General features: G+C 64.5%; 50 protein-coding genes (1 of these 50 only partly in view). 24 read left to right on the top strand and 26 right to left on the bottom strand.

The features are described 5' to 3' along the window. The 3 genes from MTR72_RS12465 to ccmA form a co-directional block, all read right to left on the bottom strand. Positions 1 to 398, bottom strand: partial view of a heme ABC transporter permease gene (locus tag MTR72_RS12465; RefSeq protein WP_280967669.1) — the 5' portion only. 334 nt of this gene lie to the left of the window's left edge; the window shows 398 of its 732 coding nt (coding positions 1-398); its start codon is at positions 396 to 398; the stop codon falls past the left edge of the window. A gap of 90 nt (positions 399 to 488) precedes the next feature. After that, entirely contained in the window at positions 489 to 1,157 is a 669-nt protein-coding gene (gene ccmB, locus MTR72_RS12460) for a heme exporter protein CcmB (protein WP_280967670.1), read from the bottom strand. A gap of 325 nt (positions 1,158 to 1,482) precedes the next feature. Continuing rightward, complete coding sequence (ccmA, locus tag MTR72_RS12455; protein WP_280967671.1) at positions 1,483 to 2,085, bottom strand: heme ABC exporter ATP-binding protein CcmA; 603 nt, start codon at positions 2,083 to 2,085, stop codon at positions 1,483 to 1,485. Between the two features lie 265 nt (positions 2,086 to 2,350). On the opposite strand from ccmA, the gene acnA reads away from it, so the two are divergent. The 3 genes from acnA (at position 2,351) to MTR72_RS12440 (ending at position 7,009) form a co-directional block, all read left to right on the top strand. Further along, a complete protein-coding gene (gene acnA / locus MTR72_RS12450; protein WP_280967672.1) occupies positions 2,351 to 5,071 on the top strand; it encodes an aconitate hydratase AcnA in 2,721 nt (906 codons plus the stop codon). Positions 5,072 to 5,291: 220 nt separating this feature from the next. Then, positions 5,292 to 6,068: a DUF1223 domain-containing protein gene (locus MTR72_RS12445; RefSeq protein ID WP_280967673.1), complete on the top strand. Its 777-nt coding sequence runs from the start codon at positions 5,292 to 5,294 to the stop codon at positions 6,066 to 6,068. Between the two features lie 569 nt (positions 6,069 to 6,637). After that, positions 6,638 to 7,009, top strand: coding sequence for a DUF2794 domain-containing protein (locus MTR72_RS12440; RefSeq protein WP_280967674.1), 372 nt, complete (start codon positions 6,638 to 6,640; stop codon positions 7,007 to 7,009). Between the two features lie 71 nt (positions 7,010 to 7,080). On the opposite strand, the gene MTR72_RS12435 is transcribed toward MTR72_RS12440, so the two are convergent. The 4 genes from MTR72_RS12435 to MTR72_RS12420 all read right to left on the bottom strand — a co-directional run bounded on the left by MTR72_RS12435 (position 7,081) and on the right by MTR72_RS12420 (position 12,222). Further along, the gene (locus MTR72_RS12435; protein WP_280967675.1) at positions 7,081 to 7,611 is read right to left on the bottom strand and encodes a GNAT family N-acetyltransferase; all 531 of its coding nucleotides are present in this window, start codon (positions 7,609 to 7,611) and stop codon (positions 7,081 to 7,083) included. A 258-nt stretch (positions 7,612 to 7,869) separates the two neighbouring features. Then, on the bottom strand, positions 7,870 to 8,661 hold the full coding sequence (locus MTR72_RS12430) for a Bax inhibitor-1/YccA family protein (RefSeq protein ID WP_279374020.1): 792 nt from the start codon (positions 8,659 to 8,661) through the stop codon (positions 7,870 to 7,872). A gap of 271 nt (positions 8,662 to 8,932) precedes the next feature. Then, the gene (locus MTR72_RS12425) at positions 8,933 to 11,503 is read right to left on the bottom strand and encodes an ABC transporter permease (protein ID WP_280967676.1); all 2,571 of its coding nucleotides are present in this window, start codon (positions 11,501 to 11,503) and stop codon (positions 8,933 to 8,935) included. Continuing rightward, positions 11,500 to 12,222 carry an ABC transporter ATP-binding protein gene (locus MTR72_RS12420; RefSeq protein WP_280967677.1) on the bottom strand — a complete coding sequence of 241 codons (723 nt, stop codon included), beginning with the start codon at positions 12,220 to 12,222 and terminating at the stop codon, positions 11,500 to 11,502. Before MTR72_RS12420 ends, MTR72_RS12425 begins: the two co-directional genes overlap by 4 nt. 55 nt (positions 12,223 to 12,277) lie before the next feature. On the opposite strand from MTR72_RS12420, the gene MTR72_RS12415 reads away from it, so the two are divergent. The 12 genes from MTR72_RS12415 to MTR72_RS12360 all read left to right on the top strand — a co-directional run bounded on the left by MTR72_RS12415 (position 12,278) and on the right by MTR72_RS12360 (position 26,309). Then, the gene (locus MTR72_RS12415) at positions 12,278 to 12,922 is read left to right on the top strand and encodes an arylesterase (RefSeq protein ID WP_280971165.1); all 645 of its coding nucleotides are present in this window, start codon (positions 12,278 to 12,280) and stop codon (positions 12,920 to 12,922) included. Positions 12,923 to 13,092: 170 nt separating this feature from the next. Next, a complete protein-coding gene (thpR, locus tag MTR72_RS12410; protein WP_280967678.1) occupies positions 13,093 to 13,629 on the top strand; it encodes an RNA 2',3'-cyclic phosphodiesterase in 537 nt (178 codons plus the stop codon). Between the two features lie 104 nt (positions 13,630 to 13,733). Further along, complete coding sequence (gene zapE / locus MTR72_RS12405) at positions 13,734 to 14,921, top strand: cell division protein ZapE (RefSeq protein WP_280967679.1); 1,188 nt, start codon at positions 13,734 to 13,736, stop codon at positions 14,919 to 14,921. 278 nt (positions 14,922 to 15,199) lie between these two features. Then, complete coding sequence (gene mdh, locus MTR72_RS12400) at positions 15,200 to 16,168, top strand: malate dehydrogenase (protein ID WP_280967680.1); 969 nt, start codon at positions 15,200 to 15,202, stop codon at positions 16,166 to 16,168. Between the two features lie 216 nt (positions 16,169 to 16,384). Next, positions 16,385 to 17,581 carry an ADP-forming succinate--CoA ligase subunit beta gene (sucC, locus tag MTR72_RS12395; RefSeq protein WP_280967681.1) on the top strand — a complete coding sequence of 399 codons (1,197 nt, stop codon included), beginning with the start codon at positions 16,385 to 16,387 and terminating at the stop codon, positions 17,579 to 17,581. 4 nt (positions 17,582 to 17,585) lie between these two features. Next, the gene (locus MTR72_RS12390; RefSeq protein WP_280967682.1) at positions 17,586 to 18,065 is read left to right on the top strand and encodes a DUF1579 family protein; all 480 of its coding nucleotides are present in this window, start codon (positions 17,586 to 17,588) and stop codon (positions 18,063 to 18,065) included. A 33-nt stretch (positions 18,066 to 18,098) separates the two neighbouring features. Further along, positions 18,099 to 18,983 (top strand): succinate--CoA ligase subunit alpha, encoded by an 885-nt coding sequence (gene sucD / locus MTR72_RS12385; protein ID WP_280967683.1) that lies wholly within the window; start codon positions 18,099 to 18,101, stop codon positions 18,981 to 18,983. A 137-nt stretch (positions 18,984 to 19,120) separates the two neighbouring features. Beyond that, entirely contained in the window at positions 19,121 to 22,078 is a 2,958-nt protein-coding gene (locus tag MTR72_RS12380) for a 2-oxoglutarate dehydrogenase E1 component (RefSeq protein WP_280967684.1), read from the top strand. A gap of 160 nt (positions 22,079 to 22,238) precedes the next feature. Continuing rightward, on the top strand, positions 22,239 to 23,489 hold the full coding sequence (gene odhB, locus MTR72_RS12375; RefSeq protein ID WP_280967685.1) for a 2-oxoglutarate dehydrogenase complex dihydrolipoyllysine-residue succinyltransferase: 1,251 nt from the start codon (positions 22,239 to 22,241) through the stop codon (positions 23,487 to 23,489). A 55-nt stretch (positions 23,490 to 23,544) separates the two neighbouring features. Further along, the gene (locus MTR72_RS12370) at positions 23,545 to 24,306 is read left to right on the top strand and encodes an SDR family oxidoreductase (protein WP_445819576.1); all 762 of its coding nucleotides are present in this window, start codon (positions 23,545 to 23,547) and stop codon (positions 24,304 to 24,306) included. Positions 24,307 to 24,343: 37 nt separating this feature from the next. Beyond that, positions 24,344 to 25,744 (top strand): dihydrolipoyl dehydrogenase, encoded by a 1,401-nt coding sequence (gene lpdA, locus MTR72_RS12365; RefSeq protein ID WP_280967687.1) that lies wholly within the window; start codon positions 24,344 to 24,346, stop codon positions 25,742 to 25,744. A gap of 34 nt (positions 25,745 to 25,778) precedes the next feature. Further along, complete coding sequence (locus MTR72_RS12360; protein ID WP_280967688.1) at positions 25,779 to 26,309, top strand: hypothetical protein; 531 nt, start codon at positions 25,779 to 25,781, stop codon at positions 26,307 to 26,309. A gap of 181 nt (positions 26,310 to 26,490) precedes the next feature. Here the strand turns inward: MTR72_RS12360 and MTR72_RS12355 are convergent, their stop codons facing one another. Both MTR72_RS12355 and MTR72_RS12350 read right to left on the bottom strand, forming a co-directional pair. Beyond that, positions 26,491 to 27,081: a DUF4337 domain-containing protein gene (locus tag MTR72_RS12355; protein WP_280967689.1), complete on the bottom strand. Its 591-nt coding sequence runs from the start codon at positions 27,079 to 27,081 to the stop codon at positions 26,491 to 26,493. Between the two features lie 89 nt (positions 27,082 to 27,170). Continuing rightward, positions 27,171 to 28,136, bottom strand: a complete 966-nt coding sequence (locus MTR72_RS12350; RefSeq protein WP_280967690.1) for a tyrosine recombinase XerC — start codon at positions 28,134 to 28,136, stop codon at positions 27,171 to 27,173. 146 nt (positions 28,137 to 28,282) lie between these two features. Between MTR72_RS12350 and MTR72_RS12345 the strand changes: the two genes are divergently transcribed. Further along, positions 28,283 to 30,493, top strand: coding sequence for a primosomal protein N' (locus MTR72_RS12345; RefSeq protein WP_280967691.1), 2,211 nt, complete (start codon positions 28,283 to 28,285; stop codon positions 30,491 to 30,493). Between the two features lie 227 nt (positions 30,494 to 30,720). On the opposite strand, the gene MTR72_RS12340 is transcribed toward MTR72_RS12345, so the two are convergent. Then, positions 30,721 to 31,218, bottom strand: a complete 498-nt coding sequence (locus MTR72_RS12340) for a septal ring lytic transglycosylase RlpA family protein (RefSeq protein ID WP_280967692.1) — start codon at positions 31,216 to 31,218, stop codon at positions 30,721 to 30,723. A 636-nt stretch (positions 31,219 to 31,854) separates the two neighbouring features. Between MTR72_RS12340 and MTR72_RS12335 the strand changes: the two genes are divergently transcribed. The 5 genes from MTR72_RS12335 (at position 31,855) to MTR72_RS12315 (ending at position 36,961) form a co-directional block, all read left to right on the top strand. Continuing rightward, positions 31,855 to 32,415 carry a F0F1 ATP synthase subunit delta gene (locus tag MTR72_RS12335; RefSeq protein ID WP_280967693.1) on the top strand — a complete coding sequence of 187 codons (561 nt, stop codon included), beginning with the start codon at positions 31,855 to 31,857 and terminating at the stop codon, positions 32,413 to 32,415. After that, on the top strand, positions 32,415 to 33,944 hold the full coding sequence (gene atpA / locus MTR72_RS12330) for a F0F1 ATP synthase subunit alpha (protein ID WP_280967694.1): 1,530 nt from the start codon (positions 32,415 to 32,417) through the stop codon (positions 33,942 to 33,944). The genes MTR72_RS12335 and atpA overlap by 1 nt, the downstream gene beginning before the upstream one ends. Positions 33,945 to 34,118: 174 nt before the next feature. After that, the gene (locus MTR72_RS12325; RefSeq protein WP_280967695.1) at positions 34,119 to 34,991 is read left to right on the top strand and encodes a F0F1 ATP synthase subunit gamma; all 873 of its coding nucleotides are present in this window, start codon (positions 34,119 to 34,121) and stop codon (positions 34,989 to 34,991) included. A 34-nt stretch (positions 34,992 to 35,025) separates the two neighbouring features. Then, positions 35,026 to 36,468, top strand: coding sequence for a F0F1 ATP synthase subunit beta (atpD, locus tag MTR72_RS12320; protein ID WP_280967696.1), 1,443 nt, complete (start codon positions 35,026 to 35,028; stop codon positions 36,466 to 36,468). An 85-nt stretch (positions 36,469 to 36,553) separates the two neighbouring features. Continuing rightward, entirely contained in the window at positions 36,554 to 36,961 is a 408-nt protein-coding gene (locus MTR72_RS12315; protein WP_280967697.1) for a F0F1 ATP synthase subunit epsilon, read from the top strand. A gap of 455 nt (positions 36,962 to 37,416) precedes the next feature. Here the strand turns inward: MTR72_RS12315 and MTR72_RS12310 are convergent, their stop codons facing one another. The 10 genes from MTR72_RS12310 to proB all read right to left on the bottom strand — a co-directional run bounded on the left by MTR72_RS12310 (position 37,417) and on the right by proB (position 47,271). Continuing rightward, positions 37,417 to 37,917, bottom strand: coding sequence for an RNA pyrophosphohydrolase (locus MTR72_RS12310; protein ID WP_280967698.1), 501 nt, complete (start codon positions 37,915 to 37,917; stop codon positions 37,417 to 37,419). Between the two features lie 196 nt (positions 37,918 to 38,113). Next, positions 38,114 to 38,620 (bottom strand): RNA pyrophosphohydrolase, encoded by a 507-nt coding sequence (locus MTR72_RS12305; RefSeq protein WP_280967699.1) that lies wholly within the window; start codon positions 38,618 to 38,620, stop codon positions 38,114 to 38,116. 73 nt (positions 38,621 to 38,693) lie between these two features. Continuing rightward, positions 38,694 to 39,914 carry a divergent polysaccharide deacetylase family protein gene (locus MTR72_RS12300; protein WP_280967700.1) on the bottom strand — a complete coding sequence of 407 codons (1,221 nt, stop codon included), beginning with the start codon at positions 39,912 to 39,914 and terminating at the stop codon, positions 38,694 to 38,696. A gap of 158 nt (positions 39,915 to 40,072) precedes the next feature. Then, entirely contained in the window at positions 40,073 to 41,428 is a 1,356-nt protein-coding gene (locus tag MTR72_RS12295) for a S41 family peptidase (RefSeq protein ID WP_280967701.1), read from the bottom strand. After that, a complete protein-coding gene (locus MTR72_RS12290) occupies positions 41,425 to 42,735 on the bottom strand; it encodes a murein hydrolase activator EnvC family protein (RefSeq protein ID WP_280967702.1) in 1,311 nt (436 codons plus the stop codon). The genes MTR72_RS12295 and MTR72_RS12290 overlap by 4 nt, the downstream gene beginning before the upstream one ends. Before the next feature lie 31 nt (positions 42,736 to 42,766). Beyond that, positions 42,767 to 43,249 (bottom strand): 23S rRNA (pseudouridine(1915)-N(3))-methyltransferase RlmH, encoded by a 483-nt coding sequence (rlmH, locus tag MTR72_RS12285; protein ID WP_280967703.1) that lies wholly within the window; start codon positions 43,247 to 43,249, stop codon positions 42,767 to 42,769. A gap of 100 nt (positions 43,250 to 43,349) precedes the next feature. Further along, complete coding sequence (gene rsfS / locus MTR72_RS12280; protein WP_091893134.1) at positions 43,350 to 43,706, bottom strand: ribosome silencing factor; 357 nt, start codon at positions 43,704 to 43,706, stop codon at positions 43,350 to 43,352. 206 nt (positions 43,707 to 43,912) lie between these two features. Next, positions 43,913 to 44,515 carry a nicotinate-nucleotide adenylyltransferase gene (locus MTR72_RS12275; RefSeq protein ID WP_280971414.1) on the bottom strand — a complete coding sequence of 201 codons (603 nt, stop codon included), beginning with the start codon at positions 44,513 to 44,515 and terminating at the stop codon, positions 43,913 to 43,915. A 60-nt stretch (positions 44,516 to 44,575) separates the two neighbouring features. After that, positions 44,576 to 45,871 carry a glutamate-5-semialdehyde dehydrogenase gene (locus MTR72_RS12270; RefSeq protein WP_280967704.1) on the bottom strand — a complete coding sequence of 432 codons (1,296 nt, stop codon included), beginning with the start codon at positions 45,869 to 45,871 and terminating at the stop codon, positions 44,576 to 44,578. 278 nt (positions 45,872 to 46,149) lie between these two features. Next, the gene (proB, locus tag MTR72_RS12265; RefSeq protein WP_280971167.1) at positions 46,150 to 47,271 is read right to left on the bottom strand and encodes a glutamate 5-kinase; all 1,122 of its coding nucleotides are present in this window, start codon (positions 47,269 to 47,271) and stop codon (positions 46,150 to 46,152) included. Between the two features lie 191 nt (positions 47,272 to 47,462). Here proB and MTR72_RS12260 point away from each other — a divergent pair, with 191 nt between their 5' ends. Next, positions 47,463 to 48,428, top strand: a complete 966-nt coding sequence (locus MTR72_RS12260; protein WP_280967705.1) for a Bug family tripartite tricarboxylate transporter substrate binding protein — start codon at positions 47,463 to 47,465, stop codon at positions 48,426 to 48,428. Between the two features lie 167 nt (positions 48,429 to 48,595). On the opposite strand, the gene MTR72_RS12255 is transcribed toward MTR72_RS12260, so the two are convergent. From MTR72_RS12255 to MTR72_RS12245, 3 genes are all read right to left on the bottom strand, one after another. Then, positions 48,596 to 50,230, bottom strand: coding sequence for an alkaline phosphatase family protein (locus tag MTR72_RS12255; RefSeq protein WP_280967706.1), 1,635 nt, complete (start codon positions 50,228 to 50,230; stop codon positions 48,596 to 48,598). A 69-nt stretch (positions 50,231 to 50,299) separates the two neighbouring features. Beyond that, positions 50,300 to 51,352 carry a GTPase ObgE gene (gene obgE, locus MTR72_RS12250; protein WP_280967707.1) on the bottom strand — a complete coding sequence of 351 codons (1,053 nt, stop codon included), beginning with the start codon at positions 51,350 to 51,352 and terminating at the stop codon, positions 50,300 to 50,302. An 85-nt stretch (positions 51,353 to 51,437) separates the two neighbouring features. Further along, positions 51,438 to 51,920 carry a MaoC family dehydratase gene (locus MTR72_RS12245; RefSeq protein WP_280967708.1) on the bottom strand — a complete coding sequence of 161 codons (483 nt, stop codon included), beginning with the start codon at positions 51,918 to 51,920 and terminating at the stop codon, positions 51,438 to 51,440. 263 nt (positions 51,921 to 52,183) lie between these two features. Between MTR72_RS12245 and MTR72_RS12240 the strand changes: the two genes are divergently transcribed. After that, entirely contained in the window at positions 52,184 to 53,098 is a 915-nt protein-coding gene (locus MTR72_RS12240) for a DMT family transporter (protein ID WP_341510386.1), read from the top strand. Between the two features lie 211 nt (positions 53,099 to 53,309). Here MTR72_RS12240 and MTR72_RS12235 read toward each other — a convergent pair whose 3' ends face one another. The 3 genes from MTR72_RS12235 to rplU form a co-directional block, all read right to left on the bottom strand. Next, positions 53,310 to 53,903 (bottom strand): GNAT family N-acetyltransferase, encoded by a 594-nt coding sequence (locus MTR72_RS12235; RefSeq protein ID WP_280967710.1) that lies wholly within the window; start codon positions 53,901 to 53,903, stop codon positions 53,310 to 53,312. 126 nt (positions 53,904 to 54,029) lie between these two features. Continuing rightward, entirely contained in the window at positions 54,030 to 54,299 is a 270-nt protein-coding gene (gene rpmA, locus MTR72_RS12230; RefSeq protein ID WP_027523579.1) for a 50S ribosomal protein L27, read from the bottom strand. A 102-nt stretch (positions 54,300 to 54,401) separates the two neighbouring features. Beyond that, positions 54,402 to 54,776 (bottom strand): 50S ribosomal protein L21, encoded by a 375-nt coding sequence (rplU, locus tag MTR72_RS12225; RefSeq protein ID WP_027554524.1) that lies wholly within the window; start codon positions 54,774 to 54,776, stop codon positions 54,402 to 54,404. A gap of 337 nt (positions 54,777 to 55,113) precedes the next feature. Here rplU and MTR72_RS12220 point away from each other — a divergent pair, with 337 nt between their 5' ends. Further along, complete coding sequence (locus tag MTR72_RS12220) at positions 55,114 to 56,223, top strand: ROK family protein (RefSeq protein WP_341510385.1); 1,110 nt, start codon at positions 55,114 to 55,116, stop codon at positions 56,221 to 56,223. Positions 56,224 to 56,262: the final 39 nt, after the last annotated feature.

The raw sequence follows: 56,262 nt of genomic DNA, 5'->3' as shown, positions 1-56,262 counted from the left end.
AACAGGATCAGCACCGAGGTCAGCCGCGCGTCCCATTCCCAATAGGTGCCCCACATCGGCCGGCCCCACAGCGATCCGGTGACGAGCGCGAGGAAGGTGAAGGCGGCGCCGATGGGAGCTGCCGCTTTCGCGGCGACGTCGGCGAGCGGATGCCGCCACACCAGCGTGCCGAGCGAGGCCACGCTCATGACGCCCCACACGAACATCGACAGCCAGGCATTGGGCACGTGGATGAACATGATCTTCACGGTCGCGCCCTGCTGATAGTCGTCGGGCGCGAAGGCGGATTGATAGAGACCGAGCGTGAGCAGGACGACGGTTGCAGCCGCAAGCCATGGCAGCACGCGCGCTGTCAGCGCGAGGAACCGCGTCGGATTGGCGAGGTCGATCAGCGTCATGATGTCCTGATAATCACAGGTGGCCGCTCAGGCAATGAGCACGAAAGGGGGCAGCGAAAGTTGATCGGGGTCAAGATCAGTCGAGCCCAATCAATCGAGGCCATGTCTGAGGCTCGCGGCCGCGGCGAAGGGGCCGACCACGAGACTGACCAGCGACAGCGCGCAGAGGATCGAGAACGGCGCGCCGAACGACAGCGGCCCGGTGATGGCGGCTTGCGAGGCCGCGACCCCGAAGATCAGCACCGGGATCGAGAGCGGCAGCACCAGCACCGCCATGAGCAGCCCGCCGCGATGCAGCGTCACCGCCAGTGCGGCGCCGATCATGCCGGTGAAGGTCAGTGCCGGCGTGCCGGCGAGTAATGTCAGCGCCACTGCGCCGGTCGCGACCATGTCGAGGTTGAGCAGCAGCCCGAGCACGGGGGTTGCGACAATCAGCGGCAGGCCCGCCGCCAGCCAGTGCGCCAGTGCCTTGGTGGCGCAGGCGAGTTCCAGCGGCGTCCGGCTCATCGTGATCAGGTCCAGCGAGCCGTCCTCATGGTCGGCCATGAACAGCCGGTCCAGGGTGAGCAGGCTTGCCAGCAGCGCGCCGAGCCAGAGGATCGCCGGCCCGAGCCGCGACAACAGCGCCAGATCCGGCCCCACCGCGAACGGCATCAGCACCACGACGGTCAGGAAGAACAGCACGCCGATCAGCGCCCCGCCGCCGACGCGCAGTGCGATCCGGATGTCCCGGCGAATGAGGGCGGAGAGGGCGGTCATGGGGTGGCTCGTCCCGCGGAATAGCGCTGTGTCGCCGCCTCGAGCCCCACGCACACTGCGCTCCCTCCCCCCTTGCGGGGGAGGGCGGGGGAGGGGGGTAGCCCCGGGCAGGATGCTTCCGGTGTGGAGACCGCCAGCAACAGCGCGCCCACGTCCCGAGCTCTTACGCCGAGAGATTGTACCGTGCGGCACCCCCCTCCCTGACCCTCCCCCGCAAGGGGGGAGGGGGCGGTGAGAGCGGAGTCCCGCCGCCAGGAATGCCGCGGCAAGGAGCGTCGAGTGAACGCAAGTTGCACGCCCGAGAAAAGCTGAGGGTGGCTCGATCTCACGCCGCGTCTCCGATCCGCAGCTCCCGCGCGGCGATCCCGAGCGGGGCGTGGGTCGCCGCGATGATCAGGCCGCCGCAGGCGAGGTGGTCGCGCATCAGACCGCCGAACATGTCCTGGCCGGACGCATCCAGCGCCGTGGTCGGTTCGTCGAGCAGCCAGACCGGGCGGCGGACCGTGAGCAGCCGGGCCAGTGAGAGCCGGCGGCGCTGGCCGGCCGACAGGAACGCCGCAGGCAGATGGGTGGCGTGGTCGAGGCCGACGGTCGTGAGGCTGCGCGCGACGTCGAGCCGCTCTCCACCGAGGAAATCAGCCCAGAATGCCAGGTTTTCGTTGACGCTCAGCGCCGGCTTCAGGGCATCGCGATGACCGAGATAATGGCACTGCTCGGGGAGCGTCAGCTCGGCATCGCCGCCTTCCAGCGCGATCGTGCCGCCGGCCGGAACAAGCAGGCCCGCGATCAACCGCAGCAGCGATGTCTTGCCCGATCCGTTGCGGCCCACCACCGCCACCGCCTCGCCGGAAGCCGCCTCCAAATCGAGTCCGGCAAACACTTCGCGGCCGCCGCGCACGCATGTCAGTCCGCGTCCGGAGAGCCGCATCTCGCCGCTTGTCGAAGCCCTCAACGGAGCCCCCAGAACGGCCCGAGAGAAAACCCTAAGAAAATCTTGGGGTAGCACATCAGAATTTTTGGCTCGCGAATTGCTGCGGCACGATTGTGGCTGTGGCGGCGCGGTTAGAAAGCTTCTATAAGCCCGGAACTACTTGATGCAGCAACTCAACCTGCCCCTGCAAGCGACCCAGCCGGATTCGCTGACGGTGTTAAAATACCCTGGTCGGGTATAACTAACAATTGGGATTTCCTACATGACCTCGCTCGACAGCTTCAAATGCAAAAAGACCCTCAAGGTCGGGGCCAAGACCTATGTGTATTACAGCCTGCCCACGGCCGAGAAGAATGGTCTGAAGGGAATTTCGAAACTTCCCTATTCGATGAAGGTCCTGCTCGAGAACCTGCTGCGCAACGAGGATGGCCGCTCGGTCAAGAAGGAGGACATCGTCGCGGTGTCCAAGTGGCTGCGCAAGAAGTCGCTGGAGCATGAGATTGCCTTCCGCCCGGCGCGCGTGCTGATGCAGGACTTCACCGGCGTGCCCGCTGTGGTCGACCTCGCCGCGATGCGCAACGCGATGCAGAAGCTCGGCGGCGATGCCGAGAAGATCAATCCGCTGGTGCCGGTGGATCTCGTCATCGACCATTCCGTCATCGTGAACTTCTTCGGCGACAACAAGGCCTTCGCCAAGAACGTGGTCGAGGAATACAAGCAGAACCAGGAGCGCTACGAGTTCCTGAAGTGGGGTCAGAAGGCGTTCTCGAACTTCTCCGTCGTGCCGCCCGGCACCGGCATCTGCCACCAGGTCAATCTCGAATACCTCGCCCAGACCGTCTGGACCAGGAAGGAGAAGATGACGGTCGGCAAGAAGACCGGCACCTTCGAGGTCGCCTATCCGGACTCGCTTGTCGGCACCGATTCCCACACCACCATGGTCAACGGTCTCGCCGTGCTCGGCTGGGGCGTCGGCGGCATCGAGGCGGAAGCCTGCATGCTCGGCCAGCCGCTGTCGATGCTGCTGCCGAACGTGGTCGGCTTCAAGCTGAAGGGCGCGCTGAAGGAAGGCGTCACCGCGACCGACCTCGTGCTGACCGTGACGCAGATGCTGCGCAAGCTCGGTGTGGTCGGCAAGTTCGTCGAGTTCTTCGGCCCCGGCCTCGACCATCTCTCGGTCGCCGACAAGGCGACCATCGCCAACATGGCTCCCGAATACGGCGCGACCTGCGGCTTCTTCCCGGTCGACGCCGCGGCGATCGATTACCTCAAGACCTCCGGCCGTGCCTCCGCGCGCGTCGCGCTGGTGCAAGCCTATGCCAAGGCGCAAGGGCTGTTCCGCACCGCCAAGTCGGCCGACCCGGTCTTCACGGAGACGCTGACCCTCGACCTCGGCGACGTTGTGCCGTCGATGGCCGGCCCGAAGCGTCCCGAAGGCCGCATTGCGCTGCCCTCCGTCTCCGAAGGCTTTTCGCTGGCGCTCAGCAATGAGTACAAGAAGGCCGAGGAGCCCGCGAAGCGCTTTGCCGTCGAAGGCAAGAATTTCGACATCGGCCATGGCGACGTCGTGATCGCTGCGATCACGTCCTGCACCAACACCTCCAACCCGAGCGTGCTGATCGGCGCTGGCCTGCTGGCGCGCAACGCGGCCAAGAAGGGCCTGAAGGCGAAGCCCTGGGTGAAGACCTCGCTTGCGCCGGGCAGCCAGGTCGTCGCCGAATATCTCGCCAATTCCGGGCTGCAGGCCGATCTCGACAAGGTCGGCTTCAACCTGGTCGGCTTCGGCTGCACCACCTGCATCGGCAATTCCGGTCCGCTGCCGGAAGAGATCTCGAAGTCGATCAACGACAACGGTATCGTTGCGGCCGCCGTGCTCTCGGGCAACCGCAACTTCGAAGGCCGCGTCTCGCCGGACGTGCAGGCGAACTATCTCGCCTCGCCCCCGCTCGTCGTCGCCCATGCGCTCGCGGGCAGCGTGACCAAGAACCTCGCCACCGAGCCGCTCGGCGAGGGCAAGGACGGCAAGCCGGTCTACCTCAAGGACATCTGGCCGACGACGAAGGAGATCAACGCCTTCATGAAGAAGTTCGTGACCGCGTCGATCTTCAAGAAGAAATATGCGGACGTGTTCAAAGGCGACACCAACTGGCGCAAGATCAAGACGGTCGAGAGCGAGACCTATCGCTGGAATATGAGTTCGACCTACGTGCAAAACCCGCCCTACTTCGAAGGCATGAAGAAGGAGCCGGATCCGGTCACCGATATCGTCGAGGCGCGCATCCTCGCGATGTTCGGCGACAAGATCACCACCGACCACATCTCGCCGGCCGGCTCGATCAAGCTCACCTCGCCCGCTGGCAAGTATCTCAGCGAGCACCAGGTGCGTCCGGCCGACTTCAACCAGTACGGCACGCGCCGCGGCAACCATGAAGTGATGATGCGCGGCACCTTCGCCAACATCCGCATCAAGAACTTCATGCTCAAGGGCGCCGACGGCAACATTCCGGAAGGCGGTCTCACCAAGCACTGGCCCGACGGCGAGCAGATGTCGATCTACGACGCCGCGATGAAGTACCAGCAGGAGAGCGTTCCGCTGGTCGTGTTCGCCGGTGCCGAATACGGCAACGGCTCCTCGCGCGACTGGGCCGCGAAGGGCACGCGCCTGCTCGGCGTGCGCGCCGTGATCTGCCAGAGCTTCGAGCGCATCCACCGCTCCAACCTGGTGGGCATGGGCGTGCTGCCGCTGACCTTCGAGGAAGGTACCTCCTGGCAGTCACTCGGTCTGAAGGGCGACGAGAAGGTCACGCTGCGCGGCCTCGTCGGCGACCTCAAGCCGCGCCAGAAGCTGACCGCGGAAATCGTCTCCGGCGACGGCTCGCTCCAGCGCGTCTCGCTGCTCTGTCGGATCGATACGCTGGACGAGCTGGACTACTATCGCAACGGCGGCATCCTGCACTATGTGCTGCGCAAACTCGCGGCGTAAACGCGGATTTGTGAACGGTGGCTCACTGCGAAGTGAGTAGAAGGTTAAACGAAGGCGGCCTATCAAAAGGCCGCCTTCGCGCGTTGCGGCACGCTTCAGATGGGCCCGCCCGGCGGAAATTTCCGCCTTGGTCGGATGAATGTGCCGCGCCCCGTAAGACTACGGTGACCATCAAGCGATATGATCTTTCCCCCACGAGCTAGGATGTGCGACGTTCGACATGACTGACATGATGGCGAGTAATCTGATTTCGCGCTGGTCCGGTGCATTCTGGTCGGGAGCGCTCAGCGTCTGTGCCATCATCGCCATCGTTCGTCCCGCCCACGCCGATCCCCGCGCCGTGGTCGAGCTCTTCACCTCGCAGGGCTGCTCCTCCTGTCCACCCGCCGACAAGATCATTGGCGAGCTGTCCAAGGATCCCTCGATCATCGCGCTCAGCATGCCGATCGACTATTGGGATTATCTCGGCTGGAAGGACACGCTGGCGGACTCGCGCTTCTCTGCGCGGCAACGCGCTTATTCGCGCATGCGCGGCGACCGCGAGGTCTATACGCCGCAAGTCGTGGTCAATGGCTCAACGCATGTCATCGGCAGCGATCGCGCCGGCATCGAAAGCGCGATCGGCAACACCATCAAGAATGAATCGGTGATGAGCGTGCCGGTGACGATGTCGCTCGCCGGCAAGCAGATCAGCGTGTCGGTGGCCGCGAGCCGGGAGCCGGCGGTCTCGCACGGCGAGGTCTGGATCTGCTCGATCGCGAAATCGGTGCCGATCTCGATCGGCCGCGGCGAAAACCGGGGACAGCAGATCACCTATCACAACGTCGTACGCAACGTGCTCAAGGTCGGCGATTGGAACGGCCGTCCGGAAAGCTGGACGGTGCCACTGGAGAATCTAACGCGCGAGGGCGTCGACGGCGCGGTGGTGTACGTCCAGGACGGCAGCCGCGAGAAGCCCGGCCCGATGCTGGGCGCGGCGTACACGTCGCTGCACTGAAGCTGCGCTCGAATTCCCCTCGCACCAGATCGATCTAACCGCTCATGGTGAGGAGCGCGCTCTGGCGCGTCTCGAACCATGCAGGCCCGGCTGCTGCATCTCGTCGAGACGCCTGCTACGCAGGCTCCTCAGGATGAGGTCAGAGTACGAAGGATGAGGGGAGAAGCATCAGGTCGGAAGATACACCCGACCTAAACAAAAAAGGACCAACTCGCGTTGGCCCTCCTTGTCGCGCGTACAGACCCGATCCTGACGACCCCGGGGGGCTGGGGGCTGAGGAATCCGGAACCGAAAGGACCGGGCCAACGCACATCAACCTTTTCGCAGTGCAGGGCGGCAGTCGCTAGGCGGAAAAGAGGCGAGACTATGATTTCCTGCTAACGATCCCGTGACGGTTTGCCGCTGAAAAGTTCCACCGCTGCGTGTGCTGATTCGCTCACGATCTGACGGGTTTGGCCGTCTGCCCCTTGCGGTGAGGGGCGGTTGGCGCAATCATGCAATTGTCATGATCCGCGGGGTCCTGCGATGGTTTCGCGGAGGCGGGCATGCTGTGCGACAGGAGGCGCTCCATGAGTCTGATGTCGGAGGATGTCGATCCGAGCGAGCAGCGCGCAGTGGCGCGTGTCGCCGCTGCGAACTCCCAGGGGAGCCGGGTGACGTTCAACCGGCTTGAACTGCATCGCATCCTCAATCTCTACGGCCGCATGGTCGCCGACGGCGAGTGGCGCGACTATGCCATCGACTTTCTCAAAGACCGCGCTGTGTTCTCGGTCTACCGCCGCGCCTCCGAAGTGCCGATCTATCGCATCGAGAAAGATCCGCGGCTAGCGCGCAAGCAGGGCATGTACAGCGTGATCTCGGCGACAGGCCTGATCCTGCGCCGTGGCCACGAACTCGAGCGCGTGCTGCTGGTGATCGATCGCAAGCTGGCGGTGGTCTGACAATCTCGCCTCGTCATGCCGGGCTCGCGACTTCGTCGGGCCCCGGAATGACGCGGCGTTGGATGTTCGTCTTACTTCCCCGGGACCGTGCTTGCGCCCTCGCCGAGGTCGCGCTGCATCATCACGGTGTCCAGCCAGCGGCCGAATTTCAGCCCGACGTTCGGATGCGTGCCGATCATCTTGAAGCCGCATCTGGTGTGGACGCCGATCGAGCCGGCATTGGCGGAATCGCCGATGACGGCGATCATCTGGCGGAAGCCACGCGCCTCGCATTCGGTGATCAGCCGCTCCAGCAGCAGCAGGCCGATGCCGCGGCGGTGGAAGGACGGATCGAGATAGATCGAGTTCTCGACCGTGAAGCGGTAAGCCGGCCGCGGCCGGTAGGCGCCGGCATAGGCATAGCCCGCCACGCGCCCGTCGAGCATGGCGACGAAGTACGGATAGCCCCCGTCGGTCAGCGCGCGATAGCGCCGCGTCATCTCGGCAAGGTCGGGCGGTTCCAGCTCGAACGTCGCGGTGCCCTCGCGGACGGCCTGCTGGTAGATGGCGGTGATGGCGGGAAGGTCGGCCTCGGTCGTAGGCCTGATCTCAGGTGCGGACATGCGGAGAGATTAGAGCCACCCTGCAGCCGCTGGAAGGGGGCAGCGGCCTCTCCCGGCGTCATTGCGAGCGCAGCGGAGCAATCCAGAAATGCATCCGCGGCATGACTCCGGATTGCGTCGTCGCGGAGCCTGTCATCCGGCCCGCCGAAGGCGGGACTGGGTGGCTCCTCACAATGACGGCGCTTGTGGGGAGAGCCGGGCCAAACAAAAACCCCGGCCTTGCGGCCGGGGTTGGTGTCGTTCGCTCGGGCCTGTCGCTCAGTCGCGCTGGCCGAGGAGCTGCAGCAGCAGCGTGAACAGGTTGATGAAGTTCAAGTATAGCGACAGCGCACCGGTGATCGCCGCACGCTCTGCGATGTCACCGCCGGCCGACGCATAGCCGTAGATGTAGTCGTTCTTCAGCCGCTGCGTATCCCAGGCGGTCAGGCCCGCGAACACCAGCACGCCCACCACGGATACGATGAACTGCAGCGCCGAGCTGGCGAGGAACAGGTTCACCAGGCTCGCGATGATGATGCCGATCAGGCCCATGAACAGGAACGAGCCCATTCCGCTCATGTCACGCTTGGTGGTGTAGCCATAGAGGCTCAGCGCGCCGAAGGTGGCCGCGGTGATGAAGAACACCCGCACGATCGAGGTGTGCGTGAACACCAGGAAGATCGAGGACAGCGAGATGCCCATCAGCGCCGAGAACACCCAGAACAGGATCTGGGCGGTCGATGGAGCAAGACGGTTGATGCCGGCCGAAATCACGAACACCATGGCAAGGGGCGCCAGCATGAACAGCCATTTCAGCGGGCTCACGAACATCGCATAGCCGAACGGCGTCAGGAACAGCTTACCGACACGGACGGCTTCCGGGGTCGGAACGTCCGTCACGGCGGCCATGTAGACACCGAGCGCAGCCAGGCCGGTGATGGCCAGGCCAATGCTCATGTAGTTGTAGATGCGCAGCATGTAGGCGCGCAGACCGGCGTCGACCGTCGCGGCGTCAACACGCCCGGCGGCCCTGCCGAAAGGAGAAGCGTAGTTACGGTCTAGGTCCGACATGGTCGAATTCCCGTTGGTTGTCCGGTCCGGCACGAGGGTTTCCATGCCGCCGGTTCGTCAAATTCTATCTCGGATACCGATGCCTGCCGACATTAAATTTGGCTAACAATCGGGGCTCCGAACCCGTTGGATATGTGGGAAACTAACACATTCGCTGCAACCGTCCACGCGCGGCTGAATGTCGCCCTCGGCGCGCAATCCCGACGAGCGGACGTGGTTAATCGCGGGATTCGCGCGATTTGGCGACCGCGCAGCCGCCCGCTACATTTTGTCACAAATTCCGCAACACCGTGGCGGGCTTTTTGTTCAACGCCAACAGCGTGCCGGCAAGCCCAAGTCCGACGGTAACAATGAGGGCGGCCGCGACCACAGCGGCGGCGCTGCCGGCCTGCCAGACGAAGCTCAGCGTCATCAGCCGCGTCACGATCATCCAGGCTGCGATGCTGCCGGCGATCACGCCGAACACTGCGGTGGCGAGCCCGATCAGCAGGTATTCGAGTGCATAGGCGCCGAGCAGTCGCAGCCGCGTCGCACCCAGCGTCTTCAGGATCACCGCATCGTAGACGCGGTGGCGGTGGCCGGCGGCGAGCGCCCCGCCCAGGACCAGGATCGCCGAGATCAGGGTCACGGCGCTGGCGCCGCGGATCGCCAGCGCGAGATTGGTCACGACCGAGCCGACCGTCTCCATCACCTCGCGCACGCGCACGCTCGTCACCATCGGATAGGCATCCGCAACCTGCTTGATGATCTTGCCGTCGCCGGTCGCGTCGCCTCCGGTTTCCGTCAGCGTTGCGATATGGGTATGCGGCGCGCCCTTGAAGGCGTTCGGCGAGAACACGAGAACGAAATTGATGCCGAGCCCCTGCCAGTCGATGTTGCGCAGATTGCTGATTCTGGCCGGGATGTCGCGGCCGAGCACGTTGACCACGACCTCATCGCCGATCTTCAAGGACAGCCCGTCGGCGATCTTCTTCTCCATCGAGACCAGCGGCGGTCCGGAATAGCCGGCGCCCCACCACTCGCCCTCGACCACCTTGGATCCCTTCGGCAGCTCGCCGGTATAGGTCAGGCCGCGGTCGCTTTGCAGCACCCATTCGGAATCGGTCGTGGGCTTCAGGTCCTCGGCGCGGACACCGCGCGCGGCGACGATGCGCCCGCGCAGCATCGGCACGTCCTCGATCCTCGCACCCGGCACGATCTGGTGGAGATAGTCGTCGAATTGCGCAGCCTGCGTGCTCGGGATGTCGATGAAGTAGAACGATGGCGCACGGTCAGGCAAAGCCGCCAGGAACTGCCGGCGCAGATTGCCGTCGATCTGGGTGATGGTGACGAGCACGGCGAGCCCGAGTCCCAGCGACAGCACCACGGAGGGCGTCAGCGCGCCCGGCCGGTGGATGTTGGCGATCGCAAGCCGCAGCATCGGCAGCCGCGTGCGCGGCAATCGCCGCGCGATCGCCATCAAGAGGGCGGCGATGCCGCGGAGCAGCGCGAACACGACAACGGAGGAGAGCACGAACACCGCGGCGATGCGCTTGTCGAAGGACAGGCCGATCACGACTGCGACGAGCAGGGCGATCACCGCGCTCATGAAGGCGAGATAGCGCCAGCGCGGCCGGTGCCATTCGGCGCTGATGGTGTCGCGGAACAGTGCCGCGACCGGCACGTCATGCACACGGCCGAGCGGCCACAGGCCGAAGGCGAGCGCGGTCAGGAGGCCATAGACGAACGACAGCGCCAGCTCGTCGGCATGCACGGACGGCACTACCGGCAGCGGCAGCAGCTTGCCGAACAGGCCGACGATGGCGAAGGGCATCGCAGCGCCCAGCGCAAGCCCGATCACCGAGCCGATCCCGGCGAGCAGGATCACCTGCACGAGATAGATGCCGAACACGTCGCGCCCCGTCGCGCCGATGGCCTTGAAGGCGGCGATCACCTCGAGCCTGCGGTCGATATGGCTCTTCACGGCATTGGCAACGCCGACGCCGCCGACCAGCAGCGCGGCAAGGCCCACCAGGGTGAGGAACTGCGTGAACCGGTTGATGTTGCGCTCGAGCTGCGGCGAGGCATTCGAGCGGCTGCGGATCTCCCAACCGGCTTGCGGCGCTGCGTTGCGCGCCTCGTCTATGAAGGCCTCGGTGGCGCGCTCGCTGTTGGCATTGTCAGGCAGCTTCACCCGATAGACCCAGCGCACCAGGCTGCCGGGCTGGATCAGGCCGGTGGCGCGCAAGGCCGCCTCGCTGATCAGGAAGCGCGGGCCGAAGCCGATGCCGCCGGCGAGCTTGTCGGGCTCGGCCTCGACCGTGCTGCGGATCTGGAAGGTCGATGCCCCAATGGTGACGCGGTCGCCGGTCTTCAGGGAGAGCCGCGCCAGCAGCGTCGGATCTGCGGCCGCGCCAAACGCGCCGTCGCGCTCCGCGAGCAGATCGGGCAGCGCCATTTGCGGCGCCAGCGTCAACTGGCCGAGCATAGGATAGGTGTCGTCGACCGCCTTCATCTCGACCAGCGCGAGCTTGCCGTCAGCCGAGCGCGCCATGCCGCGCAGGGTGGCCGCGATGGAGACGGTGCCGCGCGAGCGCAGGAAGGCGACCTCGTCTAGCTTGGCCTCGCGCTGAAACAGCACGAAGGAGGCGTCGCCGCCGAGCAGCGTGCGGCCCTCGCGGGCAAGACCGTCGCTGAGGCTTGCCGAAACCGAGCCGACGCCGGCGATCGCCATCACGCCGAGGGCGATGCAGGCAATAAAGACGTAGAAGCCGCGCAGGCCCCCGCGCAATTCGCGCAGCGCGTAGCGCAGCGACAGCGCGGCGCCGCTGCCCCGCGCAAACGATTCGGCTGTAGCGCTCATGCTTGCGAATGCTGCGTATCGATGCGCCCGGAGCGCAAACGGATCACGCGATCGCAGCGATGCGCGAGCGAGGAATCGTGCGTGACCAGCACCAGCGTCATGCCGCGCTCGGCATGCTTGGTGAAGAGCAGATCGACGATCTGCTTTCCGGTCGCCTCGTCGAGATTGCCGGTCGGCTCGTCGGCAACGAGGATCGCGGGATCGGGCGCCAGCGCCCGGGCGAGCGCGACGCGCTGCTGCTCGCCGCCCGAGAGCTGCGTCGGATAGTGATGCAGGCGGTCGCCGAGCCCGACCGATTGCAGCTCTTGTGCCGCGCGTGTCGCAGCATCCGGATTTCCGGCGAGCTCGAGCGGCACGGCGACGTTCTCCAGTGCGGTCATTGTCGGGATCAGGTGAAAGGATTGGAAGACGATGCCGACCTGGCGACCGCGGAAGCGGGCGAGCGCGTCTTCATCGAGGGCATTGAAAGGCGTGCCATTGACCACCACCTCTCCACTATCAGGTCGCTCCAACCCCGCCATCACCATCAGCAGCGTGGATTTGCCCGAGCCTGACGGGCCGATCAGGCCGATCGTCTCGCCCGAGGCGACTCGCAGGCTGATGTCCTTGAGGATGTGAACGCGTGCCGCGCCCGTACCCAATGAGAGATTGACGTTGGAGATGGCGATGGTGTCCGGCACGGTGCCGGTGAGCGAAGAGGATTCGATGCGACTGTCCATGGTCCGGTCATATGGCAACTCCGCGGGCGCGGTCGAGAGGCGTTACGGATTGTTCATGCACATAGCCGTGTTGATGTTCGCTTTGATGACGGCGGCGGCTCCGGCAGTGGCCGAGGGGCAGTCCGCGGCGAAGCCGATCAGGCTCGTCGTGCTCGGCGATTCCTTGAGTGCGGGGCTTGGCCTTCCAGGTCAGGAAGCGTTCCCGGCAAGGCTCCAAAAAGCCTTGCAAGACAAAGGCGTAGCCGTCGATATGACGAATGCCGGGGTGTCCGGCGATACCTCGTCGGGAGGGCGCGACCGGCTCGACTGGTCGGTGCCCGATGGAACCGAGGGCGTGATCGTCGAGCTCGGGGCAAACGACGCGCTGCGCGGCATAGACCCGGACCTGACACGGGCGGCGCTGAGCGATATCGTTGCGCGGTTGAAGGCGCGCAAGATCGCGGTGATGCTCTGCGGCATGCTGGCGCCGCCGAATTACGGCGCCGATTATGCCGCGCGCTTCAATTCGATTTATCCGGATCTGGCGAAAAAATTCGACGTGCCGCTCTATCCGTTCTTTCTCGACGGCGTCGCGGCCGACGCCAAGCTCAACCAGGCCGACGGCATTCATCCGACGGCGGCCGGCGTCGACATCATCGTCAACAACATCATGCCCACCATGGAGGCATTCCTTGGCACGATAAGCGAGCAACGCCGTTGAAAAGAAGGCAGCGTCAACCCTAATTCCCAGGGTTTTCCCGGGGTGGCGCGCAGCAAGCTTCGCAGAGTCACATAACTGCGATAGGAATCAGGTTACCGGTGATTCGTCGCCGGCTCTAATTCGGATATGGTCCTGCTCAGGGGCCGTACCCAAGCATCGGGAGATGAACGATGCCGCGTTTGTTCACGGGTCTGGAAATCCCGGCCGAGGTCGGCCAAACGCTTTCCAACTTGCGGGGTGGCCTTCCCGGCGCACGCTGGATCGATCCCGAAAATTATCACGTCACCTTGCGCTTCATCGGCGACATCGACGGCGCCTCCGCAAACGAGATCGCCTCGATGCTGTTTCGCGTCAACCGCAAGCCATTCGAGGTGAAGGTGCAGGGACTGACGAGCTTCGGCGGCCGCAAGCCGCGCGCGGTCGTCGCGGCCATCGAGCCGAGCAGGCCGTTAATCGAGCTGCAGGCCGAGCTCGAGCGGATGATGCAGCGGATCGGCCTCGATCCCGAGGGCCGCAAATTCATCCCGCATGTCACGCTGGCGCGGCTGCACGACGCCTCGAATCAGGATGTCGCCGACTATCTCTCGGTGCGCGGCTACTTCCCGAGCAAGGTCTTCACCGCCGAACGCTTCGTGCTGTTCTCCTCGCGCGCTTCGACCGGCGGCGGCCCGTATGTGGTCGAGGATTCCTACGACCTTTGCGCATAGGTCACTTCCCTCTCCCCGCAAGAACGGGGAGAGGAGAAAAAGCGCATACCTCTCGCACCAATTCTCGGCTTGCAATTTGCCGCCGTCTCTGGCCGTAAGGGGCCATGCTCTCCACCACAAATTCATCGTTCCACGCGGAATACCAGGCCGAGATCGCTTCCGGCGAGATCGAACCTGATGCGGCGCAGGCCGAGGTCGCCGAGGCCTATGCGGCACTCGACGCGCGGCTTGCGAACTACAAGCCGCCGCGCAAGCAGGGCCTGCTCGGCCGTCTCTTCAAAAACGGCGACAAGGACGAGGCGCCGCGCGGTCTCTACGTCCATGGCGAGGTCGGTCGCGGCAAGACCATGCTGATGGATCTGTTCTTCCAGCACGCCTCGGTCGAGCACAAGCGGCGCGCGCATTTCCACGAGTTCATGGCCGACGTGCATGAGCGCATCTACGACTATCGCCAGAGTATCGCGCGCGGCGAGATCGCGGATGCCGATGTCATCGCGCTGACGGCGAATGCGATCTTCGAGGAGAGCTGGCTGCTCTGCTTCGACGAATTCCACGTCACCGACATCGCGGATGCGATGATCCTCGGCCGCCTGTTCGCAAAGCTGTTCGAGCTCGGCACGGTCGTTGTCGCGACCTCCAACGTCGCGCCGGACGATCTCTACAAGGGTGGCTTGAACCGCGCGCTGTTCCTGCCGTTCATCGCGCAGATCACCGATCACATGGACGTGCTGCGGCTGGATGCGCGCACCGATTTCCGGCTGGAGAAGCTCCAGGGCGTGCCGATGTGGTTGACGCCGGCGGACGCCGACGCCGACGCGGCGCTGGATCGCGCCTGGATCAAATTGACCGGCGGCGCCAAATGCAAGTCGCACGATATTTCGATCAAAGGCCGCACCCTGCACGTGCCGTGCTCGGCGCACGGCGTGGCGCGGTTCTCGTTCGCGGATCTCTGCGAGAAGCCGCTCGGCGCGTCCGACTACCTAAGGCTCGCGCACGACTATCACACCATCCTGGTCGACCATATTCCAGTGATGGACTTTGCCCACCGCAACGCCGCCAAGCGTTTCATCACGCTGATCGATACGCTCTATGACAATGCCGTGAAGCTGATGGCCTCGGCCGAAGCCAATCCGGTGTCGCTCTATCTCGCAAGCGAAGGCAACGAGGCCAACGAGTTCAAGCGGACCTCATCGCGCCTGATCGAAATGAGTTCGGAATCCTATCTGGCGCTGCCTCACGGCCGCAAGGATTCCGCCGCCAGCGGCTCCACCAAGGGGCTGGTGGAGACTTAAGTCCTATCTCACCATCCACCGCCGTCATTCCGGGGCGCGACCAACGGGTCCGCGCGAAGCGCGGCCCGATGACAGGCTCCGAGCCCGAAATCCATAACCACTGTCGGGAGTATGGATTCCGGTCTCGTCGCTCGCGGCGCCCCCGGAATGACGGGTGCTGGCCGGAATCTCGGCAAGCCCGACAATTGAGCATCCGGCGACTTGAACGGGGGAGGCGAAAGGGATAACCACCCGTCTCAGTTTTCCCCCTCCTTCGGATGTCTAAAGGACAGGTTCACATGGCGCGCGACAAGATTGCTTTGATTGGCTCCGGTCAGATCGGCGGAACGTTGGCTCATCTCATCGGCCTGAAAGAGCTGGGCGACGTGGTGATGTTCGACATTGCCGAGGGCGTGCCGCAGGGCAAGGCGCTCGACATCGCACAGTCCTCGCCGGTCGACGGCTTCGACGCGCACTACACTGGCGCCAACTCCTACGAGGCGCTCGACAACGCCAAGGTCTGCATCGTCACCGCCGGCGTGCCGCGCAAGCCCGGCATGAGCCGCGACGACCTGCTCTCCATCAACCTCAAGGTCATGGAGCAGGTCGGCGCCGGCATCAAGAAGTACGCCCCCGACGCTTTCGTCATCTGCATCACCAACCCGCTCGACGCGATGGTGTGGGCGCTGCAGAAGGCCGCAGGCCTGCCGCACAAGAAGGTCGTCGGCATGGCCGGCGTGCTGGATTCGGCACGCTTCCGCTACTTCCTGGCGGATGAGTTCAACGTCTCGGTCGAGGACGTCACCGCCTTCGTGCTCGGCGGCCATGGTGACACCATGGTGCCGCTGGTGCGCTACTCCACCGTCGCCGGCATTCCGCTGCCCGACCTCGTCAAGATGGGCTGGACCTCGCAGACGCGCCTCGACGAGATCGTCGACCGCACGCGCAACGGCGGCGCTGAGATCGTCAACCTGCTCAAGACCGGCTCGGCCTTCTATGCGCCGGCGGCCTCGGCGATCGCGATGGCCGAAAGCTACCTGAAGGACAAGAAGCGCGTGCTGCCTTGCGCCGCCTACCTCAACGGCGAATACGGCGTGAAGGACATGTATGTCGGCGTGCCCGTCGTCATCGGCTCCAAGGGCGTCGAGCGCGTCGTCGAGATCGAGCTCGGCGGCAAGGACCGCGAGGCCTTCGACAAGTCGGTCGGCGCGGTGCAGGGTCTTGTCGACGCCTGCAAGAAGATCGCGCCCGATCTTCTCGGCCGCTAAACGCGACAATCCCCGCCGAAGATCGAAAAGCCGGTCTTCGGCGGTTTCATTTTCCGGGCCCCGGCGGCAGCCGCCGGCGGGTTCCGGATCCGGTAGTCCAGAGATCTCGAACGGATTGAAGAATCCGGGTTGCAGTTCCTGTGGTATATGGTATGCCAGCCACAAGACTGAGGTGGGGCCATGGGGTCACCGCCCGCGGGTTCAGGGAGCGACGATATGAATATTCATGAGTACCAGGCCAAAGCGCTGCTGAACGAGTTCGGCGTGCCGATCTCCAAGGGCGTACCGGTCCTGAAGGCCGCCGACGCGGAAGGCGCGGCCAAGACCCTGCCGGGCCCGGTCTGGGTGGTGAAGAGCCAGATCCACGCCGGCGGCCGCGGCAAGGGCAAGTTCAAGGAAGCCTCCGCCGGCGACAAGGGCGGCGTCCGCATCGCCAAGTCGACCGCCGAGGTCGCCGAGTTCGCCAAGCAGATGCTGGGCGCGACGCTCGTGACCGTGCAGACCGGCCCCGCCGGCAAGCAGGTCAACCGCCTCTACATCGAGGACGGCTCGGACATCGACAAGGAATTCTACCTCTCGATCCTGGTCGACCGTGAGACCTCGCGCGTTTCGTTCGTGGTGTCGACCGAGGGTGGCGTCAACATCGAGGACGTCGCGCACAATACGCCCGAGAAGATCGTCACCTTCTCGGTCGATCCGGCGACCGGCATCATGGGCCATCATGGCCGCACCGTTGCAAAGGCGCTGAAGCTGTCCGGCGATCTCGCCAAGCAGGCCGAGAAGCTCACCGCGCAGCTCTACGCGGCCTTCGTCGCCAAGGACATGTCGATGCTGGAGATCAACCCGCTGGTCGTGACCAAGCAGGGCCAGCTCCGCGTGCTCGACGCCAAGGTGTCGTTCGACGACAACGCGCTGTTCCGTCATCCCGAGGTGCTCGCGCTGCGCGACGAGACCGAGGAGGACGCCAAGGAAATCGAGGCCTCCAAATACGACCTCAACTACGTCGCGCTCGACGGCAACATCGGCTGCATGGTCAACGGCGCCGGCCTCGCCATGGCGACCATGGACATCATCAAGCTCTACGGCATGGCGCCGGCGAACTTCCTCGACGTCGGCGGCAGCGCCAGCAAGGAGAAGGTCGCGGCCGCCTTCAAGATCATCACCGCCGATCCGAACGTGAAGGGCATTCTGGTCAACATTTTCGGTGGTATCATGAAGTGCGACGTGATCGCCGAGGGCGTCACGGCCGCCGTGCGCGAGGTCGGCCTCAGCGTGCCGCTGGTGGTTCGTCTCGAAGGCACGAACGTCGAACTGGGCAAGAAGATCATCCGTGAATCCGGCCTGAACGTGGTGCCGGCCGACAATCTCGACGACGCCGCGCAGAAGATCGTGAAGGCCGTCAAGGGAGGCTAAGGCCATGACCCAAGACCATCTCGCCGCATCATCCCCGTTGCCGGAGCACGCACGCCTTGCCGCGTTCGCCGGCGAATGGAATGGCGAGGAGATGGTCTACCCGTCGCGCTGGACTGCCGGCGGGCCGGCTACCTCGCGCACCGTGGCGCGCATGGATCTCAACGGCTTCTATCTGATCCAGGACGGCGTCCAGATGCGCGACGGCAAGGAGATCTTCGCCACCCACGGCATCTTCACATACGACCGCGACGACCGGACCTACAAATTGTTCTGGTACGACTCGCTTGGCTACACGCCGCCCTCGCCCGCCTCCGGCGGGTGGGTCGGCAAGACCCTGACGCTGGTGCGCGGCTCGCTGCGCGGCAATGCGCGCCACGTCTACGAGATCATCGACGACAATTCCTACGCATTGAAGATCCAGTTCTCGCCGGACGCGGAAGGTTGGGCCGACGTGCTCACCGGCGTCTATCGTCGCATCCACTGACCTCTCACTGTTAGTTTCGCGAAAGCAGACCTCATGTCCATCCTGATCGACAAGAACACCAAGGTCATCTGCCAGGGCTTCACCGGCAAGAACGGCACCTTCCATTCCGAAGCTGCGCTCGCCTATGGCACCAAGATGGTCGGCGGCACCTCGCCTGGCAAAGGCGGCTCGACGCATCTGGGTCTGCCGGTGTTCGACACCGTGCGCGAGGCACGTGAGAAGACGGGCGCGGATGCGTCCGTGATCTACGTGCCGCCGCCGGGCGCAGCCGACGCGATCTGCGAAGCCATCGATGCCGAGATCCCCTTGATCGTATGCATCACCGAAGGCATTCCGGTCGTCGACATGGTGCGCGTGAAGCGCTCGCTCGCCGGTTCCAAGTCGCGCCTGATCGGGCCCAACTGCCCGGGTGTCATGACCGCCGGCGAGTGCAAGATCGGCATCATGCCGGCCAACATCTTCAAGACCGGCAGCGTCGGCATCGTCTCGCGCTCCGGCACGCTGACCTATGAGGCGGTGTTCCAGACCTCGCAGGAAGGCCTCGGCCAGACCACCGCAGTCGGCATCGGCGGCGACCCGGTCAAGGGCACCGAGTTCATCGACGTGCTGGAGATGCTGCTCGCCGACCCCAAGACCGAATCGATCATCATGATCGGCGAGATTGGCGGTTCCGCCGAGGAGGACGCCGCTCAGTTCATCAAGGACGAGGCTAAGCGCGGTCGCAAGAAGCCGATGGTCGGCTTCATTGCTGGTGTCACCGCACCTCCCGGCCGCCGTATGGGCCACGCCGGCGCGATCATCTCCGGCGGCAAGGGCGACGCCAATTCCAAGACCGAAGCAATGAAATCGGCCGGAATCACGGTCTCTCCGTCCCCCGCCCGCCTCGGTCATACGCTTGCCGAAAAGTTGAAAAGCTAATTCAGTTCTTCGTACTTTTCCGGGCGAAGTTTCGTAGCAAATAGGATAAACGGTGCCTGTCGCGTCGAGCCCCTGCCGGGGAGCTCGGCGCCAGCGCCGTTTGTTATGCGCGAACCGAAATCGCCAGGAACTCAAGTATGTCTCGCCAGGACGCGAACGCAGCCTTTGCCCTGTCATCATTTTTGCAGGGCACCAACGCCAGCTACATCGACGAAATCTACGCCCGCTACGAGAAGGACCCATCCTCGGTCGACGCCGAGTGGCAAGAGTTCTTCAAGAGCCTGAAGGACCAGCCCGACGACGTCCGCAAGAACGCCGAAGGCCCGTCCTGGGAGCGCGCCAACTGGCCGCTGACGCCGCAGGACGACCTCACTTCCGCGCTGGACGGCAACTGGGTGGAAGTCGAGAAGGCGGTCGGCGGCAAGATCGCCGCCAAGGCGCAGGCCAAGGGCGCGGACATCTCTTCAGCCGACGTGCTTCAGGCGACGCGCGACTCCGTCCGCGCCTTGATGCTGATCCGCGCCTATCGCATGCGCGGCCACTTCCACGCCAAGCTCGATCCGCTGGGCATCGAGGCGCCGCGCAACCGCGAAGAGCTCGACCCGCGCACCTACGGCTTCAGCGAAGCCGACTTCGACCGCAAGATCTTCCTCGATCACGTGCTCGGCCTCGAGTACGGCAGCTTGCGCGAGATCGTCGCGATCTGCGAGCGCACCTACTGCCAGACGCTCGGCGTCGAGTTCATGCATATCAGCAATGCCGCGCAGAAGGCCTGGATCCAGGAGCGCATCGAGGGGCCGGACAAGGAGATCTCGTTCACCCGCGAGGGTCGTCGCGCCATCCTGATGAAGCTGATCGAAACCGAAGGCTTCGAGAAATTCTGCGACACCAAGTTCACCGGCACCAAGCGTTTCGGCCTGGACGGCGGTGAGTCGCTGATCCCCGCGCTCGAGCAGATCATCAAGCGCGGCGGCAATCTCGGCGTGAAGGAGATCGTGCTGGGCATGCCGCATCGCGGCCGCCTCAACGTGCTCACCCAGGTGATGGCCAAGCCGCACCGCGCCCTGTTCCACGAGTTCAAGGGTGGTTCGGCCAACCCCGAAGACGTCGAAGGCTCCGGCGACGTCAAATATCACCTCGGTGCGTCCTCGGACCGCGAATTCGACGGCAACCGCATCCATCTGTCGCTGACTGCGAACCCCTCGCACCTCGAGATCGTCGACCCCGTCGTACTCGGCAAGGTCCGCGCCAAGCAGGACCAGCACGGCGATCCGCCGGACATGCGCATCTCGGTGATGCCGCTTCTGATGCACGGCGACGCGGCGTTCGCGGGCCAGGGCGTGGTCGCGGAGTGCTTCGGCCTGTCGGATCTGAAGGGCTACCGCACCGGCGGCTCCGTGCACTTCATCGTCAACAACCAGATCGGCTTCACCACCTATCCGCGTTACTCGCGCTCCTCGCCCTATCCGTCGGATGTGGCGAAGATGATCGACGCGCCGATCTTCCACGTGAACGGCGACGATCCGGAAGCCGTCGTGTTCGCAGCCAAGGTCGCGACCGAGTTCCGGCAGAAGTTCCACAAGCCCGTCGTCATCGACATGTTCTGTTACCGCAGGCATGGTCACAACGAGGGTGACGAGCCGGCCTTCACCCAGCCGGTAATGTACAAGAGGATCGCAGCGCATCCCTCGACGCTCGAGCTCTACGCCCGCCGCCTTATCAGCGAAGGCGTGATCACCGAGGGCGAGGTCGACAAGGCCAAGGCCGACTGGCGCGCGCGGCTCGATGCCGAGTTCGAGGCCGGCACCAGCTACAAGCCGAACAAGGCCGACTGGCTCGACGGCAAGTGGGCGGGCTTCAAGATCGCCGACCAGGAAGAGGATGCGCGTCGCGGCGTCACCGGCGTTGATCTGTCCGTCCTGAAGGACATCGGCCGCAAGATCACCAAGGTTCCCGACGGCTTCCGCGTTCACCGCACCATCCAGCGCTTTCTCGAGAACCGCTCGAAGGCGATCGACGGAGGCAACGGCATCGACTGGGCGACCGGCGAGGCCCTGGCCTTCTGCTCGCTGCTGCTGGAAAACCACCACGTGCGCTTGTCCGGACAGGACTCCGAGCGCGGCACTTTCTCGCAGCGCCATTCGGTCCTGATCGACCAGGAGGACGAGAGCCGCTACACGCCGTTCAACCATCTCGGCACTGACCAGGGCCATTACGAGGTCATCAACTCGCTGCTCTCGGAAGAGGCGGTGCTCGGCTTCGAATACGGCTATTCGCTGGCCGAGCCGAATACGCTGACGCTGTGGGAAGCGCAGTTCGGCGACTTCGCCAATGGCGCGCAGGTTGTGTTCGACCAGTTCATCTCCTCCGGCGAACGCAAATGGCTGCGCATGTCCGGCCTCGTCTGCATGCTGCCGCACGGCTATGAGGGCCAGGGCCCCGAGCACTCCTCGGCGCGTCTCGAGCGTTACTTGCAAATGTGCGCCGAAGACAACATGCAGGTGGTCTATCCGACGACGCCGGCGAACTACTTCCACGTGCTGCGGCGCCAGCTCCATCGCGAGATCCGCAAGCCCCTGATCCTGATGACGCCGAAGTCGCTGCTGCGTCACAAGCGTGCGACCTCGCGGCTCGAGGAACTCGCGAAGGGAACGAGCTTCCACCGCATCCTTTATGATGACGCCCAGATGCTGCCGAACGAGGCGATCAAGCTCGTTCCGGACGAGAAGATCCGCCGCATCGTGCTCTGCTCCGGCAAGGTCTATTACGACCTCTACGAGGAGCGCGAGAAGCGTGGCATCGACGACATCTACCTGATGCGCGTCGAGCAGCTTTACCCGGTGCCGCTGAAGGCGCTGGTGGTCGAGCTGTCGCGTTTCAAGAAGGCGGAAGTGATCTGGTGCCAGGAGGAGCCGCGCAACATGGGTGCGTGGCACTTCATCGAGCCTTATCTGGAATGGGTGCTGAACCAGGTGAACGGGGTGAGCCGGCGTCCGCGCTATGTCGGCCGCGCCGCCTCCGCCGCGACCGCCACTGGCCTGATGTCGAAGCATCAGGCGCAGTTGAAGGCGTTCCTGGATGAAGCATTGAGCTGAGCTTTTTCGAACTGAGTCATGCCCCGCGCAAGCGGGGCATCCAGTACGCCGTGGCGTCCGTCGTCGATGCGAACGTCCGGTTTGCTGGATCGCCCGCTTTTCGCGGGTGATGACATCTCAAATTCACGACCGCATTGGCGATCTCCTTAAGGAAAAGACCATGACTGAAATTCGTGTGCCGACGCTCGGCGAATCCGTCACCGAGGCCACCATCGGCCGCTGGTTCAAGAAGGCCGGCGATCCCGTCGCCGTCGACGAGCCCTTGGTGGAGCTCGAGACCGACAAGGTCACCATCGAAGTCCCCGCGCCGTCCGCCGGCACGCTGAGCGAGATCATCGCCGCTGATGGCGCTACCGTTGCGGTCGGCGCGCTGCTCGGACAAATCACCGACGGTGCCGGCGCCGCGAAGCCGGCAGCCGCGCCCGCCAAGCCCGCGGCTGCTGCGGCGGCCGCCGCGGCGGCGCCTGCTGCTGCGCCGGCCCCAAGCGCGCCCAAGGCGCCGCCGGCCGATGCCCCACTCGCGCCGTCCGTGCGCAAGCTCTCTGCCGAGACCGGTATCGACGCCTCGACCGTTCCGGGCTCCGGCAAGGACGGCCGCGTTACCAAGGGCGACATGCTTGCCGCAATCGAGCGTGCAGCTTCCGCGCCGACCCCGGTCAACCAGCCGGCCGCCGCCGTCCAGGTGCGCGCACCGTCGCCGGCCGATGACGCCGCCCGCGAAGAGCGCGTCAAGATGACCCGGCTGCGCCAGACCATCGCGCGCCGCCTGAAGGACGTGCAGAACACGGCCGCCATGCTCACGACCTTCAACGAGGTCGACATGACCAACGTCATGGCGCTGCGTGCACACTACAAGGACGCGTTCGAGAAGAAGCACGGTGCCAAGCTCGGCTTCATGGGCTTCTTCACCAAGGCCGTCGTGCAGGCCCTGAAGGACATTCCGGCCGTCAACGCCGAGATCGACGGAAGCGACCTGATCTACAAGAACTACTACCACATCGGCGTCGCCGTCGGCACCGACAAGGGTCTCGTCGTGCCCGTGGTGCGCGACTGCGACCACAAGTCGATCTCCGACATCGAGAAGAGCATCGCCGATTACGGCCGCCGCGCCCGCGACGGCCAGCTCAAGATCGACGAGATGCAGGGCGGCACCTTCACCATCACCAATGGTGGCATCTACGGTTCGCTGATGTCGACGCCGATCCTGAACGCACCGCAATCCGGCATCCTCGGCATGCACAAGATTCAGGAGCGGCCGATGGTCGTCGGCGGCAAGATCGAGGTCCGCCCGATGATGTATCTGGCGCTGTCCTACGATCACCGCGTGATCGACGGCAAGGAAGCCGTCACCTTCCTGGTTCGCGTCAAGGAGAGCCTGGAAGATCCGGCACGCCTGGTACTGGACCTCTGATTCCTGATGCCTTGAATGCGCCGTCGCCTGCGCAGGCGACGGCGTATGTGCAAAGATGGAGGCGAATGTGACGGATAAGGTTGCGATCATCACCGGCGGTAGCCGCGGCATCGGGCGGGCGACTGCGATCGCTGCGGCGGCGCGCGGCTTTCGCGTCGTCGTTGGCTATGCCAGCAATAAGCAGGCCGCGGACGAGGTCGTGGCCCGGATCGAGGCCAGCAACGGCAAGGCGATCGCGGTGAAATGCGATGTCGCCGAGGAAAGCGATATTCTCGCGCTGTTCAAGGCCGCCGATCAGTTCGGCACGTTGGGCGCCCTCGTCAACAATGGCGGTATTGTCGGCAAGAGTGGCGTGCGTGTCGACGAAATGTCGGCCGAGCGCATCCAACGTGTGATGGCGGTGAACGTCACCGGCTCGATCCTCTGCGCGCGCGAGGCGGTGAAGCGGATGTCGACCAAGCATGGTGGCAAGGGCGGCGTGATCGTCAACCTGTCGTCGGTCGCTGCCAAGCTCGGCTCGCCCAACACCTATGTCGACTATGCCGCCTCCAAGGGCGCGATCGATTCCTTCACCATCGGCCTCGGCTATGAGGTCGCCGGCGAAGGCATCCGCGTCGCGGGCATCCGCCCCGGTCTGATCGACACCGACATCCACGCCTCAGGCGGCGAGCCCGACCGCGCCCATCGTCTGGCCCATATGGTGCCGATGAAGCGCGTCGGCACCGCCGAGGAAATCGCCAACGCCATCGTCTGGCTGATGTCGGACGATGCCTCCTACGTCACCTCAGCCATTCTCGACGTGTCCGGCGGACGCTGACACGTCTTCTCACGCTTAACTTACGGGACTTCCTCTCATGGCTACCTACGATCTCGTCGTCATCGGCACCGGACCGGGCGGTTATGTCTGCGCGGTGCGCGCAAGCCAGCTCGGCATGAAAGTCGCCGTGGTGGAAAAGAACCCCACCCTCGGCGGCACCTGCCTCAATGTCGGCTGCATGCCCTCCAAGGCGCTGCTGCACGCCTCCGAGATGTTTGAGGAAGCCGGGCATTCCTTTGCCAAGATGGGCGTGTCGGTCCCGGCGCCGAAGCTCGACCTGCCGTCGATGATGAACTTCAAGCAGCAGGGCATCGACGGCAACGTCAAGGGCGTCGAATTCCTGATGAAGAAAAACAAGATCGACGTCTTGAAGGGCACCGGCAAGATCCTCGGCACCGGCAAGGTGGAAGTATCCGCCGACGGCAAGTCGCAGGTGATCGAGACCAAGAACATCGTCATCGCCACCGGGTCCGACATCGCGCGGCTGAAGGGCATCGAGATCGACGAGAAGCGCATCGTGTCGTCGACCGGCGCGCTGTCGCTGGAGAAGGTGCCGGGTAGGCTGCTGGTCATCGGCGCCGGCGTGATCGGGCTTGAGCTCGGCTCGGTGTGGCGCAGACTCGGGTCCGAAGTCATGGTCGTCGAATTCCTCGATCGCATCCTGCCCGGCATGGACGGCGAGGTCGCGAAGCAGTTTCAGCGCATGCTGGAGAAGCAGGGATTTGCATTCAAGCTCGGTTCGAAGGTCACCGGCGTCGAAGCGAACGGCAAGGCGCTGCTTGCGAAGATCGAGCCCGCTGCAGGCGGCGCGGCCGAGACCATCGAGGCCGATGTCGTTCTCGTCTGCATTGGCCGCGTGCCCTACACGGATGGGCTGGGCCTGAAGGAGGCCGGCGTCGCGCTCGACAATCGTGGCCGCGTGCAGATCGACCCGCATTTCGCCACCAGCCTCAAGGGCGTCTACGCCATCGGCGACGTTGTCGCCGGTCCGATGCTCGCGCACAAGGCCGAGGATGAAGGCGTTGCTGTCGCGGAGATACTCGCGGGCCAGGCCGGCCACGTGAACTACGACGTTATCCCGGGCGTCGTGTATACCACGCCGGAAGTGTCCGCCGTCGGCAAGACCGAGGAGGAGCTGAAGCAGGCGGGCGTCGCTTATACCGTCGGGAAGTTTCCCTTTACCGCCAACGGCCGCTCCAAGGTCAACCAGACCACGGACGGCTTTGTGAAGATTCTCGCAGATGCGAGGACCGATCGTGTGCTCGGCGTGCACATTGTCGGCCGCGAAGCCGGCGAAATGATCCATGAAGCGGCCGTTCTCATGGAGTTCGGCGGTAGCGCGGAAGATCTTGCCCGCACCTGCCATGCACATCCGACCCGGTCGGAAGCCATCAAGGAAGCCGCGCTTGCGGTCGGCAAGCGGGCCATCCATATGTAGGCAACGCCCCGAGCTGAATCGGGCGGGACAACACATGCTGCGCCGCCTCCTTCAACCGGTCTGGGTCCTGCTGGCGATCATCTTCCTGATCGAAGCCTGGCTATGGGACCATCTCGAGCCGATTGTTGCGCGGGTTGTCGCAGCCATCCCGCTCGCCCGGTTCAAGCAATGGCTGACGGAGCGCGTTGATGCGCTGTCGCCGGCCATGACGCTGATCGTGTTCGCCGTGCCGATCATTCCGCTGTTTCCGCTCAAGCTGGTCGGGCTGTGGCTGCTCACGCACGAATATTGGTTCAGTGCTGCCTTCACCATCCTGTTCGCGAAGATGCTCGGCGTCGGTGTCACGGCCTTCGTCTTCGATGTGACGCGCGACAAGCTTCTGGAGATGCCGTGGTTCGAGCGGCTCTATGAGCTCGTCTTGAAACTGCGCGCCAAGGCCGCCGAGCTCGTCAATCCGATCAAGCAGCGCATCAAGGACGTCATCACCGGCAACGGCGAAGGCTGGTCCTCCCGCACGCTCCGCCTGATCCAGCGTTTCCGCAAGAGCGTTCACGAAGCGCGCTGAGCGCAGCGACGATCAACATCGCGGTCATTGCCCGCCTTGTGCGCAATTGCGCACTGGGGCGGGCAATCCAGTATTCCAGAGGCAGCGAGGATTGAATCGAGAAGCCGCGGCGTACTGGATGCCCCGCCTTCGCGGGGCATGACATCGTCGATGTGACGGCTTTACGCGCCGCCTCAACCCATCAATGCAAATGCAACAGATGCGGCCACCACAGGCCGAGCCCGGTCATGACGAGGCCGGCGAGCGTCAGAATGCCGCTGACATAGGCGAGCGCGAGCATGCCGGTGATGATGGTGGCCGAGGCCAGCACGATGCCGATCTGGAAAGCGGCGGACGCAAGCTCGAAGTGGTGGTATTTCGCCGTGGCCTCGTCGCGCTCATGCTCGGCGTGCTTGGCCTTCTCGGCGAGCTGTTCGGTGCCTTCGCCGGTCTCGGGCTCGGAGCGGTAGCGCGCCGCAGTCTTCTGCCAGTCGTCGATCTGCTTCTGGATCGCGGCCTTGATGCCGTCGTCGGTCGCAGATCCCAGCGCGAGCTTGCCCTGCTCGGCCGCGGTCTGCACGACGGTGCGTCGAATGCTCTTGGCCTGGAAGAAGGCCCAGAGGTTGGCCGCTTCGACGTTCTTGCTGATCGCTTCGGTCTGCGCACCCTTGCCGAGCGTCTCCGAGATCGCCAGGAACAGCGCCAGCACGGCAATCAGCAGAGCGATCTTCCGGTTCTCGCCGGACGCGTGTTCGGCGTGCTCGGCATGCTCCATGCTTTCATGTGCGCTCATATTTCCCTCCTGGTGTCGCCCGCTACGATTGACCGAACAGCGAGAACCGCGCAAGGGGCAAGCGCGTTATGACAGCCTCGTGTCAGCTTTCATCGCCGCGGATGCGCGCTGGCATAGACTTCGAGCAGACGCTCGGAATCGATGCCGGTATAGACCTGCGTGGTCGAGAGCGAGGAATGGCCGAGCAATTCCTGGATTGCGCGCAGGTCACCGCCGCGTGACAGAAGATGCGTGGCGAAGGAATGTCTGAGTGCGTGCGGCGTCGCGCTGTCAGGCAGACCGAGCGCGCCGCGCAGCCGCTCCATCGCGAGCTGGATGATGCGTGGGCTCAGCGGGCCGCCGCGCGCGCCGACGAAGATCGGGCCTTCGGGGGGCAGCGGATGCGGGCACATCGCGACGTATTCGTCGATCAGCGCCAGCACGTTTTGTAGCACCGGCACCATGCGTGTCTTGTTGCCCTTGCCGGTGACGACCAGCACGTCGCCTTCGCCGGGCCGCGGTACCTCGCGGCGCTTCAGGCCCAGCGCCTCGGAGATGCGCAGGCCGGAGCCGTAGAGCAGCGCCATCACCGCGGCGTCGCGGACCAGGATCCAGGTCTCGCGCTCCTCGCCGGCGCGCTCGTCGGCATCCGCGAGGCGTTTTGCCGACGCCATCGGCAGCGGCTTGGGCAGGCTTTTCGCCACCTTCGGCGCACGGATCGCCGATAGTGCTCCGACCTTGCCCTTGCCTTCGCGCTCGAGGAAGCGGCCAAAGGAGCGCAGGCCCGCCAGCGCCCGCATCAGCGATCGGCCGGACACATCGTCAGCGCGGCGCATCGCCATAAAGGCGCGCACGTCGGTTGCCTCTAACGCGGCAAAGCGTGCCAGCGTCACGCGTTCGCCCCAATGGGTGCAGAGGAAATCCAGGCACTGACGCAAGTCGCGGGCATAGGCCTCCAGCGTCTTCGGCGATAGCCGCCGCTCGGCGCCGAGATGCGACAGCCAGCGGGTCATCTCCCGTGTGACCGTCGCATCGGCGCTCGGCAGCTCGATCTGTGGTGCGGCGGCTTTGCTCATGGCTCTGGACGTGATGATTCCGCACAGTATATCGCATCACACCCGTTTATCGTTCGCTAAGGACGCCCGGCGGCGCTAGCCTGACGATCCAGAGTTCCGATTCTCCACCCAAGATCTCCGTCCAAGATCTCCATTCAAGACCATTCATGGATCATTCGCCGCGCAACAGCACCGCCTCAGCCAGCGCGACCCGCATGGTCGACGTGCTGGTGCCAGTTGCGCTCGACCAGACCTATTCCTACCGCGTGCCGCGCGGCATGGAGCTGAAGGCGGGCGATCTCGTCGGCGTGCCGCTCGGCCCGCGCGAGGTGCTTGCGGTGGTCTGGGCGGAAAATGCCAATCCCGATCCGCGCCTGCACAACCGCCTGAAGGACGTCAGCGAGAAGCTCGATCTGCCGCCGCTCAGGAGCGAGTTGCGTTCGGTGGTCGACTGGGTCGCCAACTACACGCTGAGCCCGCGCGGCATGGTGCTGCGCATGTGCCTGCGCATGGGCGAGAACCTCGGACCTGAGCGCGTGCGTGCCGGCGTGCGCCTGATCGGCGACCCGCCGAAGCGGCTGACGCCGGCGCGGCGACGGGTGATCGAGGTGCTGTCGGACGGGCTGCTGCACGGCAAGTCCGAGGCCGCCAAGGAGGCGGGCGTCTCGGCCGGCGTGATCGACGGTCTGGTCGATGAAGGCACATTGGTGGTCGAGCCAATGCCGCCGCCTCCGCCGCCGCCTGCACCCGATCCGGCCTATGGCCGGCCGGATTTTTCGCCGCTGCAGCGTGCCGCAGTGGATGCGATGCGCGCACTCGCCGCGAACGGCACGTTTCATGTCGCGCTCATCGACGGCGTTACCGGCTCCGGCAAGACCGAGGTCTATTTCGAGGCGGTTGCGGAGACCATCCGGCGCGGCAAGCAATCGCTGATCTTGATGCCGGAGATCGCGCTGACCGGCCAGTTCCTCGATCGTTTTGCGCAGCGTTTTGGCGTGCGCCCGCTGGAATGGCATTCCGAGCTCACCCCCCGCACCCGCGCGCGCAACTGGGCGGCGATCTCCGAAGGAAGTGCGCCGGTGGTGGTCGGCGCGCGCTCGGCGCTGTTTCTCCCTTACGCCAATCTCGGGCTGATCGTGGTCGATGAAGAGCACGACCAGGCCTACAAGCAGGATGACGGCGTGCACTATCACGCTCGCGACATGGCGGTGGTACGGGCGCATATCGCAAAGATTCCGATCGTGCTGGCCTCCGCGACACCCTCGGTCGAGTCCGAGGTCAACGCCCGCAAGAATCGCTATCAGCGCGTCGCGCTGCCCTCGCGCTTCGGCGGCCAGCACATGCCGCACATCGAGGCGATCGATCTACGCCGCGAGCCGCCCGCGCGCGGCCGCTTCATCTCGCCGCGGCTCGCCGGCGAGATCAGGACCGCGATCGAGCGGCGCGAGCAGGCGCTTCTGTTCCTCAATCGCCGCGGTTATGCGCCGCTGACCCTGTGCCGCACCTGCGGCCACCGCTTCGCCTGCACCATCTGCGACGCCTGGCTGGTCGATCATCGCTTCCGCCAGCGGCTCGTCTGTCATCACTGCGGCTTCTCGATGCCGCGCCCGCATATCTGTCCGAACTGTTCGGCGGAAGAATCGCTGGTCGCAGTTGGGCCCGGCGTCGAGCGCTTGCAGGAGGAGGCGGCCGCGCTGTTCCCGGAGGCGCGCACCATGGTGCTGTCGAGCGATCTCATCACCTCGATCGAGACGATGCGATCCGAACTTGCCGAGATCGCGGAGGGGCGTGTCGACATCATCATCGGGACGCAGCTCGTCGCCAAGGGTCATAATTTCCCGCGGCTCAATCTGGTCGGCGTGGTCGATGCGGATCTGGGCCTCAGCAATGGCGATCCGCGCGCGGCGGAGCGCACCTGGCAATTGCTCAACCAGGTGATCGGCCGCGCCGGGCGCGAGCAGGGCCGCGGCGTCGGCTATCTCCAGACCCACCAGCCCGACCATCCCGTGATGAAGGCGCTGATCGCCTGCGACCGCGAGGCCTTCTACGATAGCGAGATCGAGCTGCGCGAGCGCACGCTCTATCCGCCGTTCGGACGGCTCGCGAGCCTGATCATTTCCGCAGGCGATCGCCCGAGCGCCGAAGGCTTTGGGCGCAGGCTGGTTGCGCTCGCGCCGCGCGACGAGCGCGTGCAGGTCTTGGGGCCTGCGGAAGCCCCGCTCGCCGTGATCAAGGGCCGCTACCGCTTCCGCATCCTGGTGAAGTCGGCGCGCGGTTTCGACCTGTCCGACTATTTGCGCAACTGGCTCGCCGTCAGCCCGAAGCCGAAGGGCAATTTGAAGCTCGAGGTCGACGTCGATCCGCAGAGCTTTTTGTAGAGACAGGCCCTATCCCCGTCATTGCGAGCGAAGCGAAGCAATCCAGAATCTTTCCGCGGTGACAGTCTGGATAGCCTCGTCGCTGCGTTCCTCGCAATGACGGGCGCAATAAAAAGCCCGCCGTCCCCCAAGGCGGCGGGCTTGTTCACGAGCGCATCAAGCGGCTCACGTCCTTGCGAACGGTGACGAGTGTTGCGCTTGTGATGAGAGGCGCTGGTCGTGCGCCTTTAGGAGACGACTTCAGCGGTGACGCGGCCGACGCCGGCACCCGTGAGGCCGATGGCGCGGGCGGCGCCCGTGGAGAGGTCGAGGACACGGCCGCGAATGAACGGGCCGCGGTCATTGATGGTGACGATGACGCTGCGGCCGCCATGGGTCACGCGCAGCTTGGTGCCGAACGGCAGCGAACGGTGCGCCGCGGTCATGGCGTTCTGGTTGAAGCGCTGGCCCGAGGCGGTCCGGCTGCCGGACTCGTTGCCGTAGAACGAAGCCATGCCGGCGAAGCTGTGCCCCGTGCCGGACGTCGGGTTCATCGACGCGTTGGCATTGCGCCACTCCGAATTGGTCTCGGCCTGAGCGTCGTGGCGATGATGGTGGTGGTAGCGGTGATGCCTGGATTTGGCGGATGCCTCGGTGGCAGTTCCACCGATGAGGAGAGTTGCGGCGACGAAAGCAATCGCCGTGTTCGGCCGGGTTACGTACCCCAGCGTCTTCAATGACAGCATTTAGTGATCCCTGCGCTAGTATTGCCACATATGTGGCCAGTGGAGCCCCCGTCACTCTGTGAGCGGTTTGGCGTTTCGTTTCGCAATGCGGCGTGAATTGGGCAGTAGTTCCGCTATACGTGCGATTGAAACATCTTGTTACTCGAACCGATATTCGAGGAATGTTCCGTAATCTTCGGCTTTAACGATTAATTAACCTCATCAATACTTACAAATACTGTAAAACGAAGTCATTGCTCCCGACGTTTAGAATTGGATAAGTATTCGGCGAGTGAAGCGAGGAACCGTAGATTCACGGCTCTGCGAGCCGTGTTCATGGCGGCTATGCGCTGAGGGCAGGAACGAAACGGGCTGTGGCTGCGCCAGGGCCGTCATCGATTCCGTGCTGTGGCAGGTCGGGGTCGCGGCATCGTGACGTGCGACGAACTGGCGAAGGAAGGCAGTGCCTTTAATTTGGCGTCATGTTGCACCTGCGCGCCTGCCATGCTAGCAAAGCCGCGATTTTACCGAACCCGGCACTTCCTGTGCCGGTCGAAAATCGAAGTCCCGCTTGAATTCCAAGGGCTTGGATCGCTAGGCGCCGCTTCGTGGCGACGGTTTTTCCCTTGCGAATTTGACAGCTAAAAGAGCGCGTCTGTGGCTGCAGAAGATACGTCCGTTTCAGGTGTGTCCGGCCGTTATGCAACGGCATTGTTTGAACTGGCTCGCGACCAGAACGTGGTCGATGAGGTCAAGGCCGATCTCGACAGGTTTGAGGCCTTGCTGAATGAGAGTGCTGATCTGAAGCGCCTCGTCCGCAGCCCGGTCTTCGCCGCCGAGGCCCAGTCCAAGGCGCTGTCGGCCGTGCTGGACAAGGCCGGGATCGCAGGCATTTCCGCCAATTTCCTCAAGGTGCTGACCGCCAACCGCCGCCTGTTCGCGGTGGCCGACGTCATTCGTGCCTATCGCGGCCTCGTCGCCAAGTTCAAAGGCGAGACGACGGCCGACGTCACCGTGGCGGAAGCTCTCTCGGACAAGAATCTCGACGCCCTCAAGGTTGCCCTGAAGTCGGTGACCGGCAAGGACGTCGCGCTGAACGTGAAAGTCGATCCATCGATCATCGGCGGCCTCGTGGTCAAGCTGGGCAGCCGCATGGTTGATGGTTCACTTCGCACCAAACTCAATTCGATCAAGCACGCGATGAAAGAGGCAGGCTGATGGACATCCGCGCCGCGGAAATTTCCGCGATCCTCAAGGACCAGATCAAAAATTTCGGCCAGGAAGCTGAAGTCTCCGAAGTCGGGCAGGTGCTGTCCGTTGGTGACGGTATCGCCCGCGTCTACGGTCTGGACAACGTCCAGGCCGGTGAAATGGTCGAGTTCGAGAACGGCACCCGCGGCATGGCGCTGAACCTCGAAACCGACAACGTCGGCGTCGTTATTTTCGGTGCCGACCGCGAGATCAAGGAAGGCCAGACCGTCAAGCGCACCCGCGCCATCGTGGACGCGCCGGTCGGCAAGGGCCTGCTCGGCCGCGTCGTCGACGCGCTCGGCAATCCGATCGACGGCAAGGGGCCGATCCAGGCCGACAAGCGTATGCGCGTCGACGTCAAGGCGCCCGGCATCATTCCGCGCAAGTCGGTGAGTGAGCCGATGGCGACCGGCCTCAAGGCGATCGACGCCTTGATCCCGATCGGCCGTGGCCAGCGCGAGCTGATCATCGGCGACCGTCAGACCGGCAAGACCGCGATCGCGCTCGACACTATCCTGAATCAGAAGCCGCTCAACGCGCAGCCCGACGAGAACATCAAGCTGTATTGCGTCTACGTCGCGATCGGCCAGAAGCGTTCGACCGTCGCCCAGTTCGTGAAGGTGCTGGAAGAGCAGGGCGCGCTGGAATACTCGATCGTCGTCGCTGCGACCGCTTCGGATCCGGCGCCGATGCAGTACATCGCCCCGTTCACCGGCTGCACCATGGGCGAGTACTTCCGCGACAACGGCATGCACGCGGTCATCATCTATGACGACTTGTCCAAGCAGGCCGTCGCCTACCGCCAGATGTCGCTGTTGCTGCGCCGTCCGCCGGGGCGCGAAGCCTATCCGGGCGACGTGTTCTATCTGCACTCCCGCCTGCTCGAGCGCGCCGCGAAGCTCAACAAGGACCAGGGTTCGGGCTCGCTGACGGCGCTGCCGGTCATCGAAACCCAGGCCAACGACGTGTCGGCCTACATCCCGACCAACGTCATCTCGATCACCGACGGCCAGATCTTCCTGGAGACCGATCTGTTCTTCCAGGGCATCCGTCCCGCCGTGAACGTCGGTCTGTCGGTGTCGCGCGTCGGCTCCTCGGCGCAGACCAAGGCCACCAAGAAGGTCGCCGGCAAGATCAAGGGCGAGCTCGCGCAGTACCGCGAAATGGCGGCCTTCGCGCAGTTCGGCTCCGACCTCGACGCCTCGACCCAGCGCCTGCTCAACCGCGGCTCGCGCCTGACCGAGCTTCTGAAGCAGCCGCAGTTCGCGCCGCTGAAGATGGAAGAGCAGGTCTGCGTGATCTGGGCCGGCACCAACGGCTATCTCGATCCGCTTCCGCTCAACAAGATCAAGGCGTTCGAGGACGGTCTGCTGTCGCTCCTGCGCGGCAAGAACGTCGATATCCTCAACGCGATCCGCGACAGCCGCGATCTGTCCGACGACACCGCTGCCAAGCTGAAGTCGGCGGTCGAGGGCTTCGCCAAGACCTTCGCTTAACAGGGCCGTCATGGCCGGGCGAAAGCGCGAAGCGCGTCTTCGCACTTGATGTCCCGGCCATCCACGCAGCACTGCGTGGAAGACGAGACGTGGATGCCCGGCACAAGGCCGGGCATGACGAATGGATAGGGTTGCGGTCGGGTCAAAAGACCAGATCGCCGGGGTGAACGAAGAATGGCGTCACTTAAAGACATGCGGGTCCGCATCGCCTCCACCAAGGCGACGCAAAAGATCACCAAGGCGATGCAGATGGTCGCGGCCTCGAAACTGCGCCGCGCGCAGAGCGCCGCCGAAGCTGCTCGTCCCTATGCCGACAAGATGAGCGCGGTGATCGGCAATATTGCGAGCGCGGCCGTGGGTTCGCCCGGCGCGCCGGCGCTTCTGGCCGGCACCGGCAGGGATCAGGTGCATCTGCTGCTGGTCTGCACCGGCGAGCGCGGCCTGTCCGGCGCCTTCAACTCCTCGATCGTTCGTCTGGCGCGCGAGCGCGCGCTGGCGCTGATGAACGAGGGCAAGGAGGTCAAATTCTTCTGCGTCGGCCGCAAGGGCTATGAGCAGCTCCGCCGCCAGTTCGAAAAGCAGATCGTCGAGCACATCGATCTGCGCAGCGTCCGCCAGCTCGGCTTCGTCAACGCCGAGGACATCGCCAAGAAGGTACTGGCCCGATTCGATGCCGGCGAGTTCGACGTCTGCACGCTGTTCTATTCGCGCTTCCGCTCGGTGATCGCGCAGATCCCGACCGCCCAGCAGATCATTCCGCTGGTCGTCGAGGAGGGCGCTGTCGCCAGCACGACGTCTTACGAATACGAGCCGGAGGAGGACGAGATCCTCACCCGCCTCTTGCCGCGCAACCTCGCGGTCCAGATCTTCCGCGCGCTGCTGGAGAACAATGCCTCGTTCTACGGTGCGCAGATGAGCGCGATGGACAACGCGACGCGCAACGCCGGTGAAATGATCCGCAAGCAGACGCTGGTCTACAACCGCACGCGTCAGGCCCAGATCACCAAGGAACTCATCGAAATCATCTCCGGCGCAGAAGCAGTCTGACCGGAAGCGAAATTCGGATCGAAGGAGACAGTAAATGGCTACAGCAGCCAACCAGATCGGTCGCGTTACCCAGGTCATGGGCGCCGTCGTCGACGTGCAGTTCGAAGGCCACCTGCCGGCCATTCTCAACTCGCTGGAGACCAAGAACGGCAACAACCGCCTGGTGCTGGAAGTCGCGCAGCACCTCGGCGAGTCGACCGTCCGCACGATCGCGATGGATGCCACCGAAGGTCTGGTGCGCGGCCAGGAAGTTACCGACACCGGCAAGCCGATCTCGGTTCCCGTGGGTGACGGCACGCTGGGCCGCATCATGAACGTCATCGGCGAGCCGATCGACGAAGCCGGTCCGATCAAGTCCGAAGGCCTGCGCGCCATCCACCAGGAAGCGCCGACCTATACCGACCAGTCGACCGAAGCCGAGATTCTCGTCACCGGCATCAAGGTCGTCGATCTTCTTGCTCCGTACGCGAAGGGTGGCAAGATCGGCCTGTTCGGCGGCGCCGGCGTCGGCAAGACCGTGCTGATCCAGGAGCTGATCAACAACGTCGCGAAGGCGCACGGTGGTTACTCCGTGTTCGCCGGCGTCGGCGAGCGTACCCGCGAGGGCAACGACCTCTATCACGAGTTCATCGAGTCCAAGGTCAACGCCGATCCGCACAATCCGGATCCGAGCGTGAAGTCGAAGTGCGCGCTGGTGTTCGGCCAGATGAACGAGCCGCCGGGCGCCCGCGCCCGCGTCGGCCTCACGGGTCTCACCGTCGCCGAGCACTTCCGCGACCAGGGCCAGGACGTGCTGTTCTTCGTCGACAACATCTTCCGCTTCACCCAGGCGGGCTCGGAAGTGTCGGCGCTGCTCGGCCGCATTCCTTCGGCGGTGGGTTACCAGCCGACGCTCGCCACCGACATGGGCGCGCTGCAGGAGCGCATCACCACCACCAACAAGGGCTCGATCACCTCGGTGCAGGCCATCTACGTGCCGGCCGACGACTTGACCGACCCGGCGCCCGCGACCTCGTTCGCGCACTTGGACGCCACCACCGTGCTGTCGCGCGCGATCTCGGAAAAGGGCATCTACCCCGCGGTGGACCCGCTCGACTCGACCTCGCGCATGCTCTCGCCGCTCGTCGTCGGTGAGGAGCACTACCAGACCGCCCGCATGGTTCAGCAGGTGCTCCAGCGCTACAAGTCGCTCCAGGACATCATCGCCATTCTCGGCATGGACGAGCTTTCGGAAGAGGACAAGCTGACGGTGGCCCGCGCCCGCAAGATCGAGCGCTTCCTGTCGCAGCCGTTCCACGTCGCCGAAATCTTCACCGGCTCGCCCGGCAAGTTCGTCGAGCTCGCGGACACCATCAAGGGCTTCCGCGGCCTCTGCGAAGGCAAGTATGACCATCTGCCGGAAGCTGCCTTCTACATGGTCGGCACCATCGAAGAGGCGGTCGAGAAGGGCAAGAAGCTGGCTGCGGAAGCGGCCTAAGGGCGAATGGCGAGCAGGGAGTAGCGAGTAGTCTCGCTGCTCCAGCTCCATTCGCTATTCGCTACTCACCATTCGCAGGTTTCTTATGGCCACCTTCCACTTCGATCTCGTCTCTCCGGAAAAGCTCGCATTCTCGGGCGAGGTCGATCAGGTCGACATCCCCGGCGTCGAGGGTGACTTTGGCGTGCTGGCGGGTCATGCGCCGGTCGTGGCTGCGATCCGTCCAGGCATTCTCACCGTGACCACCGGCGGCAAGCACGAGAAGATCATCGTGCTCGGCGGTCTCGCCGAAATCTCCGAGAACCGCCTGACCGTGCTCGCCGACGTCGCGACCTCGCTGGCCGAGCTCGACCGCGCCCAGTTCGCCGAGACCATCTCGGAGATGGAAGAGGGCCTGAAGGAGAAGGAGGGCTCCGAACTGGACCAGGCGATCGAACGCCTCGACCACTTCAAGAGCATCCAGCACGAGCTCAACACGACGGCTATGCACTAAGCCCCGGGGCACCGCGCTCCGGGGCCGAACAAGAGATTTCTGAACAGAATCAGCGCTCGTCACTACCGTGGCGGGCGCTGAAACTTTGTTGCACCCTGCCGGCCGGGCCTCGGCCTGAAGGCCGCCGACGAGCAGACCGCCGTCAATGCGGCACTGGCTGACTGCGCCAAGCGCGCCAGCGATTGCCACGTCATCGCGATCGGCCCCTTCATGATGGGGCCGACGAACTATCGGCTAGCGTTGTGACTCCGACCGTCCATTCCGTCATTCCGGGGCCCGAGCGGAGCGAGGGAGCCGGAATCCATCGGGCCGTAGAGTACGTGGATGAATGGATTTCTCTGATGCGCAATTGCGCATCATAGCTCGCGACTTCGTCGCGCCCCGGAATGACATCGAGTCAATCAGAAGTCCCCGCAAGCGGGGGAGGTGAAGTGGCACCGGCGGACTCGCCGGTCTTATCTTGCGAACGCTGCGAACTGCTCCGCGACCGCGCGATACACCTCGCGCCGGAACGGCACGACGAGATCGGCGACGCGATCCAGAGCCTCCCAGCGCCACGCGTCGAACTCGGCGGGCTGGCCGTTGCGCGGCGTCAGCGGATCGATCTCCTCCTCGCGTCCGGTGAAGCGCAACGCGAACCATTTCTGGCGCTGGCCACGGAATTTCGCCAGCCGGTGGGTGTGAGGCCCGTCATAGGGCGGGAATTCGTAGGTGAACCAATCGGTCTCGCCGAGATAGTCGGCGCTGGTAACGCTGGTCTCTTCCCAGAGCTCGCGCAGCGCCGCGTCGCGCAGGTTCTCGCCTTCGTCGACGCCGCCCTGCGGCATCTGCCAGTCAAGGCCGGGCAAGATGATCTCGGGGCCATCGCCCTTGAACCGATGGCCGATCAGCACGCGGCCATCGGCGTTGAAGAGGGCGATCCCGACGTTGGGACGGTAGGGCTTTTGATTGGTCACTTGCAGATCCCTTGTCGTCATTCCGGGGCGCGCGGAGCGCGAGCTCGGAATCCATAACCACAGGCGGTCGTTGGTTGAAACCTCGTGGTCGATACCTGCCGCACGACTTCGCCCTGGGGTTATGGATCCCCGTGCCAGTGCGCAATTGCGCACAAGGCGGGGATGACAAGCGAGAGCGCGGCGACCGGTAAGCCGATCACTCATCCGCCAGCGCGGAAAATTCCTTCACCACGCGCTCGTAGACCGGGCGCTTGAACGGGATGATCAGCCCGGGAAGGTTCTTCATCGGCTCCCAGCGCCAGGTCACGAACTCCGCCTTGTGGCCGCCACCGCCGGGATGTTCGACGTTGATCTCGCTGTCCTTGCCGGTGAAGCGCACCGCGTACCATTTCTGGCGCTGGCCGCGGTAGCGTCCCTTCCAGGCGCGGCCGGCGACCGTGCGCGGAATATCGTAGATCAGCCAGTCCGGAACCTCGCCGAGCCGCTCCACCGAGCGCACGCTGGTCTCCTCATAGAGCTCGCGCTTGGCGGCTTCCCAGGTGTCCTCGCCGGGATCGACGCCGCCTTGCGGCATCTGCCAGACATGTCCCTCGTCGACATGCTCGATGCCGCCTGCGCGGCGGCCGATGAAAACCAGCCCATTCTTGTTGATCAACATCACACCGACGCAGGTTCGGTAGGGCAGATCCTCGTAACGTGCCATTCCGCCAAACCTCTCGCATTCTGCCGGCAGGCATGCCGGACCGCCAAGACCCGCGCCGAACCAATTGATTGATTTAGCTGGATTTTGATTTCAGCATCGCGGTTGTCAATGGCACCAAAAGGATACCCCGGTCGCCCAGCGTCTTGATCCAGGCGCCGATCCGCTCGATCGAGACCGGAAGCGCCGAGGCGGTGCCGACGGCGATGCCGCGCTCGCGCGCGACCGATTCGAGCTTGTTCAGGGCGCGGTCGATCTCGGTCGGGGTCGGCACCGCGTCGAGGGCGATATCGCCCTTGCCGAACGGCATCGACTGGCCGGCTGCAGCCTGGGGCGCGATGCTGCGCGGCGAGGAGCCGTCGTCGAAGAACCCGAGCCCGCGCTTGGCCGCCTCGCGGATGATCGGCTGCATCGCCGCGTCCGTCGCGACGAATCGCGCGCCCATGAAATTGGTGATGCCGGCATAGCCCTGCATCCGGCTCAGATGCCAATACAGGCGGTCGAGATTCTGGTCCTGGCTAAGCGAAGTCAGCAGGGTCTGCGGCCCCGGGTCATTGTCGGGAAAGTCGTAGGGCTCCATCGGGATCTGCAGGAATATCTCGTGGCGCTGCGCGCGCGCGCGTTCGGCGAGCTTGCCGGGATCTGAACCATAGGGCGTGAAAGCCAACGTCACCGCCGACGGCAGCTTCATGATCGCATCGGTGGTCTTGGCCGCGCCGACGCCGAGGCCACCGATCACGATCGCGACCACCGGCATCTTGGCGGCCTTGGCGCGGTCGGCATCCGCCGCATAGACGTTGAACGGTTTCACTCCGTCAGCAACGACCGGAATCATGCCGTAGCGCGATTTCTCCAAGAGCTTCTGGTCGATCCCGGCCATGACGGGCGGCGGGGCGGACGCCGCGCCCTTGTCGCCCGCGTCGTCGCCACCGCCGATCACCACGTCGTGGCGTGTGCCGGTGGAGCCGTCGATCATGGTGACGGTCTTCTGCTCGCCCGGGGCCTGCTTCGGTGCCTCCTTGGTCTCGTGCTTGCTCTCGTGTTTGTTTTCTTGGCTAGCGGTGGCCGGCGCAGGCTTGTCGTCGCTGGCTTTCGGATCGCGGATCGCGATCCGCGTCATCGGCTCGCCGCCGAGCGGATCCTTGTTGAAGATGGCGAAGCCGGCAAAGGTCACCAGGAACAGGCCGAGCAGGACGGCCAAGGCCTGCATGAAGGTGAACGGCAGCCGCAGCCGGCGTTTCCGGCGCGGCGTATCCTGTCCGAGCGGGGCGCTCAGATCATCGGCCGTCTCAGTCATGCGCGATCCCGAATCACTCAAGCCGACGATACCACGCCGCGGTCAAGCGGCGGCAGGCCGGGATTGGCCGGGGGACGCGGTGAGGAAGTCCAAGCAAAAAGGGCAGCTCCAGGAGCCGCCCTTTTCGACAGTTATCGTGGTTGCCTTAGTTTGCCGGCTCAGTTCGCCGCTTTGGGCTTGTCGGCCGCGGCCTTGTCGCCGCCCGGAGCCGGCGCCGCCGAAGCGCTGTTCTTGATGCCGTGCAGGAGGTCGTCGGCCATCTTCAGCGCCTTGTCATCCTTGGCGTCCGGCGGGACGTAGGACTGCGAGCCGGTCTTCTCGTCGCCGTCGTTCTTCAGGTGCCCGCGCAGCGAGGCCTCGCCCTTGGTGTCGGTGCGCGACTTCAGCTCATCCGGCACGTCCTGCAGCACCTCGATGTCGGGCACGATGCCCTTGGCCTGGATCGACTTGCCCGACGGCGTGTAGTAGCGCGCCGTGGTCAGCCGCAGCGCGCCGTTGCCCGAGCCGAGCGGGATGATGGTCTGCACCGAGCCCTTGCCGAAGGAGCGCGTGCCTACGATGGTCGCGCGCTTGTGGTCCTGCAGCGCACCGGCGACGATTTCCGAGGCCGAGGCCGAGCCGCCGTTGATCAGCACGATCACCGGCTTGCCCTTGGTCAGGTCGCCCGCATGGGCGGTACGGCGCTGGGTCTCCTCGGCATTGCGGCCGCGGGTCGACACGATCTCGCCCTTCTCCAGGAAGGAGTCGGAGACGGTGACGGCTTCTTCCAAAAGGCCGCCCGGATTGTTGCGCAGGTCGATGATGAAGCCCTTCAGCTTGTCGCCGATCTGGTTGGAGAGGTTCGCAACCTCCTTCTTCAGACCTTCGGTGGTCTGCTCGTTGAAGGTGGTGATGCGGATATAGGCGATGTCGTCGGCCTCGACGCGCGCACGCACCGAGCGGACGCGAATGTTGTCGCGCACCAGCGTGACGTCGATCGGATTGTCCTGGCCCTTGCGGATGATCTTGAGCTTGATCTTGGTGTTGACGGGACCGCGCATCTTCTCGACCGCCTGGTTCAGGGTCAGTCCCTGTACCGCCTCGTCGTCGAGATTGGTGATGATGTCGTTGGCCATGATGCCGGCGCGCGAAGCCGGGGTGTCGTCGATCGGCGAGACCACCTTGATCAGGCCGTCCTCCATGGTGACCTCGATGCCGAGGCCGCCAAACTCGCCACGGGTCTGCACCTGCATGTCGCGGAAGCTCTTGGCGTCCATGTAGCTCGAATGCGGATCGAGGCCGGTGAGCATGCCGCTGATGGCGGACTCGATCAGCTTGGTGTCGTCGGGCTTCTCGACATAGTCGGAGCGCACGCGCTCGAAGACGTCACCGAACAAATTGAGCTGGCGATAGGTGTCCGCGGTTGCGGCCCGTGCGCTCGAGCCCATGAACACCGCGCGCGGCTGGGTCACGAACAGCGTCAGCGCCGCACCGGTGGCCGCGCTGAGAAGAATTACTGAAGTCTTGCGCATCATCCGCGAACCTTCTCGCCTTCATTTGCGGCCCACCATGGGCCTGGATCGATTGGAGTGCCGTCTTTGCGGAACTCGACATACAGCACAGGTTGACTCGCGTTAGTGGCGAGAATGGAGGCGACTTGGGATGTCGACCCCATGGTCGCGACCGGCTCCCCCGTGAGCACAAACTGTCCGATGTTGACCGAAATGCGCTCCATCCCGGCGATCAGGACATGATACCCGCCCCCGGCATTGAGGATCAAGAGTTGTCCATAGCTGCGGAAGGGGCCGGCATAGACCACCCAGCCGTCACACGGCGTCGTGACCTGGGAGCCGGGCCGGGTCGCCAACGAAATGCCCTTTTGCACGCCGCCGACACCGTCGGAACCGCCAAAGTCCCTGATCTTGTTACCGTTAACCGGTAAAGGCAGCAGGCCTTTGGCCGAAGCGAAGGCGATTGCCGGGCTCGTCCGGGAACGGTCCTTGAAAGCGGCCGGACCGGACTTGGCGCTGGCGGCCGCCGCGGCCTGCTTTGCGGCCTCAGCCGCCTTGGCGGCGCTTTGCAGGTCCTGCTCCATCTTGGCGATGAGGCCCTGGAGATCACCCACCTGCCTGGACAGTGCGATGGCGCGCGTCTTTTCGGCGTCGAAGTCCTTTTCCCGCGACGCCTGCTGGCGCTGCCGTTCGTCGACCAGGGCCGTGAGCCGGGTCTGGTCGTTGCGGATCTTGTCGCGGTCGACGGCGAGCTGATCGCGCTCGGTGGCGATGGCCTTGCGCAGATTGACGAGCTCGCCGAGTTCGCCTGCGAGTCTTTCGGCGCGGCCGCGCAATTCCGGCACCACCGCTCCGAGCAGCATGGCGGTGCGCAGTGATTGCAGCGCATCTTCGGGGCGGACCAAGAGCGCAGGCGGCGTGCGCCGGCCGGCGCGTTGCAGTGCGGCCAATACCTCGACGATGTCGGCGCGGCGCGAATCGAGCGAGGCGCGCATCTCCTGCTCGCGGCCGTTCAGGTTTTGCAACCGTGCCTCGGCCTCGTCGATCTTGGTCTCGATCGTGCGCACATTGGCGGCGGTATCGATCAACTGCTGATTGAGCTGCGTGCGATCCTGGCCAAGGGCGGTGATCTCGGCCTTGAGCTTGGCCTGAGCCTCCTCGGCACTTTTCTGCTGCGCGCGGGCGGCTTCCAGCTCCTGCTCGCGCTGCTTGATCGTGTCTGACGAGAGGGCCGCGGCCTGCGGTGCCGGCGTCGCCGTCTGGGCTTGCGCGAGGCTTGCGCCGGCGAAGCTCGCGATCAGCAACACAGTGAGGCTCGGCGCGCGCTGCATCAGTCTAGGAATCGTTTCGTCCGGGCGCGGATCACGCGCGGTGATAGGGATGGCCGGCCAGGATGGTTGCGGCCCGATAAAGCTGTTCCAGAATCATGATGCGGACCATTTGATGCGGCCAGGTCGCCGAGCCGAATGCGATCGCGAGCTTGGCCTTACGGCGCAATTCGGGCGAAAGTCCGTCCGCCCCTCCGATCACGAAGACAGTATGAGCGGCGCCCTCGTCGCGCCAGCGCCCGAGATTCCGCGCGAATACGGTGGACTCGAGATTTTGGCCGCGCTCGTCCAGCGCCACCAGGATCGACTTGTCCGGAATGTGCGCTGCGATCGCCGCGGCCTCTTCCGCCATTCGCGTCGCCGCATCGCGCGCGCGGCTTTCGGAAATTTCGTGGACGGTGAGCTCGCGAAAACCGAGCTTGCGGCCGACCTCGTCGAACCGCTCGAAATAGCGGTCCGCAAGTTCCCGCTCGGGGCCCTGCTTCAACCGGCCCACCGCAATGACAGCAACACGCATGACGTCTTCTAGCAGCCGCGTTTTCAGACCGCGCGCGCACCACGCGCGCGCACGACGCTAGCATGCGCGTCAGCCGATTCGAAATCGGCTCTTTAAGCCTCTAGATCGCCTTCGCCGCCCCAGGGCCCTGCGTGTACAATCTCTCGAGATTGTAGAACTCACGGACCTCGGGTCTGAACACGTGCACGATCACATCGCCGGAATCGATCAGCACCCAGTCGCAATTGGGCAAGCCCTCGACATGGATGTTCCTGATGCCGTTTTCCTTGAGGCCCTTCGTGACGTTGTCCGCGATCGCGCCAACGTGCCGGTTGACCCGGCCGGTGGTGACGATCATGTAGTCGGAGTACGTCGATTTGCCGCGAAGGTCGATGGTGACCGTCTCTTCCGCCTTCATATCCTCGAGGCGGGAGAGGATCAGGCTCAGCGTCTTGTCGGCGTCGGGTTGCGCCTTCAAGGCCGCAGCTTTGGTCGATGTTTTACGCGTCGGTTTCGCTACCTTGGGTAAAACAGACTTGGACAATACAGACGTGGCCAGGGACCATTCCTTTCACTGTATCGCGAACGCCGAATCCGACGCTCACCGGTTACACTACATCATGTGGGGTTAAGGGTTTCAATATGCCAGAGAGCCCTACCTGCACACTCCGTTCCAACTGTGTCTCACTTCGTACCTTTCCAGCTTCCGTCCGGGTTCCGCAGGCCGGTTGAGGACAGGCTCAGTTTCAACCCAGTGAGGAAGACCCAGGCCGGCGCCGGCCGATCTGCGAGCAATGCGGCCTCTGCCTCGGGCACGCGATAGCGCGCAAGCGCCTGGGCGGCGGGCGAAGCGAGGGCGCGAAAGCTCTGCGGCGGGCGATCGATGACTGCCATCGGCACCTGGGCGGCGATGCGCCGCCAGTCCTGCCAACGATGGAATTGAGCGAGATTGTCGGCGCCCATGATCCAGACGAAGCGCAAGCCGCTGAGGCGGCGGCGCAAGGTGTTGATCGTGTCGATAGTGTAGCGCGTACGGATGACGGTTTCGAGACAGCTCACCTCGATCCGCGGATCGCTCGCGACATCGCGTGCCGCCTGCATGCGCGCGCCGAGCTCATGCAGCGTGCCGTTCTCCTTGAGCGGATTGCCGGGCGTCACCAGCCACCACACGCGATCGAGCTGCAGGCGCTTGATCGCGAATTGGCTGATGGCGCGATGGGCCTGATGCGGCGGATTGAACGAGCCGCCGAGCAGGCCGATGCGCATGCCCTGCGTGTGGGGCGGGATCGCTTGCGCCAGGAAACGCGGCACGACGAATTTGTTGCTCAATGCCCGCGCCTCGCGACGTTACGGCCGCGTCTGCCCGGTGCCGTGGACCCGATATTTGAAGCTCGTCAACTGCTCGGCGCCGACCGGGCCGCGGGCGTGAAAGCGGCCGGTGGCGATGCCGATCTCTGCGCCGAAGCCGAACTCGCCGCCATCGGCAAACTGTGTCGAGGCGTTGTGCAGCACGATCGCGGAGTCGACCTCGCTCAAAAATTTCGTCGCGGCCGCCTCATCCTGGCCCACGATCGCATCGGTGTGATGCGAGCCGTGGTTCTGGATGTGCGCGATCGCGCCGTCGACGCCGTCGACCACTTTCGCTGCAATGATCGCGTCGAGATATTCGGTGTCCCAATCATCCTCGCTCGCAGGTTTTACGCGCGCGTCGATCTTTTGCACGGTATCGTCGCCGCGCACTTCGCAGCCGGCGTCGATCAGCATCTCCACCAGCGGCTTCAGGCTCTTTGCGGCGCCCGCGCGGTCGACCAGCAGCGTCTCGGCCGCGCCGCAGACGCCGGTGCGCCGCATCTTGGCGTTGAGCACGATCGACTTCGCCATGGCGAGATCGGCGCTGACGTCGATGTAGACGTGATTGACGCCTTCGAGATGCGCGAACACCGGCACGCGCGCTTCCGCTTCGACGCGCGCGACGAGGCTCTTTCCCCCGCGCGGCACGATCACGTCGATCGCACCGTTCAGTCCGGACAGCATCATGCCGACCGCCGCGCGGTCACGCGTCGGCACCAGCGTGATCGCGGCTTCCGGCAGACCCGCTTCGCGCAGGCCCTGCACCATGCATTCATGGATCGCGCGGCAGGAGCGGAAGCTGTCGGAACCGCCACGCAGGATCACAGCATTGCCCGACTTCAGGCACAGCACGCCGGCATCAGCGGCGACATTGGGCCGGCTCTCGAAGATCACACCGACGACGCCGAGCGGCACGCGCACACGCTCGATGGTCATGCCGTTCGGCCGCCGCCAGCTTTCGGTGACGACGCCGACCGGATCGGCGATGTCGCGCACGATGGCGATGCCGTCGGCCATGCCGTCGACGCGCGACTGCGTCAGCGTCAGGCGGTCGATGAAAGAGGAGGTCATATTGCCGGACGCGCGGGCCTCCGCGACGTCCTCGGCATTGGCGGCGAGAATGGCCGCCGCGTTGTTGCGGACCGCCCGTTCCATGGCTTCCAGCGCCCGGTTCTTCTGCTCCGGCGGCGCCAACGCCAGCACGCGCGCGGCCGCACGGGCTTTGGCGGCGAGATCGGACATCAGCGCCTGGAGATCGGCGTTGCCGTCGAGGGCTTTGAGGGGAGCGGCCATGGCGGTTCAACCTTCTGCTAAGGGCGTGTCCTAGCACGGAAATCCCGCGGCTGCGAAGCGCGAGGAGGGTATGGCTGGGCTCCGATTGGTGGGCCTGGGCTCGGCCAATGGCCCAGTTCTCGTCATGGCCGGGCATGACCCGGCCATCCATGCCTTCCTTGCGACGTCATGCCAGGGCGATGCGAAGCATCGAACCCGGAATCTCGAGCTTCCCCGAAGCGCAATTGCGCTCGGAGGTCTGGTCCTTCGGACCATCCCGGAATGACGGAGCTGCGGGCCTACCCGCCCACCACCAGGTCATCGCGGTGGATCATCTCCGAGCGGCCGCTGATGCCGAGGATCGTCATCACGTCCGGGGACGAGCGCCCCTTGATCCGTTCGGCATCTTCGGCGTCGTAGGCGATCAGGCCGCGGCCGACTTCGCTGGCGTCGGGGCCGCGCACGATCACCGCGTCGCCGCGGGCGAACTGGCCCTCGACCTTGATCACGCCGGCCGGCAGCAGGCTGGCGCCGGCGCGCAGCGCCGCGACCGCGCCGGCGTCGATGGTCAGCGTGCCCTTCGGCTCCAGCGAGCCCGCGATCCAGCGCTTGCGCGAGGTGATGGGGTTGGCTGGGGTCAGGAACCAGGTGCAGCGGCCGCCATCGGCGATCGCCTGCAACGGATGCTCGATCTTGCCCGAGGCGATCAGCATGTGCGTGCCGCCTGTGGTCGCGATCTTGGCCGCCTCGACCTTGGTCCGCATGCCACCGCGCGACAATTCCGATTCGGCGTCACCGGCCACCGCCTCGATCTCCGAGGAGATGCTCTCAACCACGGGGATGAGCTTTGCGTTCGAATTGTTCTTCGGCGGGGCATCGTAAAGCCCATCGATGTCGGAGAGCAGCACGAGCAGGTCCGCGCTTGCCATGGTGGCGACGCGCGCGGCGAGGCGGTCATTGTCGCCATAGCGGATCTCGTTGGTGGCGACCGTATCGTTCTCGTTGATCACGGGGATGGCGCGCCACTCCAGGAGCTTACCGATGGTGGAGCGTGCATTGAGATAGCGACGGCGCTCCTCGGTATCCTGCAGTGTCACCAGAATCTGGCCGGCACCGATGCCGTGCGCGCCGAGCACCTCGGACCAGATGCGGGCGAGCGCAATCTGGCCAACGGCGGCTGCCGCCTGGCTCTCCTCAAGCTTCAGCGGGCCGCGCGGCAGTTTCAGCCGGCTGCGGCCGAGCGCGATCGAGCCGGATGAGACGACGAGGACGTCGCGGCCCTCGTGGTGCAGCTTGGCCATGTCGTCGGCGAGCGCGGCCAGCCAGGTTGCGCGTACCTCGCCCCTGTCGGAATCGACCAGCAGCGCGGAGCCGACCTTGACGACGATGCGGCGGAATTGACTGAGTTGCGGGCTGGCCATGGCGCGTGCGACGAATAGCTCGGGAATGATAACGGCGGACCAAAAAGCCGGCGCCGATGAGGCCTGCTTTTGCAGCAGGACGATGGCCGGCGCAAGGCGGCCGGCACGGTCAACGGCACCATTGTCGGCCTTGCCGGGCGCCGGGCAGGCTCTAATGCCGCCAACCACAACGAGCCAAAAGGGGGAAACGAATGGATCGCCGCAAGTTCATGGCCGGATGTCTCGGACTGCCGCTGCTGGCGCAGGCGGGGGCCACGCAAGCCCAGGCCGGGCTGACCAAGATCATCTTCCCGTTCGCGGCAGGCGCGGGCGGCGACACGCTGTGCCGGCTGGTTGCGCAGGAAATGGCCCCAGTGCTGCAACGGACCATCGTGGTCGAGAACCGCACCGGCGGCGACGGCCTGATCGGCATCAAGGCGGTGAAGGGCGCGAGCGCCGACGGCAGCATGGTGCTGGTGACCACCGGCCCCACCATGTACCTGCTGCCGATGGTGGAGACGACGCCGAGCTTCGACACGGCGAGGGATTTCATGCCGGTGTCGCTGCTGGCCCGGTTCGAATTCGCGCTCGTGATCGGCCCGGCCATCGCCGCCAAGGATTTTGGGGAATTCGTCGCCTGGCTGAAGGCGCATCCCGACAAAGCGACATTTGGCGTGCCGAGCAACGGCACGATCCCGCATTTCATGGGCTCGAAGCTCGAGAAGGACCTCGGCATTCCCCTGAGCCGTGTGCCCTATCGCGGCAGCGCGCCGATTCTCAACGATCTCATCGGCGGCCATATGCCGTTCGGCATCACGACGCTGGCCGATGCCTTGCCGCAGCACCGCGCCAAGGGCGTGACGATCCTCGCTGTGTCGAGTGCGGCGCGGTCGCCGTTCGCGCCTGATGTCCCGACGCTGAAGGAGAGCGGCATCGATCTCGTCGCGGACGCCTGGTACGGCATGTGGCTTCCCGCTGGCAGCCCGCCGGAGTTCGCAAGCAAGCTCAGCGCAGCCGCGGGTGCCGCACTTGCCAAGCCCGAGGTGAAGGAGAGGCTCACTGCGATCGGTCTGATTCCGGTTGGCAGCACGGCGGACGGGTTGGCTCAAGAGCTCGCCGCGAATACCGCGTTCTGGCAACCGATCGTGAAGGCGACGGGATACAAGATCGAGAATTGAGGCGCTGCTCTTTCCCTCTCCCCGTTCTTACGGGGAGAGGGTCGGGGTGAGGGGCTGCTTCCGCAAACACAGTGAGAGTTGGATTCGCGGGGGCTCCCCCTCACCCGGATCGCATCTTTCGATGCGATCCGGCCTCTCCCCGCAAGCGGGGAGAGGCGAGGAAAGACTCACATCTTCGCGCGCTGCTCGATTCCGTCGCGGATCGCGGCGAGCTCTTTCTCGTCCCAGATGCCGATCAGAATGCCGCCCTTCACCTGGAGCTGGTTGTCGGCGTAGGCCGCGATCTTCTCGCGGGGGGTGGTGATGTGATCGTTGGGATGCAGCGCCCAGTCGAACAGCTCCGCCTGGAGCCGCGCGATGATGCCGGCGCATTCGCCATCGTCGCCGCGATCGACGAATTCCTGCGGGTCGGTTTCGAGGTCATACAGCATCGGGCGGAAGCCGGAGGCGTGGATGTATTTCCAGCGGCCGTCGAAGACCATGAACAGGCGGCAACGCTCGATCGGCTGGTTCAATTTCAGCCGCACATCCTGCATGGCATAGTCGTATTCGGAGAATGCCACCTTGCGCCAGTCTGACGGCCTCTCGCCGCGCAGCAGCGGCAGCAGCGAGCGCCCTTCCAGGATATGCGCCGGCACCTTGCCGCCGAAATAATCGACGAAGGTCGGTGCAAGGTCGATGGCCTCGACCAGCGCATCGCTGCGTGTGCCGCGCGTGGCGTCTGCCTCCTTCGACGGATCGATGATGATCAGCGGAATCTTCGCCGACTGTTCATGGAACAGGTCCTTCTCGCCCATCCAGTGATCGCCAAGATAATCGCCATGATCGGAGGTGAACACGATCATGGTCGTGTCCAGCAGGCCGTGCTCCTCCAGAAACTTCATCAGCACGCCCATCTGGTCGTCGATCTGGGTGATCATGCCCATATAGGTCGGGATCACCTTCTCGCGGGCGTCGTCGCGCGCCATGTTGCGGGAGTAGCGCATGTCCATGTAGGCGCCGAACACCGGATGCGGGTTCTGCCGCTCGCGTTCGGAGCGGATCACCGGAATCATGTCCGCCGTCGAATACATGCTGGCATAGGGTTCGGGCGCGATATAGGGCCAGTGCGGCTTGATGTAGGACAGATGCAGGCACCACGGCCGTCCGTCGGTCTCGGCCTCGCTGATGAAATCCATCGCGCGCCGCGTCATATAGGGCGTCTCGGAATGTTCCTCCGGCACGCGCGCGGCCTTGTCGGCGTGCACCAGCAGCCAGCCATTCTGCAAGGCGCCGTCATCACCCGCGCCGGAATTGGCCCAGTGCTCCCAGGGATTCGTCGCCTCAAATCCCTGCCGGCGCAGATATTCGTCGTATTTCGGTCTCGGGCGTCCCGTGGGGTGCAGGCCGTCGTCGCGCTCATAGGGCTCGAAGCCGCATTCGGCGACATGGACGCCGATGATCGACTCCGGGGGGATGCCGAGCATCTTCATGCCTTCGAGGTCGGGCGCCATGTGGGTCTTGCCGACCAGCACGTTGCGCACGCCGATCCTGTTGAGGTGGTCGCCGAGGGTGGGCTCACCGACGCGCAGCGGCCAGCCGTTCCAGTGCGAGCCGTGCGAGCGCATGTAGCGTCCGGTGTAGAACGACATCCGCGACGGGCCGCAGATCGGCGACTGCACATAGGCATTGGTGAAGAGCACGCCGCGCTTGGCCATGGCGTCGATGTTGGGCGTCTTCAGCGAGGGATGGCCGGTGCAGCCGAGATAGTCGTAGCGAAGCTGGTCGCACATGATCCAGAGAACGTTTTTCGCGCGCGCCATGCTTCGCCCCTGCTTTTCTTGATTGTTTGATGCTGCGCTATCGCGCCAGCGAAGACAAGCGGGCCGGACTCAACGCTCGACGTCGACCGACCACGGCTCCGCTTCGGCCGCGCTCTTGGCCTTGCTCGACACCGGGCTCTCGCCGATCACGTCGGCAAGTGCGCGCAGCGCTTCCTTGACACCCTGGCCGGTGGCGCCGGAGAGCAGCAGCGGCGTCTTCTTGGCGGCACGCTTCAAGCGGTCCTTCTGCTTCTTCAATTCGTCCGGCTCGACCGCGTCGATCTTGTTCAGCGCGACGATCTCGATCTTGTCGGTGAGCTGCCCGCCATAGGCCTCCAGCTCGGTTCGCACCGTCTTATAGGCCTTGCCGGCATGTTCGCAGGTCGCATCGACGAGATGCAGCAGAACGCGGCAGCGCTCGACATGGCCGAGGAAGCGGTCGCCGAGGCCGGCCCCTTCATGCGCACCCTCGATCAGACCGGGAATGTCCGCCAGCACGAATTCGCGGCCGTCGGCATTCACGACGCCGAGCTGCGGATGCAGCGTGGTGAAGGGATAGTCGGCGATCTTTGGTTTTGCCGCGCTGACCTTCGAGAGGAAGGTCGACTTGCCGGCATTGGGCAGGCCGACGAGGCCGGCGTCCGCAATCAGTTTCAGCCGTAGCCAGATCCAGCGCTCCTCGCCCACCTGGCCGGGGTTGGCGTTACGCGGGGCGCGGTTGGTCGACGATTTGAAATGCGCATTGCCGAAGCCGCCATTGCCGCCTTCGGCGAGCACGAATTTTTCGCCGACCTTTGTGAAGTCGTGGATCAGCGTCTCGCGGTCTTCGTCGAACACCTGTGTGCCCACCGGGACCTTCAGCACGATCGACTTGCCGTTGGCGCCGTGGCGGTCCGAGCCCATGCCGTTCTCGCCCTTCTGGGCCTTGAAATGCTGCTGGTAGCGGTAGTCGATCAGCGTGTTCAGCCCGTCGGCGACCTCGATGACGACATTGCCGCCGCGGCCGCCATTGCCGCCGGAGGGACCGCCGAATTCGATGAACTTTTCGCGGCGGAACGCCACGCAGCCGTTCCCGCCGTCACCGGAGCGGATATAGACCTTCGCTTCGTCGAGGAATTTCATGGATCATAGGTAGGCCAGCCGGACACGCCCGGCAACCCGAACTTGCCCGTGAATCGGCCGAAATTCCGCGATTTTCGTCCCGTGCTTAACCCGCCGGCCGGCGGCGGATCAGGAATTTCTGCGTGCCCTCCAGCACCAGCTCCTTGTGCTGGTTGAACACGGTGCTCGTCAGCGTCACCACACCGGTCGTGCGTCGCGGCACGAGTTCGGTGACCTCGAGCGCGGGATAGATGGTGTCGTCGGCGAACACGGGCTTGAGGAACCGGCTCGACTGCTCGAGGAAGCCGACGAGGGACTCCTCGACCATGAACGGAAACAGCCCCGCCCCTGGCGCGGTGTGGATCAGCGTCTGAAAGCCATGCGCGAGCAGATGCGGCATGCCGCGGGCGCGGCAATATTCGACATCGTAATGCACCGGGTGGGTGTCGCCGCTCGCGGTCTGGAACGCCGCAAACACCGCTGATGTCTGGGTGCGGCTCGGCAGCACGAAGCGCTCGCCAACCACGAAATCCTCAAACCAGCGTTGTGTGGGGATCATGCGGTGCTGGGTCGGGTCGAACTCGCTCATGTCTGGCGCTCTTTCGTCGGTGGACCACCCATCGCTACCGCGATGCGAAGGGTGCGACAATCCGTTCAATTCGTTCGCCGCGGGCTTGTCCCGTGCGCCTGCGCCATTAAAACAACCGCAAGCGAGTCCATTCGCCGCTTCCTGACGCGTCCTCCGCGTCATTGCGAGGAGCCCTTGCGACGAAGCAATCCAGTCTGTGTCCGCAGAGACAGACTGGATTGCTCCGCTTCGCGCGCAATGACGGCTTTCCACGAACGACAGCAATGCCCCTCTTCAAGAATCTCTCCGCCTACGACGACCGCTCCGCGCGCTTGGCCAGCATCGCGCTGATGCTGCTGTCGATCTTCCTGTTCTCGTTCGGCGACGCCATTGGCAAGTTCATCGTGGCGACCTATTCGGTGGGGCAGCTTCTGTTGCTGCGCGCCTGTGCGGCGCTCTTGGTGCTGTCGCCGCTGATCTGGCGGCAGCGTCATGATTTCCTGCGCCTGGAGCGGCCGTGGCTACAGCTCTTTCGCGTCACGCTGTCGACGCTGGAGGTGGCGGCGTTCTTCCTTGCCACCGTTTACCTGCCGCTCGCCGACGTCATCACCTATTATCTCGCAGGTCCCATCTTCGTCACAGCGATGTCGGCGCTCTTCCTGGGCGAGAAAGTCGGCTGGCGGCGCTGGACGGCGATCCTGGTCGGCTTCTGCGGCGTCTTGATCGCGCTGCGCCCCTCAGCGCAAACGATCAGCCTGCCGGCGCTGATCGCGCTCGGCGGCAGTCTGTCGTTCGCGACGTTGATGCTGATCACGCGCAGCCTGCGCAAGACGCCCGACATCGTGATGGCGTCCTCGCAATTTGTCGGCACGTTCCTGTTGGGCGCGGCGCTGTCCGCATTTCACTGGGTGCCGCCGACCAGGGGCAGCCTCGTCATCTTCGCGCTGGCGGGGTGTGTCTCGGTAACGGCGCTGTTCTGCGTCAACCGTTCGCTCAAGCTGGCGCCGGCCAGCGTCGTCGTGCCCTATCAATATTCGATGATCGTCTGGGCCGTGATCTTCGGCTTCGCCGTGTTCGGCGACGTGCCGCAGGTCGCCACCATCATCGGCGCCGCCATCATCATCGGCGCCGGCCTCTACATTTATTTGCGCGAGCGCGATTTGGGGCGGCAGGACGAGCAGGTGAATCCGCCGGTGTAAGGCCGCGCCAAATAATTCGGTCATCGTCCCGGGCAAGCGCAGCGCAGATCCGGGACCCATACCCACAGGGAGAAGTTTGGCGAAGACTCGGAGTGGGAGTCTTCGCGCCACAAGCAGTCGTGGTTGGGTCCCGGCCTTCGCCGGGACGACGCTAGTAAATGTGGCGGCGATTCTGCCTGCCTCATCCGTGATTGTCGCGTGGCCTGCGCCCTTACCTCACCCTTCTCGCGCTGCTCCAGCTCTTCAGCGAAGACCACACGCCGCGCGAGAGGCGGAAGCAGTCGACCGGCGTGGAGGAGCCCAGCGCCAGGAAGCGGTGCAGCTCGACGCCGCTCCACTGGAAGCCGCACTTCTCCAGCACGTTGCGCGAGGCCGGATTGGTGACGCGCGCGCCGGCATAGAGGTGGTCGTCATCGAACTCTTCGAAGAAGAAGTCGATCGCGCCGCGCGCCGCCTCGGTGGCAAAGCCCCGGCCCCAGTGCTCGACGCCGAGCCAGTAGCCGAGCTCGGCATTGTCTGATGTCGAGCAATCGATGCCGACCATGCCGACCGGCGTGGTGTCGTGCTCGATCAGGAACACGGTCTCGCTGCCGAGCTCGGCGGTGGCGCGGACGAACTCGACGGCATCGTCAGCCGAATAGGGATGCGGCAGGCGGCGGGTGTTCTCCGCGATGCGGCGGTCGTTGGCGAGCTGGGCAATGGTCCGGACGTCGGCGAGCGTCGGGCGGCGCAGCGTCAGCCGCTCGGTGGCGACGACGCTCGGTCTCGCCTCGCGCAAGGTCACGCTCGAAAAATCCTGCAACATCTTCGGCTCCGTCAAAGTCACTAAGTCAAAAGATAAGGGGAGGCCGGTTTCCCGCCTCCCCTGGAGCCTATTTGTGGACTCCGCCGGTTTGGTCAGGACCCGGCGGACTCCAATTTGATCCGCCGTCTATTCAGCCGCCTCTGCGATCGGAAGCACCGATACGAATGTGCGGCCGTTGGCTTTGGCCTGGAACGCAACACGACCTTCCACCTTGGCGAACAGAGTGTGGTCCGTGCCCATGCCGACATTAAGGCCGGGATGCCAGGTGGTGCCGCGCTGACGTGCGATGATGTTGCCGGGAATCACATGCTCCCCGCCGAACACCTTGATGCCAAGGCGCTTGCCCTTTGAATCGCGTCCGTTGCGCGATGAACCGCCTGCTTTTTTGTGAGCCATGGCTCGTCTCCGAAATCCTACGTATCTCTAGATCAATTCCTTGACGGAATCATTTCACAATTTCTCACGCATCAATTCGTGAATTGGCGTGATCACGATTGGTTATTCGGCGGCTTCCTTCGCCACCTTTTCCTTCTTCGGACGCGGGCCCTTGGTGGGCTTGGCGTTGTCCGTCAGGATCTCGGTGACGCGCAGCACCGTGATCTCGTCGCGGTAGCCGCGCTTGCGGCGCGAGTTCTTGCGGCGGCGCTTCTTGAACGCGATGACCTTCGGGCCACGCTTGTGGTCGAGCACCTCGGCCGCAACGGATGCACCGGCAACCGTCGGGACGCCCAGGACCGGCGTGTCGCCGCCGACCACCAGAACTTCATTCAACTGCACGATCGTGCCGACTTCACCGGCGATCTTGCCAACTTCCAAGACATCATCCGGAACGACACGGTACTGCTTGCCGCCGGTTTTGATGACTGCGAACATCGTTTTCTTCCTTCGTGTTCAATCCCGGCCTCGAGACGCGCATGCGTCCGGGTCGGCTTTTTGTCAGTCGCTATGGGTTTACGATTTTTGCGCGGTGGGGTTATCCCATTGAAAAAACCACGCAAAAGCAAGCGGCGCGAGAACTCCCGCGCCGGATGGCCGGACTTATAGCGGCTTAAGGACGCGAGTCAAGGAAAACCGGGCCGAAAACGGCCCGAATCTGAGGGATTTGGCCGTCTTTCACGGCTCCGGACCTGGCCAGGGATAATCGGCCTTCGCTGCAACCAACGGGTTCCCCCACCGTTGTCCCCGGTATTTCGAGCGGGCAAGGGCTCCCATGGCAACAGACGAGTTGGTCAAGACGACGGGCATCGCCAACCACGGCGCAAGCCGCTTGCCGTCGGTGGATGTCGACAGCTTCAACATCGAGATGAAGGACGAGGACGGCTTTCTCGGCGACCGCGCCAGCAAGGGCGCATTCCGCGAGATCCTCGACCGCTGGCGCAAGCCGCTCCGCAAGACCGGGGAGGACCCGTTCGGCAAGGAGCCGTCGGAGAACATCAGCAAGAAGACGCTGGATGAGATGCTGGTTGGGGACGACACCGAGGCGTCGGCCGTGGTGCACAGCGCGATCGAGGAATTTGCCCAGGAGCTCGCCCATGTCACGCGCCGGTTCCTCAAGTCGAAGGCATGGGCCAAGACGGAGCGGATCGTGGTCGGCGGCGGCTTTCGCGATTCCAGGCTCGGCGAACTCGCGATCGCGCGCACCGAGATCATCCTGATCTCCGAGGGCTTCAAGATCGACATGCGGCCGATCCGGCACCATCCGGACGAGGCCGGCCTGCTCGGCGCGCTGCATCTGGCGCCGTCCTGGATTTTCGAGGGTTACGACGCCATTCTCGCCGTCGATATCGGCGGCACCAATATCCGCTGCGGCGTGGTGGAAACCTCCTGGAAGAAGGCGAAGGACCTGTCGAAAGCTTCGGTCTGGAAGTCCGAGCTGTGGCGTCATGCCGACGATGAGGCCACCCGCGAAGGCACGGTGAAGGGGCTGACGAAGATGCTGAAGGGATTGATCGAAGAGGCCGACAGCGAGGGGCTGAAGCTTGCGCCGTTTATCGGCATCGCCTGTCCCGGTGTGATCAACGAGGACGGTTCCATCGAGAAGGGCGCGCAGAACCTGCCGGGCAACTGGCAGAGCAGCAAATTCAACCTGCCGGCGAGTCTGATCGAAGGCATTCCGCAGATCGGCGAGCACGACACCGCGATCCTGATGCACAATGACGGCGTGGTTCAGGGCCTTTCGGAAGTGCCGTTTATGCAGGATGTCGATCGCTGGGGCGTGCTCACCATCGGCACCGGACTTGGCAACGCGCGCTTCACCAACCGCCGCAAGGACGGCGGCAACGGCAAAGACCGGGACTCTACGGAGAACTGCCGCCCGTAATCGGTCTGCGCCGGGAGTTGCGGCGGCCGCGCAAGTGGC

It is taken from the genome of Bradyrhizobium sp. ISRA442, assembly GCF_038085055.1.
Classification (GTDB): Bacteria; Pseudomonadota; Alphaproteobacteria; order Rhizobiales; family Xanthobacteraceae; genus Bradyrhizobium.
The sequence above is the reverse complement of the archived record's forward strand: the minus strand, read 5'-3'. Positions and strand labels throughout refer to the sequence as shown.

What these genes read in the sequence shown, in the direction of transcription:
- proB (WP_280971167.1), bottom strand. Translation starts at nt 47,271, where the DNA reads ATGGCCAGCCCGCAACTCAGTCAATTCCGCCGCATCGTCGTCAAGGTC.
- ccmA (WP_280967671.1), bottom strand. Translation starts at nt 2,085, where the DNA reads ATGCGGCTCTCCGGACGCGGACTGACATGCGTGCGCGGCGGCCGCGAA.
- MTR72_RS12430 (WP_279374020.1), bottom strand. Translation starts at nt 8,661, where the DNA reads ATGTCGGACCTAGACCGTAACTACGCTTCTCCTTTCGGCAGGGCCGCC.
- mdh (WP_280967680.1), top strand. Translation starts at nt 15,200, where the DNA reads ATGGCGCGCGACAAGATTGCTTTGATTGGCTCCGGTCAGATCGGCGGA.
- thpR (WP_280967678.1), top strand. Translation starts at nt 13,093, where the DNA reads ATGCCGCGTTTGTTCACGGGTCTGGAAATCCCGGCCGAGGTCGGCCAA.
- atpA (WP_280967694.1), top strand. Translation starts at nt 32,415, where the DNA reads ATGGACATCCGCGCCGCGGAAATTTCCGCGATCCTCAAGGACCAGATC.
- zapE (WP_280967679.1), top strand. Translation starts at nt 13,734, where the DNA reads ATGCTCTCCACCACAAATTCATCGTTCCACGCGGAATACCAGGCCGAG.
- MTR72_RS12240 (WP_341510386.1), top strand. Translation starts at nt 52,184, where the DNA reads ATGCCCCTCTTCAAGAATCTCTCCGCCTACGACGACCGCTCCGCGCGC.
- MTR72_RS12260 (WP_280967705.1), top strand. Translation starts at nt 47,463, where the DNA reads ATGGATCGCCGCAAGTTCATGGCCGGATGTCTCGGACTGCCGCTGCTG.
- MTR72_RS12425 (WP_280967676.1), bottom strand. Translation starts at nt 11,503, where the DNA reads ATGAGCGCTACAGCCGAATCGTTTGCGCGGGGCAGCGGCGCCGCGCTG.
- MTR72_RS12420 (WP_280967677.1), bottom strand. Translation starts at nt 12,222, where the DNA reads ATGGACAGTCGCATCGAATCCTCTTCGCTCACCGGCACCGTGCCGGAC.
- MTR72_RS12370 (WP_445819576.1), top strand. Translation starts at nt 23,545, where the DNA reads ATGGAGGCGAATGTGACGGATAAGGTTGCGATCATCACCGGCGGTAGC.
- odhB (WP_280967685.1), top strand. Translation starts at nt 22,239, where the DNA reads ATGACTGAAATTCGTGTGCCGACGCTCGGCGAATCCGTCACCGAGGCC.
- MTR72_RS12350 (WP_280967690.1), bottom strand. Translation starts at nt 28,136, where the DNA reads ATGAGCAAAGCCGCCGCACCACAGATCGAGCTGCCGAGCGCCGATGCG.
- MTR72_RS12325 (WP_280967695.1), top strand. Translation starts at nt 34,119, where the DNA reads ATGGCGTCACTTAAAGACATGCGGGTCCGCATCGCCTCCACCAAGGCG.
- MTR72_RS12290 (WP_280967702.1), bottom strand. Translation starts at nt 42,735, where the DNA reads ATGCAGCGCGCGCCGAGCCTCACTGTGTTGCTGATCGCGAGCTTCGCC.
- rlmH (WP_280967703.1), bottom strand. Translation starts at nt 43,249, where the DNA reads ATGCGTGTTGCTGTCATTGCGGTGGGCCGGTTGAAGCAGGGCCCCGAG.
- MTR72_RS12435 (WP_280967675.1), bottom strand. Translation starts at nt 7,611, where the DNA reads ATGTCCGCACCTGAGATCAGGCCTACGACCGAGGCCGACCTTCCCGCC.
- lpdA (WP_280967687.1), top strand. Translation starts at nt 24,344, where the DNA reads ATGGCTACCTACGATCTCGTCGTCATCGGCACCGGACCGGGCGGTTAT.
- MTR72_RS12255 (WP_280967706.1), bottom strand. Translation starts at nt 50,230, where the DNA reads ATGGCGCGCGCGAAAAACGTTCTCTGGATCATGTGCGACCAGCTTCGC.
- MTR72_RS12305 (WP_280967699.1), bottom strand. Translation starts at nt 38,620, where the DNA reads ATGGCACGTTACGAGGATCTGCCCTACCGAACCTGCGTCGGTGTGATG.
- atpD (WP_280967696.1), top strand. Translation starts at nt 35,026, where the DNA reads ATGGCTACAGCAGCCAACCAGATCGGTCGCGTTACCCAGGTCATGGGC.
- MTR72_RS12295 (WP_280967701.1), bottom strand. Translation starts at nt 41,428, where the DNA reads ATGATGCGCAAGACTTCAGTAATTCTTCTCAGCGCGGCCACCGGTGCG.
- sucC (WP_280967681.1), top strand. Translation starts at nt 16,385, where the DNA reads ATGAATATTCATGAGTACCAGGCCAAAGCGCTGCTGAACGAGTTCGGC.
- acnA (WP_280967672.1), top strand. Translation starts at nt 2,351, where the DNA reads ATGACCTCGCTCGACAGCTTCAAATGCAAAAAGACCCTCAAGGTCGGG.
- MTR72_RS12440 (WP_280967674.1), top strand. Translation starts at nt 6,638, where the DNA reads ATGAGTCTGATGTCGGAGGATGTCGATCCGAGCGAGCAGCGCGCAGTG.
- MTR72_RS12355 (WP_280967689.1), bottom strand. Translation starts at nt 27,081, where the DNA reads ATGAGCGCACATGAAAGCATGGAGCATGCCGAGCACGCCGAACACGCG.
- MTR72_RS12300 (WP_280967700.1), bottom strand. Translation starts at nt 39,914, where the DNA reads ATGACTGAGACGGCCGATGATCTGAGCGCCCCGCTCGGACAGGATACG.
- MTR72_RS12360 (WP_280967688.1), top strand. Translation starts at nt 25,779, where the DNA reads ATGCTGCGCCGCCTCCTTCAACCGGTCTGGGTCCTGCTGGCGATCATC.
- MTR72_RS12415 (WP_280971165.1), top strand. Translation starts at nt 12,278, where the DNA reads ATGCACATAGCCGTGTTGATGTTCGCTTTGATGACGGCGGCGGCTCCG.
- ccmB (WP_280967670.1), bottom strand. Translation starts at nt 1,157, where the DNA reads ATGACCGCCCTCTCCGCCCTCATTCGCCGGGACATCCGGATCGCACTG.
- sucD (WP_280967683.1), top strand. Translation starts at nt 18,099, where the DNA reads ATGTCCATCCTGATCGACAAGAACACCAAGGTCATCTGCCAGGGCTTC.
- rpmA (WP_027523579.1), bottom strand. Translation starts at nt 54,299, where the DNA reads ATGGCTCACAAAAAAGCAGGCGGTTCATCGCGCAACGGACGCGATTCA.
- MTR72_RS12315 (WP_280967697.1), top strand. Translation starts at nt 36,554, where the DNA reads ATGGCCACCTTCCACTTCGATCTCGTCTCTCCGGAAAAGCTCGCATTC.
- rplU (WP_027554524.1), bottom strand. Translation starts at nt 54,776, where the DNA reads ATGTTCGCAGTCATCAAAACCGGCGGCAAGCAGTACCGTGTCGTTCCG.
- MTR72_RS12340 (WP_280967692.1), bottom strand. Translation starts at nt 31,218, where the DNA reads ATGCTGTCATTGAAGACGCTGGGGTACGTAACCCGGCCGAACACGGCG.
- MTR72_RS12220 (WP_341510385.1), top strand. Translation starts at nt 55,114, where the DNA reads ATGGCAACAGACGAGTTGGTCAAGACGACGGGCATCGCCAACCACGGC.
- MTR72_RS12345 (WP_280967691.1), top strand. Translation starts at nt 28,283, where the DNA reads ATGGATCATTCGCCGCGCAACAGCACCGCCTCAGCCAGCGCGACCCGC.
- MTR72_RS12235 (WP_280967710.1), bottom strand. Translation starts at nt 53,903, where the DNA reads ATGTTGCAGGATTTTTCGAGCGTGACCTTGCGCGAGGCGAGACCGAGC.
- MTR72_RS12390 (WP_280967682.1), top strand. Translation starts at nt 17,586, where the DNA reads ATGACCCAAGACCATCTCGCCGCATCATCCCCGTTGCCGGAGCACGCA.
- obgE (WP_280967707.1), bottom strand. Translation starts at nt 51,352, where the DNA reads ATGAAATTCCTCGACGAAGCGAAGGTCTATATCCGCTCCGGTGACGGC.
- MTR72_RS12245 (WP_280967708.1), bottom strand. Translation starts at nt 51,920, where the DNA reads ATGAGCGAGTTCGACCCGACCCAGCACCGCATGATCCCCACACAACGC.
- MTR72_RS12380 (WP_280967684.1), top strand. Translation starts at nt 19,121, where the DNA reads ATGTCTCGCCAGGACGCGAACGCAGCCTTTGCCCTGTCATCATTTTTG.
- MTR72_RS12270 (WP_280967704.1), bottom strand. Translation starts at nt 45,871, where the DNA reads ATGGCCGCTCCCCTCAAAGCCCTCGACGGCAACGCCGATCTCCAGGCG.
- MTR72_RS12445 (WP_280967673.1), top strand. Translation starts at nt 5,292, where the DNA reads ATGACTGACATGATGGCGAGTAATCTGATTTCGCGCTGGTCCGGTGCA.